We start from the raw sequence: 50,881 nt of genomic DNA on the forward strand, positions 1-50,881 counted from the left end.
AGGTGATGTACATGGAACCACTGCGGGCACCAGGCGTGGCCAAGATAGCTTTCGGACTGTGCGATCTCGTTCGTGTGGTGCGGGAATGCATTGTCTACGCCGCCGCAGTGCAGGTCAAGGTATTCGCCATTGTATTTCATGGAGATACCGGAGCACTCGATGTGCCATCCCGGATAACCGACGCCCCACGGGGAATCCCATTTCAAGGCCTGGTTCTCAAATTTGGATTTCGTAAACCAGAGAACGAAATCATTTTTGTTGCGTTTGTTTGTATCTTCCTCTACGCCCTCACGCACACCGACCGCGAGGTCATCCTCGTCGTGGTCGTTGAATACGTAGTAGTGATCGAGGCGGCTGGTGTCAAAGTAAACATTTCCGCCGGCAAAGTAAGCGTAGCCGGTGTCCATCAGCTTTTCGATGATTTTGATATATTCGTCAATGCATCCCGTTGCCGGCTGTACGACATCCGGGCGCTTGATATTCAGCTTTTTGCAATCCGCAAAGAATGCATCGGTGTAATACTGTGCGATTTCCATGACTGTTTTGTGCTCGCGCTTTGCACCTTTGACCATCTTGTCCTCGCCGGTGTCCGCATCGGAGCTTAAATGGCCGACATCGGTGATATTCATGACACGGTTGACGTCGTAGCCTTCATAGCGGAGTGCCTTTTCCAGGACATCCTCCATAATATAACTGCGCAGGTTTCCGATGTGCGCAAAATGATAAACGGTAGGTCCGCAGGTGTACATTTCTACACGGCCCGGTGTGTGTGTCAGGAATTCAGCTTTTTTATGGGTTGCAGAATTATAAAGATACATAAAAGAAGTCTCCTTTTTTCTTTTCGTGCGGATACGGATGCAGAAGTGATGATACACAAGAAAGCAAAAAAGCAAAAAAGCGTCTGCTGTATCCGACAAGGATATCAGAGACGCCGCGTGCGGTGCCTGTTTTCCGTGTACTGCACTGGTTCCTTATTAAAATTAATATTAGCAGGATTTTTTTTTGATGTCAATAGTCCGGAGACTGTCGAAGACAAAAAGTAAGAAAGTGTTACTGTTCACACGCTACTATCCCGCGAGGCGTTTTGGCATGAATATGCCAAAATCCCGAGACATACAGCGCGAATTTATGCGGTTAGCATAAATTCTGTGCATCGCGAAGCGTGTTACTGAGAACGGAGTGAACAGTAACAAGAAAGTGATTTCGGTGTGAGCGGTCTTCATGGAAGGCTTTGCTTTGTAAAAGAAGGAAACGAAAGTAAAAAACGAAAGTAAAAAACAGTATGACGCTTTTAGATAAGAAGAAATGTGATTTTCAGAAGTCTGTTTTTTCGTCCAGCAGGATTCTTTCCCGGAGCAAAATCTGAAACAAATACAAAAAGACAGTGCTGCAGAACGCAAATGGAAAGAAACAATTATTTGTGTAATCTTTTTTTCATTATAAAACCGAAGAATACAGGAAAATAGAAAAACGGCATCAGAACAATACCCAAAAAGAGAAAAATAGAGGATTTTGATGACTTTAAATGCAGTTTATACACTTTTCCCCTGCATCGGATATTGACAAATGGAGCGAGTTCTGGTTATAATGAACCCAGTTGTTTTTGGACAAACGGACAAATGTACGGGCATGAGGGATGAAGAAAACAAATCTTGTTGGACGCATCTCCTTTTTGTACTATTCGTTTTAATGTGGTAAAGTGCCAAAATGAAAAACGGTGGAATGGCGAAGCCGTTCCGGCAAATGTCCGGATGATGCAAAAACAACGCGAATCCATGAAAGGAGTTAGGAAGAATTATGAAAAGAAAAATTGTAAGCGCATTACTTGTTATGAGTATGACTGCAAGCCTGGTTGCCTGCGGAAATTCCGGCAGCGGAAGTTCTGATCCGGCAGATGAGAGTGTAAGCGTAAGCAGCAGCGCATCTTCCGAAAGTGATGCAAGCGCATCTGCAAGCAGTGAGAGCGAAGCCGAGGCAGAGGAATCCGAAATGCCGGAAGGATACGACGAGACCAGCACAGAGCTCTACAATGAGGCACTGGGAGATTTCAACGATGCACTTGCTACTGCAAAGGAAGCAGAAACGGTGGATGAGAGATATGCCCTGATGGCAGTTGCCGAGGGAAAACTGATGGAGTCTGCCATGATGTACCCGCTCATCTCAAGAGGTGGTATGTACGCGATGTACAGAATGGCTCCGCGCACCAAGGACTATACACTTTGGGGAAGCGATAAAGACCGTTATCATCAGTATGTTGTAACAACTGACTTTATCAAGGCAGAAGATTACAACGAAATGAGAGCAAAATGGGATGAGCTTAAAGGAACAGGAACCTATGAGAGCTGGGTAAAAGAATATCTGGCAGGAAAAGGTTACACCTTAAAAGACAGCTTCTCCATGCCGTATGCGAGCGATCCGGTAACATGGGACGGACTTGCAACTTCCCGTGCGGCAGATACCGATGCGATCATCAATACCTATGACGGACTGATGGAGTACGATGTAGAGGGAACTCTGCAGCCGGCACTGGCAGAATCCTATGAAGTATCCGATGACGGACTGACCTATACCTTCCACCTTCGTAAAGATGTAAAATGGACCGATTCCCAGGGACGTGAAGTGGATACTGTAAAAGCAGATGACTTCGTGGCCGGAATGCAGCACATGTGTGATGCACAGGGCGGTCTGGAATACCTGGTACAGGGCGTGATCAAAAACGTATCCCAGTACATCAGCGGTGAAGTTACCGATTTCGACGAGGTTGGTGTAAAAGCTGTTGATGACTATACCGTAGAGTACACACTGGAAGAGCCATGCAGCTACTTCATGACCATGCTGGGCTACACCATCTTCATGCCGATGAGCAGAAGCTACTATCAGTCCCAGGGTGGTAAATTCGGTGCTGAGTACGATTCTTCCGCAGCAGATTATCAGTACGGAAAAGATTCCAACTCCATCGCATACTGCGGACCGTACCTGGTAACCAACGCTACAGCGAAAAATACCATCGTATTTAAACTGAGCGATTCTTACTGGAACAAAGACAACGTAAACATTAAAACCCTGACCTGGCTGTTCAATGACCAGTCTGATGTTACCAAAATGTACACAGATGCAAAAGCAGGTACCGTTGACTATGTAAACCTGAACACCTCCACTATGGAGACAGCAAAATCCGAAGGTCTGTACGACCAGTACGCAGTAGTTTCAGATACCGACGCTACTTCCTTCATGGGATTCTACAATATCAACCGTACTGCGACTGCAAATGCCAACGACGGAACAACAGCAAAGAGTACAAAGTCTGACGAAGAAATCCAGAGAACAAACAAAGCACTGCAGAACGTTCACTTCAGAAGAGCGATCAGCTTTGCAGCAGATCGTGGCGCTTACAATGCACAGCAGGTTGGCGAGGATCTGAAGTATACTTCCCTTAGAAATACCTTTACCCCGGGATATTTCGTAAGCCTGTCAAAAGACACTACCATTCAGATCAACGGAACCGACACAACCTTCCCGGCAGGCACCTACTATGGTGAAATCGTACAGAAACAGATCGACGCCGACGGCGTGAAGATCAAAGTATGGGATGCCGAAAACAAGACCAGCGATGGTTTTGATGGATGGTACAATCCGGAAAACGCAGTAGAAGAACTGAATACCGCAATCGAGGAGCTCGCAGAAGACGGTATCACCATCGATGAGAGCAACCCGATCCAGATTGAGTATCCATATCCGTCTGCAGTAGAAGTTTACACCAACAAAGCAAACTCCTACAAGAAATCAGTAGAGGCTGCCCTTGGCGGAAAAGTTGTGATCAATCTGGTTGATGCCGTAGACCTGGATGGATGGTACTATGCAGGATACTATGTAAACTATGGTTATGAACAAAACTACGACGTATATGATGTCTCCGGATGGGGTCCGGACTTTGGTGATCCGTGCTCTTATCTGGATACCATGCTTCCGGACTACGAAGGATACATGACCAAATGTTTCGGTATCTTCTAATTTTGGAAAAGGTAAAATTGGAAAGACCAGAACAGTTGAAAGCCAATGAATAAACCGGCAGGGGGATGGGGACAAAAAAAGCCATTCCCCTGTCATATTGTGTTAAGGAATGAGAGAATATGACAAAATATCTTTTTAAGCGTTTGTTGCATGGCCTTGTTTCCGTAGTAATCGTCGTTGGATGCGTTATGACTATGATCTATTCTCTGATGGACCGAAATCTGATTTTCGCACAGGATACCACCTATTCCCATCAGAGCAATAACCAGAAAAAGGTGTACAAATATCAGAAGTGGGAGACATACGGATATCTTGATTATGTAACCTATGCAGATTATTTGAACGCTCTCAAAGCAAAAGGCGAAATTGACGAGGATACGAGATCCAAAGCAGTAGCATTCGGAAGAACGAAAGACCAGGATTCAGAACTGGTATCTGAATATGTAAAGGAATTTACAGCTTATTATAAAGCAAAAGGTTACACCGTAAGAAGATACGATGCGATCATGATGGGTAAGAAAAAATATGCCAACGGCGGACAGCAGCAGCTGTTTGCATACAGGGATATTCCGCTTGCAACACGTCTCGGAAAATATTTTTCCGGTTTGATTGACATCGACAGCATTCACGATGCTGCAAAGGTAGAAGGTAAGAGGGGGATTACATTTACCTTACACGATCCGGTATATGGGGGAAAGAAATTTTCACCGGCCATCATGGGAAATGGCACAACACACAAGTACCTGATGTACTTTGACTCAAAATTCCCATATTTCCATCAGAATATAATCACCATAAATTTAGGAAAGTCCTATTCCGTAAATGAGGGTGTGGATGTAGCACTGACCATGACCCGCGCGCAGGGATCCTACGTAAAATCGGAGATACCTACCCAAGCGGTCTGGTGGAATACAGTGCAGACGATCTGCACAGCGCAACGTATATGAGCGAATCTCAGGATGCAAGCGCTGTTCATTCCGATCGGTTCACAGATGACTATACCAACGTGGATACAGTTAAGAGTGGTAAATCAAAAATCGGCTATTCCTTTGTGATCGGTATCATTGCCGTGATTCTTTCCTATCTCATCGCAGTGCCGCTTGGCATTCTGATGGCGAGAAAGAAAGACAAACTGGTTGACCAGCTTGGAACCATCTATATTGTATTCATTATAGCAGTACCTTCACTGGCCTATATCTTCCTGTTTAAGGCAATCGGAGGAAAAATGGGTCTGCCAACCACCTTTGACATGGATTCGAAGAGCAAGCTGATGTATATTCTGCCGATCGTTTCTCTGGCACTGCCGCAGGTGGCAAACCTGATGAAATGGCTGCGTCGATACATGATCGACCAGATGAACTCCGATTACGTAAAATTCGCAAGATCCGGTGGACTGACAGAGGGAGAAATCTTTACGAAACACATTTTGAAGAACGCAGCGATTCCGATCGTACAGGGTGTTCCGGCGAGCGTACTGTTCGCACTGACCGGAGCCATCATCACCGAGCGTGTGTACGTAGTACCTGGTGCCGGTAATCTGCTGACCGAAGCAATCAGCAAATATGATAATGGTGTTATCGTAGGTGTTACACTGTTCTACGCAGTGCTCTCCGTGATTTCCATCATCCTGGGCGACGTTTTGATGTCCATGGTGGATCCGCGAATCTCATTCTCAACGAAAGACAGGTAGGGACTTATGAATTATGATTTAGATAAATTCGGTCTGTCTGAGGAAGAACTGTTTTCTCCTGTAGATAACAGCTCTCTGGAGTCTGAGAAAATTACGGCTCCGAGATATTCCTACTGGCATTCCGTGTTCCGCGTATTTTTTAAGAAAAAAATCAATATTGCCGTACTTTGCCTCCTGGGTGTGATTCTGCTGATGACGTATGTGTATCCGCTCTTTGTGGAGTACGACCGTTTCGCCAATCTGATGAACGGCGCGACAAAACATCTGTCTCCAAGCAAAGCATTGCAGCAGCTTGGATTCAATATTCACTGGATTTTAGGATCCGGTGCTTCCGGACAGTCGACCTTTGATGCTGTCTGGTTTGGTTCCAGAATTTCAGTTTCCCTGGCATTTATCTGTGCGCTCATCAACCTTTCGATTGGTGTGATTGTCGGATCTGTCTGGGGATTTTCGAAGAAGGTTGATGTCTTCATGATGGAGGTTTACAACATCATCGGAAATATTCCGTATGTACTTCTGATCTCCGTCCTGGTGCTTATCTTTTCTCCGAGCTTCTGGACCATGGTATTTGCACTGACCGTTACCGGATGGCTTGCCATCGCGTACTTTATCCGTACGCAGGTCGTTATCATCCGTGACAGAGAGTATAATCTGGCATCAAAATGTCTTGGAACTTCGATTTTCCGCATTGCGATGAAGAATATTCTCCCGTTTATGACATCTGTCATTGTTACTCTGGCGGCAACTGAGATTCCGTCCTACATCTCTTACGAGGTGTTCCTGGCTTACATCGGTATGGGACTTTCTGACATGTCTCTGGGAAGACTGATCTATGAGGCTGAGGGTGCCATGCTGACACCGATGGGGATTCGAGTTCTGGAGCCCGGTTGTTGTCGCTTCAATCATCACCGTAGTATTATATGTAGTTGGACAGAACCTTGGAGATGCGTCCGACCCGAGAACACATATGTAGGAAGGAAAGCCGCATGGAAGATAAAAAAGTATTATTATCGATTAAGGACTTACAGGTAAAATTCCGTGTCCGCGGCCGTATCCTGACGGCAATCCGGGGCGTAACGCTGGATATTTACGAGAATGAGTCCATTGCTATCGTAGGAGAGTCCGGCGCCGGTAAATCCGTATTTACAAAAGCGTTTGCGGGCATGCTGGACAGCAACGGCTTCATTGACCAGGGAGATATCATTTTCAACGATGCCGAGCTGAGCGATACCGTTGTGCCGCTGAACTCTTATGCGAAAAAGACCATCGCATCCACCTGGGAAAAACTGAATGAGTATTCCAAACTGGAATATGGTTCAGAAGTATTCCTGAAAATGAAGGCGCTGGAGCAGGAAAAAGAAGAAAAAATGACGCTGAGCGAGGAAGAGCGTGAGAAAGCAGATGCTGAAATCAAGGAACTTGTAATAAAGAGAACCGAACTTTTCAACTATAAGCAGACACTCGATACTTCCAAAGAAAAAGCGAAAATCAAAGAGACATCTGCCGAGATTTCCAGACTGGATGGAGAGATCAAGGCTCTGCAGAAAGCAAAAGAGGAAAAAATCAAGGCACACAAACAGGCTGCCATGAACGATACGGCCTACAATCAGGCGTATGATGCAAAGATGGCAGAGTACAAAAAAGAGTATGCCGGCCTGACAGCAAAAGAAATTACGGACGAGACAAGAAAGAGAAATGAGATTCTTGCCAAAGAGATCTATCTTTCCGTTGGACGTTACAAACTGCGCAAAAAAGTCCGCATGATCAAAAAGCTGCACGAGGCATTCAAAGCTGCAATGGAGCGCGGTGTGGATCTGAACGATGAGCAGAAGCGAAACGGCGTTTTTGACCAGGCTACCTTCCGCGTACGCTATCTGGATGAGACACCGGAGCAGCTCCACGGAACCTGCATCATCAACCTGGCAAAAATCCAGGACCCGAATGACTGGGGCCAGATCCGTGGTAAGAAAATTGCAACCGTATTCCAGGACCCGATGACTTCCCTGAACCCGATCATCACGATCGGAAAACAGATCACTTCTGTTATTATGAAACATCAGGATGTCAGCGAGGTGGAAGCGAGAGCACAGGCGCTTGAGCTGATGGAAAAGGTTGGTATTCCGAACGCAGAGCAGCGTTTCGATGATTATCCGTTCCAGTATTCCGGCGGTATGAGACAGCGTATCGTTATCGCGATTGCACTTTCCTGCCGTCCGAAGATCCTCATCTGCGATGAGCCGACAACTGCGCTGGACGTTACGATTCAGGCACAGATCCTGAAGCTGATCAAGGATCTTCAGAAAGAGTACAACTACACTATCGTGTTTATTACCCACGACCTTGGTGTCGTAGCGAATATCGCTGACCGTGTTGCCGTTCTGTACGCAGGACAGATCATCGAGTTTGCGAATGTAGAAGAGCTGTTCTACGACCCGCGCCATCCGTACACCTGGGCACTGCTTTCTTCCCTGCCGCAGCTTGCGGAGCGGAATACAAAGCTGTTCTCGATTACCGGTACCCCGCCGTCTTTGTACAACAAAATTATCGGAGACCCGTTCGCGCCGCGTAACCAGTACTGTCTGAAAATCGACACACTGGAAGAGCCGCCGATGTTCAAAGTAACGGATACCCATTACGCCAAAACCTGGCTGCTGGATCCGAGAGCACCGAAGACGGAGAAGCCGGAGGCAATTCAGAATATTCACGAAAAATTATTAAAAGCATACAACTTATAGGAGAGTTTGAAAGTGTCTACAAAGCAGGAAAGCAAGACCACTGTTTCGCATCTGCCGGAGCATGGTCCGATTGACGAAAATGGAAGAGAAATCTTACTGCAGGTAAAAAATGTAGATATCACTTTCGGCAAGGGCGATGACGCAGTCAAAGCGGTAAAAAATGCTTCTTTTGACATCTACAAGGGAGAAACCTTCTCCCTCGTAGGCGAGTCCGGTTCCGGAAAGACCACGATCGGCCGTGCGGTCATTCGTGTCAACCCGTGTTCCGCAGGAGAGATCCTGTACAAGGGTGTTAAAATTTCCGGCAAGATTCCGCATTCCCTGGACCGGGAGGTTATCCGAAACATTCAGATGGTATTCCAGGATCCTGCCGCATCGTTAAATGAGCGTGCGACGGTCGATTACATCGTATCCGAGGGTCTTTACAACTTCCATCTGTACGAGAACGAGGCAGACCGTGTGAAAAAGGTAGAGAACATGATCAACGAAGTTGGTCTTCTGCCGGAGCACCTGACCCGTTACCCACATGAGTTCTCCGGCGGACAGCGCCAGCGTATTGGTTTGGCCCGTGCCATGGTTATGGAGCCGGAGCTGGTTGTAGCCGATGAGCCGATCTCCGCACTGGACGTATCGATTCGTGCCCAGGTCCTCAATCTGCTGAAGAAATTCCAGAGAGAAAAACAGGTTACTTATCTGTTTATCGCCCATGACCTTTCCATCGTACGGTTCATTTCCGACCGTATCGGTGTTATCTACAAAGGAAATATCGTAGAGGTTGCGGACGCAGAGGAGCTGTTCAACTTCCCGCTGCATCCATACACCCATTCCCTGATCTCTGCGATCCCGATTCCGGATCCGCAGCTTGAGAAGAACAAAGTGCTGTACACCTACGATCCGTCCATTCACGATTATTCCGTGGACAAACCGGAGTTCGTGGATATCGGACACAACCACTTTGTATACGGAAACAAGAAAGAGATCAAAGAGTACAAGGCACTCCGTGAAAAGGGAGAGCCGCTGCAGCCGATCACCATCAGAAAGCCTGGCGAGAAAGTAAAAGAGGAGAACCACGAGGTTCATCTTTCCAAGGCAGAAGATGAGTTCCTGAAAACTCCGCTTCACGATACCGGAAGCATCTGGTACAAAGTGCTGTCGTTCTTCTTCCCGATCATCGGTATTATCGCAGCAATGGTATACAAAAAGAAACAGTACTATCACAACTATAAAGCATGTAAGCAGGGCGCGCTGTACGGATTCGCCGTACTGGCCGTGATTCTCCTGATCTTTATTATTGCATTGATTTTGGTTGTCCTATAGCAGACTGTGAAAAGCAAAGCAGTGTCAGAATCGAAAGTCTTTTGATTCCGGCGCTGCTTTTTTTTGTGCCGTTTTACTTGACGGGAGACATATTTTCTGGGACAATAAAACACAGTGCGAATGAAGGGGAGAACTTAAAGTAAGAGGAGTAAAAGAATGGGAAGAACAGTAAAAGATCCAAACAGACGGCAGCCGAAGCCGGTGCAGAAAGTTCAGCTCTCTGAAAAGAATGTCGGACGGCGCATCGTGCTTGTGGTACTGTTTCTGGCGATCGGATCCGGTTTTCTGGTGTATGGTTTTATGAATTTTCTGCGCGGCGATTCCGGCTGGCGCGAAATCAGCGTGAAGGCGGGCTCGGAGCTGAACTGCAGCGAGGATTTCACACTGAAATATAATGTCGGTGCAGGCGGCGTATCGGCGGGCGGGGAGGCAAAGGCACTCTCGCTGATTTATACCGATGCGGCGGTGAAGGGCTACCGGCTTTTCAATATCGACGAGAGTTTCGATGATGTGACAAACCTGTACGATATCAACCAGCATCCAAACGAAGTTATGACGGTAGATCCGGTTTTGTACGATGCCCTGAAAAAAGTATCCGATGCCAACTGCCGGGAAATCTATCTGGGACCGCTGTACGCGTCACTGGAAAATCTCTGCATGAGCAATGATGATGCGGCCGCAGCACAGTTCGATCCGGAGAAGGATGATGATGCGGCAGAGGAAGCGGCAGCCGTCGCAGCCTTTGCGCAGAACCCGGATGACATTTCCATGGAATTCCCGGGAGAAAACCAGGTCTGCCTGCATGTGTCGGATGCGTATCAGGCATATGCCGCAGAGATGGGCTACACGGCGTATCTCGACTTTTTCTGGATGAAAAATGCTTTTTTGATTGACTATCTGGCGGACACGATCCGCGGCGAGGGCTATCAGCTCGGCATTATTTCCAGCAAGGACGGATTTGTGCGCTGTCTCGATGAAACAGGGGAAAAAGAGTACCAGTACCCGCTGTACCATCTTTCCGGGAATGAAATTCAGTCACATGGAACGATGATGTACGAGGGACCGAAAAGCATCGTATTTTTCCACGCTTACCAGGCGGGCAGTCCCGATACGTACCGCTATTACCAGTATCAGGACGGAACGATGCGCACGCCGTATCTTAGCGCGTCAGACGGAAAAGACCACACGGCAGCATCAGAACTGATCGTCTATTCTGGTGAATATGGCTGTGCTGATACGCTGCTTGCAGCATTTTTCGATTATCAGGCCGAATCGCTTTCCGGGGAGCTCCTGAAAACACTGGCTTCACAGAAAATTTACAGCGTCTGGTTTGAGAACAATGAGATTCAGACCACAGACGGAAAGTTTTCCGTGACAGCGGTGAATAAATAAAAAACAGAATAAAAAAACAAACCAGATTTGCATTGTACAATCGCGGTTAGGATGGTAGAATAAAATCAGAGTTTGAAAAATCATTTCCACAATCTGCAAGCCCCACTTCGCGATCTGTTTTGACCTTATCCGGTTGCTGCAGACCGTTTGGGCTGAAAATGGGACTCGCAGCTCACGAAAAGCTTTTTTCAAACACGCTCTGGCATGAATGAGTGCTTTTTTATGCGATTTTGTATGGGGGAAGCAGCAGCGAGAGCACGTAAAATAAAAAAGGAGGGGTTATAATTTTGAAAATGGAAGAAAAATTATACGATTATATGGATTGGGCGGAAATAGAAGCCGTGGTCTATTCCGAGGAAAATCATCCAAGAGACATCTTGGGACCGCGCGTAACGGAGGATGGTATTTTGATTCAGGCGTTTTTCCCGGGCGCAACCCGTGCAGCCGTACATACGATCCGCGACGGAAAACAGACCGAGATGGTTTGCGAGGATGAGGCGGGATTTTTCGCTGTGCTGCTTCCAGGAAAGAAAATTCCGTCCTATACGCTGATCTACTGGGACGGCGACGGAAACCAGATGGAGCATTACGATCCGTACGCCTATCCGATGCAGTTCACCGAGCAGGAACAGAAACAGTTTGAAAACGGCATCTGTTATTCCATCTATGAGAAGCTGGGTGCACACCCGGTAAAGATCGATGGTATCAGCGGTGTTTACTTCGCTGTCTGGGCACCGAATGCGATCCGTGTCAGTGTTGTCGGAAATTTCAATAACTGGGACGGAAGAGCATATCAGATGAATCTTCTGGAGTCCGGAATCTACGAGCTCTTTATCCCCGGTGTTCGCGCGGGCGACATCTATAAATATGAAATTAAGGCAAAGGGCGGTCTGACGTATCTGAAATCGGATCCATACGCGAATGCAGCACAGCTGCGTCCGAACAATGCGAGTGTTGTGGTTGATCTTGGAAAATATGCCTGGCAGGATGAGAACTGGATGAAGAAGCGTGGTGTCACACAGGGCGACAAAGCGCCGATTTCTGTTTATGAAGTGCATCTTGGCTCCTGGAAAAAACCGGACGATGGCCGTGAATTTTATAACTACCGTGAGATCGCTCCGATGCTGGCTTCTTATGTGAAAGAGCTCGGCTACACCCATGTTGAGCTGATGCCGGTGATGGAGCATCCGCTCGATGAATCCTGGGGTTATCAGGTAACGGGCTATTACGCACCGACAGCACGATACGGAACGCCGGATGACTTCCGCTATTTTATGGATACGATGCACCAGAACGACATTGGTGTTATTCTCGACTGGGTACCGGCACACTTCCCGCGCGATACCTTCGGACTTTCTGCGTTTGATGGAACGTGTCTGTACGAGCATTTTGACCCGAGACAGGGATCCCATCCACACTGGGGCACGCTGATTTACAATTACGGCAGACCGGAAGTAAAGAACTTCCTGATCGCCAATGCGCTTTTCTGGGCAAAAGAGTACCATGCCGACGGAATCCGTATGGATGCGGTTGCATCGATGCTGTATCTTGATTATGGCAAGCAGGACGGGGAGTGGGTCGCAAATATCTACGGCGGAAATGAGAACCTTGAGGCAATCGAATTTTTAAAACATCTGAACTCCATCTTCAAAAAAGAGTTCCCGGATGCGCTTCTTATCGCAGAGGAATCGACCGCATGGCCGAAGGTGACGGGAGAACTCGACGATGAAGGACTTGGCTTCGACTACAAGTGGAACATGGGCTGGATGAATGATTTTACGGAATATATGAAAAACGATCCGGTATACCGCGGGGCACATCACGATCAGCTGACTTTTTCTATGGTATATGCATACTCGGAGAAATTCATGCTGAGTCTGTCGCACGATGAAGTGGTTCACCTGAAAGGGTCTATGTATACCAAAATGCCGGGTACACCGGAGCAGAAAATGGCAAATCTTCGTCTGGCGTACGCTTATCAGATGGTGCATCCCGGAAAGAAGCTTCTGTTTATGGGACAGGAATTTGGACAGGAAAAAGAGTGGAATGAGAAACAGTCCCTGTCCTGGGAGCTTCTTGAGGACAAGAAACATCTGCAGTTAAAGAACTATATGGCGGCACTTCATGCATTCTACAAAGCAAATCCGGCATTGTATCAGCTTGACGAAAAGCCGGAGGGCTTTGAGTGGATCAATGGCATGGAGTGGGAAAAGAATCTTCTGATCTTCCTTCGCAGAACAAGGAAGAAAGAAGATACGCTGCTTGTCATATGCAACTTCTCGAATGTCGAGTACGATGATTTCCGCATTGGTGTGCCGTATCCAGGAAAGTACAAAGAGATGTTCAACAGCGATGCGGAAAGCTATGGCGGAACAGGCGTCGGAAATCCACGCGTGAAAATGTCGAAAAAAACAGAGTGCGACGAGCGGAAAAACTCGATTACCGTAAAACTCGCACCGCTTTCTGTTCAGGTATTTTCTTATACGAAGCCGGAGACGGGCGCTGCAAGCAATAAGAGCGCAAAGGCAAAAACTGCAGCGAAAGCGGCAGCAGAGAAGAAAACCGGAAAGAAGGGAAAACCGGCTGGAAAAACGGAAGAAGCAGTAAAAGCAGTAAAAGCAAAGAAAACAACAAAGACTGCCCAAAAAGCAGAGAAAAAGGTATCGGAAAAAACGGTGAAAACCGCAGAGAAAAAGCAGGGAACTACGACTGCGACAGAGAAGGTGGAGAAAGCCGTAAAGCAGGCGATTGATAGCAAACCGGTGAAAACGGTAGAGCAGACGGTGGACAAGCTGGTGAAAGCCGGAAAATCCGCAGCGGCAGAGGCAGCAAAAGCCGTGGAAAAATACCGCGCAGCCGCCGATCCGGAAAAGAAGCCGGCTACAAAGCCGGAAACAAAGCCGGAAACCAAGTCGGAAGCAAAATCAGAGGCAAAACCAGAGACAAAAACGAAAAAAAGCACAGGCATGAGTGAACTCGGCGAGGAGCTGCAGAGAAAATTCGAGACAGAGGAGAGATAACACATGGTGAATCTGACAGCGGCGGAACGCGTCTATGAATACTGGATCGACAAGGCCTCTTCGGCTGCCGATCTGGTGCTGAAGATCGTGTTTGCGGTAATTCTGTTTCTGGTTGCACGCAAACTGATCCTGTGGCTCTGTGGTCTGATCCGGAAAAACATGCGGCGTTTTCACACGGAGGAGGCGGTGGTCAGTTTCACCGTTTCCATGGTGAAATACAGTCTGAACACGCTGCTGGTGCTGACCATTATCGTTCAGCTCGGTATCGTATCCGAAGCGTCGATCGCAGCAGCCATCGCCTCCGCCGGCGTTGCCGTATCCCTGGCACTGCAGGGCGGCCTCTCAAACTTTGCAGGCGGCGTGATGATTCTGCTGCTGAAACCATTTAAGGTCGGTGACTACATCATTTTTCCGGGCGAAGGTCAGGAGGGAACGGTTAAGAAGATTGAGATGTATTATACGACAATCAACAGCATCGACAACCGTACCATCATGATCCCGAACGCTAATCTGACGAACCACACCATCATCAACGTGACGGCGATGGACCGGAGAAAGCTGGAGATCAAAGTCGGCATTTCTTATGAGTCCGATATCAAAAAAGCGAAGGACATCCTGCGCCGCCTCGTTGAGGAGGAGCCGCATTTTCAGTCGGAGGAACAGCAGTTTTTCGTAGATGAGCTGGGCGAGAGCGCGATTACGGTCGGTCTCCGCGCCTGGGTCGCAACGGAAAATTACTGGCCGGTCAAATGGAAAATGAATGAGCGCATCAAAGAAGAGTTTGACGCGGCGGGAATTTCCATCCCGTATAACCAGCTCGATGTCCACATCTGCCCGGAACCGGCGAACAAAAAAGCCGGAAAAGGCGATAAATAAAGGATATTTTGAAAATTAACCCTTGCAATTGCACGGAAAAGGTGCTATAGTAAAGTTGTTAATAAGTGACTGTTAAGGAGTGGACGATTTCGTCCACTCTTTCTTGTGTACAGGGAAATGAAAGAATTTTTCGAAAGTTTCCCTGAATCAAAAAGGTGGTGAGGATTTGAGCAGAAGAGAAGAATACGAACAGAAGGCAGAAGAACTGATCACTCCGATTGTAGAAGCCAATGGTTTTGAACTGGTGGATGTGGAGTATGTCAAAGAGGGCGGTACCTGGTACCTGCGTGCTTACATCGACAAAGAAGGCGGAATTACCGTGGATGACTGCGAAATCGTCAGCCGTGCATTTTCTGACCGGCTGGACGCAGAGGACTTTATCGATGACGCCTATATCATGGAGGTCAGCTCCCCGGGCCTTGGACGTCCGCTGAAAAAAGAGAAAGACTATAAGAGAAGCATGGGAAAAGAGCTGGAAATCCGGACATACCGTGCGATCGAGAGAAACCGGGAATTTTACGGAATACTCACCGCATATGATGATAACAGTGTGACCATTTTGGAGGAGGACGGAACAGAGCGCGTCTTCCAGAAAAGCGATATTGCATTGATCCGTTTAGCATTTGATTTCTAAACAGACGCAGATACAGGAGGAAAAGAGAAAAATGAATACAGAATTAATGGAGGCCCTTGAAGTTCTTGAGAAAGAGAAGAATATCAGCAAAGATACCCTGCTTGAGGCAATTGAGCAGTCGCTGATCCAGGCCTGTAAAAACCATTTTGGCAAAGCAGATAATGTAAAGGTAAGCATTAACGCCCAGACTGGTGATTTCAAAGTCGTAGCAGAGAAAACCGTTGTTGATCTGGTACAGGATCCGATCATGGAGATCGCCCTTTCCGATGCAAAACGTGCAGACTCCCGCTATGAACTCGGCGATATCGTTCCGGTAGAAATCAAATCCAAAGAGTTCGGCCGTATTGCAACCCAGAATGCCAAAAACGTCATTCTTCAGAAGATCCGTGAGGAAGAGCGTAAAGTTCTGTTTGATCAGTACTTCGAGAAAGAGCACGATGTGGTTACCGGTGTGGTACAGCGCTATGTGGGACGCAACGTCAGCATCAACCTCGGTAAAGTAGACGCTCTGCTGACCGAGAACGAGCAGGTCAAAGGCGAGAAATTTGAGCCGACCCAGCGTGTGAAAGTATACGTTCTGGAAGTAAAGAATACAACCAAGGGACCGAAAGTCATGGTATCCCGTACCCATCCGGAACTCGTAAAACGTCTCTTTGAGTCTGAGGTTTCCGAGGTTGCAGAAGGCATCGTAGAGATCAAGAGCATTGCCCGTGAGGCAGGAAGCCGTACGAAAATGGCAGTATGGTCCAACGATCCGAACGTCGATGCAGTCGGCGCATGCGTCGGTATGAACGGAAGCCGTGTCAACGCGGTTGTCAATGAGCTGAACGGAGAGAAGATCGACATCATTACATGGGATGAGAACCCGGCACTCCTGATCGAGAACGCACTGAGCCCGGCAAAAGTTATCTCCGTTATGGCAGACCCGGAGGAGAAGACCGCAAAAGTAATCGTTCCGGATTACCAGCTTTCCCTTGCCATCGGTAAAGAGGGACAGAACGCAAGACTTGCCGCACGTCTGACCGGATTCAAGATCGACATTAAGAGCGAGACCCAGGCACGCGAGGCAGGAGACTTCGACTACGTAGAAGAGGAATACGAGGAAGAGGACAATTACGATGAGTCCGCAGCAGAGGAGGAAACCATCTCTGCAGAAGAAAACTTCGACGAGAATGATGTAGAAACAGCAGAGAAAGCCGGAGACGAAGAGTAATTAAAATAAAAACAAAGGCGGGATGAGCATTTGAGTACAGTTCGTAAAGTGCCGCTGCGTAAATGCATTGGCTGCAATGAAATGAAAAACAAAAAAGAAATGATCCGCGTGGTGAAAACCACCGAAGGAACGATTGTTCCGGACACAACCGGAAGAATGAACGGACGCGGTGCTTATGTCTGCTCTCTGGAATGTCTTGGGAAAGCAATGAAAAACAAAGGACTTTCCCGTTCTCTGAAGGCAGAAATTCCATCAGAGGTTTATGAGCAGTTAAAGGAGGCATTTGCGAAGATTGAACAGTCAAAGTAAAGGATTATCCATGCTGGGCCTTGCCATGAAGGCGGGTAAGGTATCGAGCGGCGAATTTGCGACCGAGCAGGCCGTAAAGAGCGGCAGCGCATACCTTGTCATTCTGGCGGAAACGGCGTCGGCCAATACACAGAAGAAATTTCGCAATATGTGTGCATACTATAAAGTGCCATGCATTCTTTTTGGGGACAAAGAGCAGCTTGGAAGAGCCATCGGAAGAGAATACCGTTCTTCCCTTGCCGTATGTGAAGCGCATTTTGCAGAAAAAATAGCAGCATTGTTGGCAGAAGCGTAAGGCGTAAGGCCGGAAAGGTCGGTGGATGGATGCAGGAAACACGAAAACCGCAGAAAGAGGAGAAAAGATCATTGGAAAAGAAAGATACAGAAAACATGGAAATGAAGAAACCGGAAGAGCAGGCAAAACCGAAGAAAAAGAAAATTATTTCCGTTGTGCGTCCGCAGAACGCAACAAGTAAAGAAGCAAAAGAGTTCACAAAGAACCAGGGACAGAAAAAAGACCGTCCGTCCCGCGGAAACGGCCGTCCGGAAGGAAACCGCAATGGAAACGGAAGAAGCGAGGACCGTCCGAACCGTGGAAACGGAAACGGCGGAAATGGAGATCGTCCGAACCGCAATGGAGACCGTCCGCAGGGAGAGCGCCGCTTCGGCGGAAACAATGGAGACCGCCCGAACCGCAGCGGAGACCGTCCGGGAGGAGACCGCAATAACGGCGGAAGAAGCGGAAACGGTGAGAGAAGCGGAAGACCATTCGGTGAGCGTTCCGCACGTCCAAACGGAGGCAGACCGGGAAATAATGGCGGAAGACCGTTCGCAGGAAAGGATGATGATTCCCAGAATCAGAACCGCCGTCCGGGAGGAGACCGCCGCAGAACCGAGCATAAGAGCTCTGCAGGCGATACAATGAGCCTTGGCATCAAGAAGCCAGGCCGTGATACAGGAAGAAAAGAAAAAGACAAAAACAAAGATTCTTTAAGAGAAAATAAATTCAGTGAAGACAGAGGAAGAGGCGGAAACCGTCCGAACCAGGGACATCATCAGCAGTCCAGACTCCCGAAAGCGCTCCAGAAACCGGTCAACAAACCGAAACAGGAAGCTCCGAAGGATGAGGTAAAGGAGATTACCCTGCCGGAGAAAATGACTATCCGCGAGCTGGCTGAGAAGATGAAAATGCAGCCGGCAGTCATCGTAAAGAAACTGTTCATGGAAGGAACGATGGTTACCGTAAACCATGAGATCGATTTCGAAAAAGCACAGGAAATCGCGCTTGATTATAACATCATCGCTGAGCCGGAAGAGAAAGTCGATGTGATCGAAGAGCTCTTAAAAGAGGACGAAGAGGATGAAAAAGACATGGTTCCGCGTCCGCCGGTAGTCTGCGTTATGGGACACGTTGACCACGGTAAAACATCTCTTCTGGACTGCATCCGGAACACCCATGTCACCGACCGCGAGGCTGGCGGTATTACCCAGCACATCGGTGCATACACCGTTTCGATCAACAAACAGAAGATTACGTTCCTCGATACCCCGGGACATGAGGCATTCACCGCTATGCGTATGCGTGGAGCCAATGCAACGGATATCGCCATTCTCGTTGTCGCAGCAGACGACGGTGTGATGCCGCAGACCGTTGAGGCAATCAACCATGCAAAAGCAGCCGGCGTTGAGATCATCGTTGCGATCAATAAGATCGATAAACCAGGCGCAAACATAGAGCGTGTAAAACAGGAGCTCTCCGAGTACGAACTGATTCCGGAGGACTGGGGCGGAAGCACCGTATTCGTTCCGGTATCTGCAAAGAACAACGAAGGTATCGACGATCTGCTGGAGATGATCCTTCTGACTTCCGAAGTGCTCGAGCTGAAAGCAAACCCGAACCGGAAAGCAAGAGGTCTTGTCATCGAGGCTGAGCTGGATAAAGGAAAAGGACCGGTTGCTACCATTCTGGTACAGAAAGGTACCCTGCATGTCGGCGATTACATCGCAGCAGGCGCATGCTCCGGTAAAGTCCGTGCGATGATGGATGATAAGGGACGCCGCGTCAAAGAGGCAGGCCCGTCTACTCCGGTTGAGATTCTCGGACTTTCCGATGTTCCGAACGCAGGAGAGATCCTCGTTCAGACCGATAACGATAAAGAAGCAAAGAACTTCGCAGCAACCTTCGTGGCAGAGAACAAGAAGAACCTGCTTGAGGAGACAAAAGCGAAGATGTCCCTGGATGATCTGTTCAACCAGATTCAGGAGGGTAACTTAAAAGAACTGGCACTCGTTGTCAAAGCCGATGTACAGGGATCTGTCGAGGCAGTAAAACAGAGTCTTGTCAAACTCTCCAACGAGGAAGTTGCCGTACGCGTCATCCACGGCGGTGTCGGTGCGATCAACGAGTCCGACGTTATGCTGGCAACCGCATCTTCCGCCATCATTATCGGATTTAACGTACGCCCGGATGCGAACGCAAAATCCATGGCAGAGCAGAACGGCGTAGACATCCGTCTGTACCGTGTCATCTACCAGGCAATTGAGGATGTTGAGGCAGCCATGAAGGGTATGCTTGAGCCGGTTTACGAAGAGAAAGTTATCGGCCATGCCGAGGTACGTCAGCTCTTCAAGGCATCCGGTGTCGGAACGATCGCCGGAAGCTATGTACTGGACGGAACGTTCCAGAGAGGCTGCAAAGTTCGAATCAGCCGCGAAGGAAACCAGATCTTCGAAGGAAATCTGGCATCCCTCAAACGTTTCAAAGACGATGTCAAAGAAGTGCGCTCCGGCTATGAGTGCGGTCTTGTATTTGAAGGATTCAACGATCTTCAGGAGTTCGATCAGGTCGAGGCCTATATCATGGTAGAAGTGCCGAGATAGAAATGAGGAATTAAGTTGAGAAAAAACAGTATTAAAAACACCAGGATCAACGGGGAAGTACAGAAAGAGCTTTCCAACATCATCCGGAACGAGATCAAGGATCCGCGCATCGGAATGATGACCTCTGTCACAGCGGCAGAGGTAGCGCCGGATCTGAAGACGTGTAAAGTATATATCAGTGTGTTTGGCGATGATGAGGCGAAGAAAGAAACCATCCGCGGCTTAAAGAGCGCGGAGGGCTTCATCCGCCGTATGCTGGCCAAGACCATTAACCTCCGCAATACACCGGAGCTGACCTTTGTCCTGGATGAGTCGATTGAATATGGCGTTACGATGTCGAAACTGATTGATGAAGTAACACACAAAGAAGACAAAAAGGATGAGGAAAATGAAGAAAATTGATGAAATTCTAAACGGAGTCTCCTGCATGGCCATCGCCGGACACGTTCGTCCGGACGGTGACTGCATCGGTTCCTGCCTGGGATTATACCAGTATCTTCGCGACAATCGGCCGGAGATTCAGGCAGATGTCTATCTTGAGGATCCACGGCCGGAATTTTCCTATCTTCCGGGCTTTTCTGAGGTAAAGACAAGCTGTGAAGAGAAAGCGTACGACCTTGTGGTCCTTCTGGATGTATCCAGCGAGGAACGCATCGGCGTTGCCGTACCGCTTCTTGCAAAAGCGGGAAAGACGATCTGCATCGATCACCATGTGACGAATACAGAATATTGCGAAATCAATCACGTAGAGCCGGATGCAAGCTCTGCCTGCGAGGTGCTGTTCGGACTTCTGGAGGAAGAAAAGATCTCCGAGCCGTGCGCCGAGGCGCTGTACACCGGTATTGTGACCGATTCCGGCGTATTCCAGTACAGCAGCACCTCTCCGCACACGATGCGGGTTGCGGCCGCTCTGATGGAAAAGGGAGTTCCGTTTACCAGAATCATCGAGGATGCATTCTTCAAGAAAACATACGTACAGAATCAGATTATGGGACGCACGCTGACAGAGAGCATCATGCTTCTCGACAAGCAGTGTATTGTCGGTATCGTGCGGAAGAAGGTCATGGACTTCTATGGCCTGACACCGGGAGATATGGACGGCATTGTCATCCAGTTAAAAAATACAGAAGGCGTTCACGTAGCGATCTTCCTGTATGAGCTGGAGCCGCAGGTCTTCAAAGTAAGCCTCCGCTCCGACGAGCTGGTTGATGTGAGCAAAATCGCAGCCGTATTCGGCGGCGGCGGCCATATCCGTGCGGCTGGCTGCACGATGTCAGGTTCTCCGTATGATGTAATCAACAATCTGACTCTGTATATCGAAAAACAGCTTCTTGCAGAAGAGGAAGAAGAGACGACAGAGGAAGAAGCATAAACAGGAAACAGCCGGGCGCAGAAAATATATCCACGCCCGGTTTTCTTGTGAAAAAGAGGGAGACAAAACAACATGATAAACGGAGTTCTGAACGTATGGAAAGAGGCGGGATTTACGTCGCATGACGTGGTTGCGAAGCTGCGCGGCATCCTGCACCAGAAAAAAATCGGCCACACCGGAACCCTAGACCCGGATGCGACAGGCGTGCTTCCGGTCTGCCTTGGAAAGGGAACGCGTCTCTGCGATATGCTGACCGATGAAACGAAGACGTATGAAGCGCTGCTTCACCTTGGAATCGCAACGGATACGCAGGACATGAGCGGAACCGTGACAGCAGAAGCGCCAGTGACCGTGACGGAAGAAGAGGTGCGGGACTGCATCGCCTCGTTTGTCGGGGAGCAGCAGCAGGTGCCGCCGATGTATTCCGCGCTGAAGGTTAATGGAAAGAAACTCTACGAGCTGGCGCGGGAAGGCATCGAGATCGAGCGGAAGGCCCGCACGGTGCACTTTTACGAGATCAGCATTCTGGAAGTGAAGCTTCCGCTGGTGCGCATGGAGGTAACGTGTTCGAAGGGAACGTATATCCGCACCCTGTGCCACGATATCGGCGAAAAACTGGGCTGCCACGGATGTATGGAGCAGCTGATCCGCACGAGAGTCGGCCAGTTTGACCGAAACGGAGCGCACACGCTTGACGAGATCGCAGCGATTGTCGGTGAGGGCCGCCTTTCGGAGATCCTCGTGCCGGTCGATGAAATGTTTGCCGCGCTGCGCAGCTTTGCGACAGCGGACGATCATGCGAAAAAGCTTGCGGAAAACGGAAATCCGCTGAAACCGGCGCAGATCCGCGAAATCGGGGAAACTGCTTCCGGCGGGGACTTCGCAGAAGACGAGGAGTTCCGCCTTTATCTCGATGACGGAACGTTTGTCGGTATTTATCAATACAGACCATCACAAAACTTAACCAGACCGGTCAAGTTATTTCTGGAGAGAACATGAGATATCTAACAAAAACACTGGATTTTGACAGCAGAGGGGACAGCGTTGTAACCCTGGGAAAATTTGACGGCCTCCACCGGGGGCATATGCTTCTGATCCGCCGTGTCCTTGCAATCGGCAGAACGGAAGGACTGGAAACGGTTGTGTTTACGTTTGACGTGCCGCCGCAGTCGAAAGTGCAGCATGTCAAGCCGCATCAGCTGCTGACGAATGAGGAGAGAAGAGCCCGCCTCGAACAGCTTGGCATGGACTGCCTTGTGGAATGCCCGTTTGTGGATGAAGTGATGCACATGACGCCGGAAGCCTTTATCAAAGAGATTCTGGTGGATAAGCTGCACGCGAAAAAAGTTGTTGTGGGAAAGGATTTCGGTTTTGGCTACAAGAGAAGCGGCACAGCCGAAATGCTGAAAGAAATGGGCCCGTCCCTTGGTTTTGAAACCGAGATCATCGAAAAAGCAGAGGAAAACGGCCGCGAGATCAGCAGCACCTGGGCACGGGAAGAGCTGGAACAGGGCAATATGGAAGCCGTGAGCGGTCTGCTCGGCTACGATTACGCGGTTCACGGCGAGATTGTCCACGGTCATGCACTCGGCAGAACGATCGGCGTGCCGACCATCAATCAGATCCCGCCGGCAGAAAAGCTGCTTCCGCCGTTCGGCGTCTACGTTTCCGAGGTGAAAATCGAAGGAAAAATTTATTACGGTATCACAAACATCGGTGTTAAGCCGACGGTACAGGAAAAATTTACCGGCGTGGAGACGAATCTTTTTGACTGCAGCGAGGATCTCTATGGAAAACATGCGGAGGTTTCTCTGTTAAAATTCCTGCGCCCGGAGCAGAAATTTGCTTCGATCGACGCGCTGAAAAACCAGCTCGACCATGATGTTGCGGCAGGAAAAAAATATGTAGAAAAAAAAGTTCGCTCAGCAGTGAAACACTCGCTGTTTCGCTGCGTAAGAAAGTGATTCAGGTGTGAGCAGCTCTCCTTTTGCGAAGCAAAACTTAAAATGAGAGCTGCGAAAGTTACAGTTCGGAGAACTGTAACTACGTGAAAATTCATCGCGAAAACATCTGATTTTAGTATTTACAATTCGAAAAGCGTATGCTATACTAATCGAGTATGCGGGACAAAAAAGATCCCCGGACCCTGATTCAGAGGCAGGACACTCCGACCACTTCTTAGTCAGCGGTGCAATCAAAATAACAGGAGGAATTTAAAATGATTTCGAAAGAAAAAAAACAGGCAATCATCAAAGAGTATGCAAGAACTGAGGGAGATACAGGATCACCGGAAGTACAGGTAGCTGTTCTTACCGCAAGAATCGAGGAGCTCACTGAGCATCTGAAAGTTCACCACAAAGATCATCACTCCAGAAGAGGTCTTCTGAAAATGGTTGGTCAGAGACGTGGTCTGCTTGACTACTTAAAGAAAACTGATATTGAAAGATACCGTGCTTTAATCGAGAAGTTAGGAATCAGAAAATAATCAGCTTGGAACAACGGGCGGGATACATTTTCCGCCCGTTTCTTTGCTTGTAAGATCAAAGACGCAAACGACATGGAGCCATTCTGAGCTGCATTGCATCCGTAAGAAGCTGCCAGTGGCAGGTTCTGGAGGTGCAGGAATTTTATCCGAGACCACTGAAAAACACATTGAAAAGCTGCATCCTGTCCGTATTCCGGTGTGCTTTTCAGTTGTTTCGGAAATTCTGCTCAGAAGAAAAAAAGGAGATTATTTATGTACAAGAGTTTTTCTATGGAACTGGCAGGCAGAACCCTGACCGTAGACGTAGGCCGTGTAGCAAAACAGGCAAACGGCGCAGCATTTATGCATTATGGCGATACTGTAGTTCTTTCTACAGCAACCGCATCTGAGAAACCGCGTGACGGCATTGACTTCTTCCCATTAAGCGTTGAGTACGAAGAGAAGATGTACGCCGTTGGAAAAATCCCGGGCGGATTCAACAAAAGAGAAGGAAAAGCAAGCGAGCACGCAATTCTGACCAGCCGTGTCATTGACCGTCCGATGCGTCCGCTGTTCCCAAAAGATTACCGCAACGATGTTACATTAAACAACATGGTAATGTCCGTAGATCCGGAGTGTGATCCGGAAGTAGTCGCAATGCTGGGTTCCGCAATCGCAACCTGCATTTCCGACATCCCGTTTGACGGTCCGTGTGCCATGACTCAGATCGGTATGATCGACGGCGAGTTCATCGTAAACCCGACTCTCGCACAGAAAGCCGTATCCGACCTGAAACTGACCGTAGCTTCCACCAGAGAGAAAGTCATCATGATCGAAGCCGGAGCAAAAGAGATCCGGAAGCAAAAATGATCGACGCCATCTACAAAGCACACGAAGTAAACCAGGAAATCATCAAATTCATCGACAGCATCGTAGCAGAGGTTGGAAAACCGAAACACGCTTATGAGAGCTGCGCTATTCCGGAAGAGCTGTTTGCAGCGATCAAAGAGATCGTTCCTCCGGCAGAGATGGAAGAGGCTGTTTTCAGCGATGACAAACAGACAAGAGAAGAAAACATCCGCGTCATCACCGAGAAACTCGAGGAGGCATTTGCCGACAACGAAGAGTGGCTGGCAGTATTAGGCGAGGCTGTTTACCAGTATCAGAAAAAGACCGTTCGTAAGATGATCTTAAAAGACCACAAACGTCCGGACGGCCGTGCGATCACAGAAATCCGTCCTCTGGCAGCAGAGGTTGACATTATCCCGCGTGTTCATGGTTCCGCTATGTTCACCCGTGGACAGACTCAGATCTGCAACGTAACAACACTGGCTCCGCTTTCCGAAGCACAGAAACTGGACGGACTGGATGAGTTCGAGACCTCCAAACGTTACATGCATCAGTACAACTTCCCGTCCTACTCTGTAGGTGAGACAAAACCGTCCCGCGGACCGGGACGCCGTGAGATCGGCCATGGTGCTCTGGCAGAACGTGCCCTGGTTCCGGTACTTCCGACCGAGGAAGAGTTCCCGTACGCAATCCGTACCGTATCCGAGACCTCGAATCTAACGGTTCTACTTCCCAGGCAAGTATCTGTGCATCCACCATGTCTCTGATGGCTGCCGGTGTACCGATCAAAAAACCGGTTGCAGGTATCTCCTGCGGTCTGGTAACAGGCGAGACCGATGATGATTACCTCGTACTGACCGATATCCAGGGTCTCGAAGACTTCTTCGGCGACATGGACTTTAAGGTAGCTGGTACCCACGACGGAATCACTGCAATCCAGATGGATATCAAGATCCATGGACTGACCCGTCAGATCGTAGAAGAGGCGATTGCCAGAACGAAACAGGCAAGAGAGTACATCCTGACCGAGGTTATGGAGAAAGCGATCGCAGAGCCGCGTAAGACGGTCGGCGAGTTCGCTCCGAAGATCATCCAGATGATGATCGACCCGCAGAAGATCGGTGAAGTTGTCGGCCAGAGAGGAAAGACCATCAACGCCATCATCGATGAGACCGGCGTAAAGATCGACATCACAGATGACGGTGCAGTTTCCATCTGCGGAACCGAGCAGGCTATGATGGATCAGGCAAAGAAATATATCGAGATCATCGCAAGCGACTTTACCGAGGGACAGATCCTGACCGGAAAAGTTGTCAGCATCAAAGACTTCGGTGCTTTCCTTGAATTCGCACCTGGAAAAGAAGGTCTGGTACACATCTCCAAGCTCGCCAAACAGCGTGTTGAGAAAGTAGAAGACGTTGTCAGCCTTGGCGATGTTGTAAAAGTAGTCTGCATGGGCAAAGATAAAATGGGCCGTGTAAGCTTCAGTATCAAGGATGTTCCGGCAGACGCGAAATAAATAGATCTGCCAGACGATAAAGAGCGGGGAACACAGAAAAAGGGATCTGTAAAACGGTTCGTTTTTCTGTGTTTTCTTATGTCCAATAGGAGTGAAAGCTATGAGATACCATAATATAACGAAAGACGATATGCTGAACGGAGACGGCCTGCGCGTCGTGCTCTGGGTCGCCGGATGTGGTCATCACTGCAAGGGATGTCAGAATCCGATTACCTGGGATCCAAATGGCGGCATCCCGTTTGATGACGCGGCAAAGGCAGAAATTTTTGAACAGCTGGACAAGGACTACATTTCCGGCATCACCTTCTCCGGCGGAGATCCGCTGTATGAGGCAAACCGGGCGGATGTGACGGCTCTGGCAAAAGAGATCAAGGAAAGATATCCGAAAAAAGATATCTGGGTTTACACCGGATATGAGTGGGAATCCGTCTGTGATCTGGAACTGATGGATTACACGGACGTGGTTGTGGACGGCCGCTTTATTCTTGCCCAGAGGGACGTTACCCTGGAATGGAAGGGTAGCCAGAATCAGAGAGTCATTGATGTGAAAAAGACGAGAGCACGCGGCGAAGTCGTACTGTTCGGCGAAAAGTAGTCACGCAAAAAGAAAAGGAGACGCTTTATGGAAACCATTAAAATTCAGTATTTAAACGATGAAATTGAGCGCCTGCGCTATATCGACGGAAAGTCCGACTGGATCGATCTGCGCGCAGCAGAGGAAGTGGAGTTAAAGGCCGGAGAATTCAAGCTGATCCACCTCGGCGTTGCCATGCAGCTGCCGGAAGGCTATGAGGCGCATATTGTGCCGAGAAGCAGCACCTTCAAGAACTTCGGTATTATCCAGACGAACCACTGCGGTATCATCGACGAGAGCTACTGCGGACCGAACGACTGGTTCTACATGCCGGCGTATGCCCTGCGCGACACCGTGATTCATGTGAATGACCGCATCTGCCAGTTCCGCATCGAGAAACACCAGCCGACCATCGGCTTTGAAGAAGTTGACCACTTAAACGGCGAGGACCGCGGCGGAATTGGAAGTACAGGAAAAAGATAACAACAGACGAAATAAAAAGAGCCTCCGGGTGTCAGAAAATCTGACATTTCCGGGGGCTTTTTGTTGCGGGCACACCAAACATGTACATGGTATATCAAACACGATCCGGATCCGGCGAATCTGGTTTATGTTTTGAATGCTATTGTTTCATCTGTACCGTATTGTTTGTGATTTTGAATTTTTTGAAACTGTTGATAAAACTTGAAATCCTGCTATACCCATACTGCTTCACATCGAAGCCCGGGAAACGGTTCCGCAGGGCATCGTGAATAATGCTGAGGTTGTCGATATGGCCTCTGTTGGAGCAGATCAGATCCGTGATACATTTTTCGATCTGCTGGCGCGATACGGTGTTCTGGCGTTCCTTTACGAGGTAATTATGACCGGTTTTCAGCACTTCGATATCGTTCATGCTTTCTAGAAACGTGGAAAGTTTGGAATAACCGTAATTTCGAACGTCAAACTCTGAGAATTTCTTCTGCAGGATACTGCCGATCTCACTAAGTGTCGTATTTTTTCCGTGATCATTGTTCTCTGTCAGTACACGGGAAACCGTCCGCTCGATTTCTGCCTTGCTTGTAATGGAAGGGGGTTCGTCCTGAGAAGTGCCGTAGCGCGCCGGATTTTCCGAGACAGCGGTAATCGCAGGGGAGATATCGTCCTCGTTCTGGGAAATGATTTCGAGAATTTTAAAGGCATCGCACGCAACGCGGAAGGAAGAAGGGGTTTTCTGCTCGCCCATGCCGAGCACAAACATGCCGGATTCACGCAGACGCTGCGCCAGCTTGGTAAAATCAGAGTCCGAAGAAACCAGGCAGAATCCTTCCACATTTCCGGAGTAGAGGATGTCCATGGCATCGATGATCATCGCGGAGTCAGTTGAATTTTTTCCGTTCGTATTGCTGTACTGCTGGATCGGATTGATCGAGTAGCGCAAAAGCTGCTCTTTCCAGCTCTTTTTCGAGATATCGGTCCAGTCCCCGTAGATCCGTTTGTACGTGGCAACACCCTGGTCGGAAACCTCGTCCAGGATATATTTGATGTATTTCGGGGAAACATTGTCCGCATCGATCAATACGGCAAACCGGCTGTCTTTCTGTTCCATAGATTCTGTCCTTTCTGCGGCTTGAATAGTTACGAAAATAGATATCTCTAGTTTAGTACATTTCAGCCCACAAATCAACCGGGAGTTTGAAATGACAAAAAAACTTGTCAAAAGTATTGACAAATAAAGTTGTCAATGGTAGAGTAGTGGATGACAAGAAAAGTTGTCAAAAAGAGAGCTCATCTAAAAAACGTGACAAGAAAGGAGATGCTGCGATGCCGCTGTACAATCAGTTAAAAGAGTACCGTTCGAAGCTCGGCATCAACCAGACCGACCTTGGAAAAATGGCGGGAGTATCGAGACAGACCATCAGCCTGATCGAGCGGGGAGATTATTCACCGTCGGTGACACTGGCGTTAAAACTTGCAAAAATCTGTGAAGTAAAAGTAGAAGATATTTTTCAATATGAGGAGGATGAACCATGAAAGAAAAACAGGGGAACAAACCAAATTCCTACGGAAAGTTGATGAAACGGATGCTGATTTATATGGGAATCGGCGGAGTCTGCGGTTTTTTTGTCGGAATTTTTATGATGTTCGGAGTGAAAAATGGCATGAGTGATCTGAGCGATCTGGTCCGCCCGCTGGCACTGCCGATCATTGCGGTAATTTTCGTTGTAAGCATTGTCCTGATGGAATTTTACAGCCGGAAATTAAAAGATACGATGAAGCATCTCGAAGAAGCAGAGGATGAACAGTACGAAGTCTTAAGCTATGAAGAAGAGAAATACGGCGCGATGCTGATGAGCTGCAATGTGATTTCGCAGGTCTGCGATATCATCGTGCTGACATTTACCTTTTCCCGTTCCTGGCTGGAAGAAGCATCGGGAAAAGAGCTCGCCGGATTCCTGGCAACCTGTGCTCTGTTTTGTATCAACTTCTTTCTCTATGGCTATTATCAGATGCGTTATGTAAAAATGGTTCAGGCAGCTCACCCGGAGAAGAGAGGCGATATGAACTCAAAAAACTTCCAGAAAGACTGGATGGCAAGTTGCGATGAGGCAGAAAAAGAGATGGTATATCAGAGTGCCTATAAGGCTATATGGCGCTGGGAAAGATGATTCAGATCCTGCTGTGTGCGACGATGATCCTGCATCTGGTGTTCCATACCGGTATTCTCGCAGTCATTGTCGTGGGCGTCATTTATCTGACGATGACACTCACATATCATCGTTCCTGTGTAAGTCTGCAGAAAGCAAAACTGAATCTGTAATCCTGTAAATACAAAAAACTGCGTGGAATGCATTTCAGAATCGTGCATTCCGCGCAGTTTTGCGTTTGGTATGAAAAATGTCAGCTGATCGGAGCCGTCGATGTCTTTGAATCATACTTTTTGTCGATATCCTTCATGACAAACAGATACGAAACACCGGTAAAGACAGCTGCCGTCACCCAGGCTGCCGGGTCACAGAAGCAGGCGAGCGGATAGCTGATGACTTTTATGGCAATCACAGCTACAATAAGGCGCGCAAAGAGTTCAGAAACACCGCCCATCATAGGCAGAAAGCCGTAGCCGCAACCCTGCATTGCATTTCGGAAAATAAAGATGGTGCAGAGCGGTACATAAAAAAGAGCACACATATAGGAATAAGTCTTTGCCCATGGCATCATGGCGGCCATATCGACATCACCCGAGAAGAAGAGGGAAAGACATGGCTTCAGAAGAAGGAAGACGAGAGCAGCGGCTGCGATCGAATACGTGATGGAAGTCAGAAGTGCAGCGCGAACTCCCTTTTTAATCCGTGGAATATCGCCCTTTCCGAAATTTTGCCCGCTGTAGGTTGCCATCGTCTGTCCCATTGCGGAAAAGCCCTGTGTGACCAGATTCTGCAGCTTACAGGCCGCCGTAAAAGCGGCAACCGCCTCCGAGCCGAACAGGTTAATGGCAGCCTGCATAATCATTGTACCGGATGCGGTGATGGCAAACTGGAGTGCCATCGGAATGCCCATCGAGAGCTGATGGCGGGAATCTGCCGCATGAAGCTTCCAGTGGTGTTTTTCCGGCCACATATCCGGCATGGAGCGATAAATATAAAAAAGACAGAGCACAGCAGAAATTCCCTGGGAGAAAACGGTTGCATATCCGGCTCCCGCAACGCCCATTTTAAAACGAATGATGAGAAGCAGATCCAGAAGAACATTTAATACAGCCGAAAAAATCAGGAACATCAGCGGAGTCTGGCTGTTTCCTACTGCACGCAGATAGGAGGAAAGCAGATTGTAAAAAATCGTAGCGATCAGGCCACCGCAGATAATCATAATATAGGAATAAGCGTCCTGAAAAATATTTTCCGGTGTGTTCATGAGATGCAGCAGCGGCCGCATGGAGATCATGCTGAAGAACGTCAGGACAACCGTGAAAAGGAGAGCCAGTAGAATGCCGTTTGCCACACTTCGCTTTACTCCGCGCGTATCCTTTGCACCGAACCGTTGCGATGTCAGAACCGTAAAGCCTGCTGTGATGCCCTGCGCAAATCCAAGCACCAGGAACATAATCGTTCCCGTAGAACCAACTGCAGCCAGTGCATCCGCTCCGACATATCGGCCAACGATAATCGTGTCTGCCATGTTGTAGAGCTGCTGGAAAATGTTTCCGATAATCAGCGGCAGCGTAAACTGCAGAATGACTGGAAGCGGACTTCCCTTTGTCATGTCTTTTTCCATGAGAAAACCTCCTCGAAATGATGGTAAAATAAGTTTTATCTTCGTTTCAAACGAAAGCTATTTTATCACATTCCAAAGAGGTTGTCACACCTTATTTTGACATTTTTCCGGTAATTTTTGATTGATTGAAATCAGAAATTTTCCAGTCTGTTTTTATAGAAGTTTTTCATACACAGTTTTGATTTTTTCCGCCGTCTGCTGCAGTTTCTGCGCACGGTGTCCGAAAATCCGAACAGCAAGATCGCCGCCGGAGAGCGTCGTTGCGCCGCCGTCGATTTCCGGATCGCCGTCAAGAATTTCCCGGATTTCATTGAGAAGCGTATCCGCGTATTCTGTCCGTGAGAGAAAAAGGTTCGCCATATGCGTGTATCCCTCGTACATACCAATCCCTTCCATCGGCATCTGATCGGGCAGATAGCAGGTGTTGTCGCGGTAGATCAGCTTTTGACCGCGGAAAATCTGTACCTTTGAGGCAAAGCGGCGGTACTGGAACCGCTCTTCGTGCGCATTCCGTCCGCAGGAGATGATTTCCAGCAGAAACAGGCGGGATGTCTCGTCTGCCAGATGAATCGTCATTGTACTCGTAAAAGAAGACTGTGCAAACGGAATGACGGGCTGCGGATAGTAGTAAAGTACCGCGTGCGGATCAACCTGAACAGAAATTGTGCGGGATGCCGATCCCTCGTCCATTTTGTGGATCTTCTCAAACGACTGCGACAGGACCTCGAGATCCGCCCCCTCTTTTACATGGTAAGAAAATTCCTGTGAATCCCCTTCCATAATACCCGCGGAGGCACAGAGAGGCATGATCTGGATTCCGCCGTTCTCTTTTTCAAACGGAGCCATAATCTTGTACGGCGCCGTAAAGGAGAGGTCCTCGAGAATCGTCTTTCCGTTTTTTAACGCCGCGCAGGCCGTGATGCGGGAAATTTTTCCGAATTTGTTTTCCATAAGCATCACATTCCCTCTAAGAGCACATTTTCTTTGATCCAGGAAACAACATCATCCACATGGACATCGCCGCGGATGTTGGTGAACAGAAACGGCCGCTCGCCGCGCATCTTTTTCGAATCGCGCTCCATGACTTCCAGGCTTGCACCGACATACGGAGCCAGATCAATCTTGTTGATGACGAGAAGATCGGACCGTGTAATGCCAGGGCCGCCTTTCCGCGGAATCTTATCGCCCTCAGCGACATCGATAACAAAGATCGTGGCGTCCACAAGCTCCGGACTGAACGTAGCGGAGAGGTTGTCACCGCCGCTCTCGATAAAGAGAAGCTCGATGTCCGGGAACCGCTCCATCATCTCGTCGACGGCCTCGAGGTTCATCGAAGCATCCTCGCGGATCGCGGTGTGCGGGCAGCCGCCGGTCTCCACGCCGATGATGCGTTCCACCGGAAGGACGCTGTTCTTCGCGAGAAACTGTGCGTCCTCCTTTGTATAAATATCGTTGGTAATAACGCCAATACTGTAATCGTTTGCCATTTTCCGGGACAGCGCCTCAATCAGTGCTGTTTTTCCGGAGCCGACCGGTCCTGCTACTCCAATTTTTACGTAAGACATAACACATACCTCTTTTCCTGAAAATAATGATTGCGCGAAACAAACACATTACGACATATAAAGACGGGAATACAGTGTTTCATGCTGGATTCCGCGGATATCAAAGCCCGGCGCAGAAAGACAGAGATCCTCCGCACTCCGGTGTTCCAGATCTTTTAAAATCTCGGCAAATTCCGCATAGCATCCGCCGAGAAGCTGCTGTCCGGCGCTCTGGCTTAACGGTATCGTTTTGACGCAGTTTGTCACGATCGCGGAAGTCTGCGCATAGAGATAATGCGACAGCGCATCGGCAAGCGGAATGTTCATGGCAGCGCAGAAAACACCGTAGATACAGCAGTGGTTTATCGCCTGCCCTTTCCTGGCAGTAAGATAACGACGGAAGATCCCGTTTTCCTCTTTTGTCACGGGCAGCTCCAGCTTTTCGATCGTCTTTGCAAAACGGGACCCCATTTTCCGTGCGGCCTCCCTTTGTTCCATCGGAATCCGCGACGCTTCCAGAATTTCTTCAATCGAAAGAAGCTGTTCCAGATCCCCGTATGCGGCAGCAAGATAGGAGAGTCTTGCGGCGAGAAGCTCCGTGAAGGCAAGATTCCATCGGATTTTGTGGTGGATATATTCCTTTGCCGTCGCCTCATCGTGCACAATTCCACGCTGAATATACGTTTCGAGTCCCTGCGAGTGCGAGTACGCGCCGATCGGAAACAGGGCGTCGTTGATCTGAAGAAGATAAAAATTAAGTTCGGACATAAAAAGTCTCCTGAAAAATCATAAGATATCGAATGAGCCTGCCCGCGAAAAGGGGCCGGCCCATTCTTTTCTGCGTGCGGACAGACCGCATCAGTGATGATGATTGTGGATCGATGCGGAAATCCGCTGGTCGAAGTCGAGCTTTTTCAGTTCTTTTTCGGCCGTAACGCCGTGGAGTTTCTGAAGCATCAGAAGCATCGGCTCATTGTAAATCGTGATAAAAGTATCGTTTTCGCCCCAGAACAGCGGTGCATGGCGGTTGCCGATCTCGTAGCAGACCTTTGCCGCCTGCTTTTCGTGACCCGGAGTAAGGGAAACGCGGATCACCTCGCACGGAGGCGTATTGACGGCGATGATTTTTTCATCGTCTGCATAGAGCACATCACCCTGATACAGACCCCTTGTGAGAATGGAATCGTCCATGCGGATGCCGAGCTCCGTTCCGTGGTCGGTCGTCTTTTTATGAATCTTTTTGAAGGCTTCATGCCATTCGATATCGACGTATTCGATCGTTTTTCCGGAAGTGTCAAATTTCGAAAGTTTTCCTAAAATCTGTTCGCAAACCATTGAAAAAAGTTCCTCCTTACCGAATTACCAGATCTGAAGCAGCATCATGACGCCCGGGATCCACGCGGTGACAACGCCCTCAAATACCTGAGGCACGGCACAAATTTTCCGAGCTTCTTTCCGCAGATATCCTCCACAAAAGAAGTACCCCAGAGAATGGCCCACAGATACCAGATGCCCGCCCAGCGGAGATCCGGCGTGATGCCAAGCGCCGCGCTTCCAATGAAGCCTTCGATCGTTCCGAAGATGACAGCGTTGACGGCAACAAAGGTCGAAAACCACGCAAAAGGGATCGGGCTGGCGTTTAAAAATTTATTGACGGCCACAAAGAGGTAAGTGAAGCAGAACAGCAGTCCCGTTCCGGCAGCGTAATAATTTCCCTGCACGAGATTCACGAAGTTGATGAAAAGGGAAAGTCCGCCGGTAAAGATATTCATTACAGCGGCCGAGCGTCCATCCACATGGTACAGGGTGCACATGCCGTTGTTGATCAGTACAATTCCTACAAATAAAAGACACACTCCAAGCATAATAAAATTCTCCTCGTATGGTTTTACAGAATGCAGAGCCGTTTAGAACAGGCTGTAAAGCTGGGTCAGCGGCAGTTTTTCTGCTGGCTTGGAAGTGATCTCCTCGCCGTCAACAGTGACCTTATATGTCTCCGGATCTACGGTAAGCACCGGCGTGCGGTCGTTCCATACCATATCCTTTTTGCTGATACTGCGGCAGCCGTGTACCGGGACAACCGTTTTTTCCAGTCCGTATGCGTCTTTGATACCGGCATCGAAAGCAGCCTGGGAAACGAAGGTCAGGCATGCCTCCTGTTTTGCTTTTCCGTGAGCGGCAAACATCGGCTGATAGCAGACCGGCTGTGTCGTCGGGATCGAAGCGTTGGCGTCTCCCATTTTCGAAGCGACGATCATACCGCCTTTGATGATCATATCCGGTTTGGAGCCGAAGAAAGCAGGATTCCAGAGCACGAGATCAGCAAATTTTCCCTTTTCGACCGAGCCGACATACTCGGAGATACCGTGGGTGATGGCCGGGTTGATCGTATATTTTGCGATATAACGTTTCACGCGGAAGTTATCGTTTTCATGACCGGCATCCTCCGGCAGAGCGCCGCGCTCATCCTTCATTTTGCTTGCGGTCTGCCACGTACGGGTGATGACCTCACCGACACGGCCCATCGCCTGGGAGTCGGAACTCATCATACTGAAAATACCCATATCGTGCAGAACATCCTCTGCGGCGATCGTCTCCGGGCGGATACGGGAATCCGCGAACGCAACGTCCTCCGGGATGTGCTTGTCGAGGTGGTGGCATACCATCAGCATGTCAAGATGCTCATCAAGTGTGTTGACAGTGTAAGGCATTGTCGGATTCGTGGAGGAAGGCAGAACGTTCGGTGCAGCAGCAGCGCGGATGATGTCCGGTGCGTGGCCGCCGCCGGCTCCCTCGGTGTGGTACGTATGGATGGTTCTTCCGCCGATGGCCGCAAGCGTATCTTCGACGCATCCGCCTTCGTTCAAAGTATCGGTGTGGATGGCAACCTGGACATCGAACTCATCGGCAACGTTGAGGCAGTGGTTAATGACCGCCGGCGTTGCGCCCCAGTCCTCGTGGATTTTCAGGCCCATCGCACCGGCTTTGACCTGCTCAATCAGCGGAGCCTCGTCGGAGCAGTTGCCCTTGCCGAGAAAACCAAGGTTCATCGGATATTCCTCTGCGGCTTTCAGCATCATGCGCAGATTCCACGGTCCCGGGGTACACGTCGTTGCGTTCGTGCCGTCCGCCGGGCCGGTGCCGCCGCCGATCATCGTGGTCACGCCGCTGTAGAGGGAGCAGTCAATCTGCTGCGGGCTGATAAAGTGGATGTGAGTATCGATGCCGCCTGCCGTAACGATCATACCCTCGCCGGCCAGAGCCTCGGTCGATGCGCCGACCGTCATGCCAGGAGTCACGCCGTCCATGACATCCGGGTTTCCGGCTTTTCCGATGCCGGCAATTTTTCCGTCTTTGATTCCGATGTCTGCTTTTACAATGCCTGTAGCATCCACGATCAGAGCGTTTGTGATGACAAGATCAAGGTCTCCGTCTCTGCTGCAGGTCTTGACGGACTGTCCCATACCGTCGCGGATGGATTTGCCGCCGCCGAATTTTACTTCATCGCCGTATGTGGTGTAGTCTTTTTCGACTTCAATCACAAGGCTGGTGTCGGCAAGGCGGACCTTATCGCCGACGGTCGGACCGTACATAGCGGCATATTTACTTCCGGAAATTTTTACACTCATTTTTGCTGTCCCTCCTTACAGAAATCCTTTTAACTTCGCGTTTTCCAGTGATGCGGCTTTCGTGTCAGCGGTAGCCTGTGCGCGGGTCAGGTCATTCAGACCGAAGACACGTTTTCTGCCGCCCATCTCGACGAGCTGCACCTCTTTTTCCTCGCCCGGCTCAAAACGGACCGAAGTTCCGGAAGGAATATCGAGGTGATAACCGTACGCCGTTTCCCGGTCAAAAGAGAGGCACCGGTTGACCTCAAAGAAATGAAAATGGGAGCCGACCTGAACGGGACGGTCGCCCTTATTTGCTACCATGACAGTGACTGTCTTTTTGCCTTCGTTTAATGTGATCTCGCGATCGGAAGCCATGATTTCACCGATTTTCATATGATGTCTCCTCCTTACTGAATAGGATTATGTACAGTGACCAGTTTGGTTCCATCCGGGAACGTCGCCTCGACCTGAACCTCGCCGATCATATCGGCAACGCCGTCCATGACATCGTCGCGGGTCAGAATCTTTGTGCCGAGCTGCATCAGCTCCACAACGGTCTTTCCGTCCCTTGCCAGTTCCAGAAGCTCGGAACTGATGTAGGCGAGTGCTTCCGGGTAATTCAGTTTCAGGCCGCGTGCTCTCCGCTCTTTGGCGAGATTACCGGCCATATGAAGCATCAGTTTTTCCTGTTCCTTGGGATTTAATCTCATGGTGTTCCTCCTTTTTTGCATAGAAAAAGAGCAGACCAGGGAGAAAACATTTCTGTTCAGACTCCTTTGTCTGCTCTTTCATATTTTATATCACGCATTATAACGGGTGTTTTTTTATTTGGTCAAGAACTTTTTGCTATTTTTTTGATTGCTTTTTTCATGTACAGCAGAGGAAAAACCATAGAAAGCAAAGAAAAGAGGGGAAAATGCAGAAGAAAACAAAGAAAATTCTCTGAAATAAACAGTATATAACAGTTGACAACAGTAGCAGACTGTTATATACTGTTTATTGTAAAGGAGAAGAGAAACGATATGCATATTATTTTGAATCATTCCTCCATGGTGCCGATCTACGAGCAGCTCATGGAGCAGATCAAATCAGAAATTATCAATACAGCATTAAAAGAAGGAGAGGCGCTCCCATCCGTCCGTTCTCTGGCCGGGGAACTGCGGATCAGTGCGCTGACCGTCAAAAAGGCGTATGACAAGCTGGAAGAGGAAGGATTTGTTACAACGATTCACGGAAAGGGAACGTATGTAACGGCTTCCGACAAACAGCTCGCGCTGGAGGCAAGGCAGAGAGAAGCAGAGGCGGATTTTGAAAAAGCCATCGACCGTGCCCTTGCGATGGGAATGAGCCGGGAGGATATTCTGGAGACAGTAACCCTTCTTCTGGAGGAAAAATAAGGAATGCCGGAGCAGCGGCAGAAAGGAAGAGACAGACATGATAAAAATGCAGAATGTCAGAAAGGTGTATCCGGGATTTGATTTTGAGCTTTCTATGGAGATTCCGGAGGGAAGAATCACCGGACTGATTGGAAAAAACGGAGCCGGAAAAAGCACGGCGATCCGGCTGATGCTCGGCCTTGCAAAAGCAGATGGCGGAATAATCGAACTCTTTGGAAAACCGATCACAGAAATTATGGCAGAGGACCGGCAGAATATCGGCGTTTCGCTGGCAGAATCTGGATTTAACGGACAGTTACCATCGTGGAAGTGGAGAAAATTCTGGCGAAAATGTATCCAAAGTTTGAGGAAAGCTGGTTCACCAGAGAGTGCCAGAAGCTGCATCTTCCGGAAGGAAAACAGTTCAAGGAATTTTCCAATGGAATGAAGGCGAAGCTGCGTGTACTTACCGCCCTGTCACACAAGGCACAGCTTCTGATCCTCGACGAGCCGACCGCAGGACTCGATGTGGAAGCGAGAAATGAGATTCTCGACCTGCTGCGCGAATACGCGGCCGAAGATGAGAGCCGGACGATCCTCATTACGTCCCACATCGCCTCCGATCTCGAGCATCTCTGCGATGACATTTATCTGATTCACGGGGGAAAACAGCTCCTGCACGAGGAGACGGATGTGATTCTCGAGCAATACGGTCTCATCAAGGCAGACGAGGCGCAGTATGCGGCGCTCGACAAAGAATATCTGCTCGATACCCAGAAAGAACCGTATGGCTATGCATGCCTTACCAACGACAGAAAATATTACGAAGAAAACGTTCCCGACCTTGTAGTAGAGCGGGCCGGAATTGATGATGTAATTTTGATGATGACAGGAGGAGAAAAAAGATGAGTGGATTATTAGAGAAAGATATCTGTCTGCTGTTAAAAGGCCATCGCAACACGATGATCCTTTTCCTTATGATCTGTGTATTCCTCGGACTTAGCCAGACGGACACCTTTATTCTGGGCTATTTTCCGTTTCTGATGATCGTTCTGCTGATCGGAACGCTTTCCTGCGATGAAGCGGATAACGGACTGCCGTTCCTGTTCACACTCCCGATTGACCGGAAACTGTATATCCGCGAAAAATACCTGTTCTGCGTGGCCGGAACCGTAGTATCGTTTGTCCTCGCCTGGGCGTTATACCTGGTATCCCTGCTGGTGCACGGCGTTTCGAATGTATCTGGTGTTCTCTCGGAAAATGCGGGAATGATACCGGTCTTTCTGGCGGTATTTTTCATCACCATTTCCATCATGATTCCGGTGCAGATCAAATGCGGAGCAGAAAGCGCACGGGTCATGATGGCAGGAATCTGTTTTCTGTTTGCCGGTGTGATTCTGTTTGTGCAGAAAGTCGCAGGAGAAGCGACACTGGATCAAATCACGGAGCTGATTGGCACCATTACGGGCACAATTCCGGGCCAGGCAGGAATTTTTACTGCAGGCATCGTGGTTTTGCTGATTTCGTACCGGATCAGTGTAGGATTTATGGAGAAACAGGAATTTTAGAAAAAACGAAAGACGTCAGATTTCATTTTAAAACGTGAAATCTGGCGTTTTTGCTGTGATAAAATTTGCAGAAACTTGAAAAAAATGGCATTGTATGGTATTCTTTACAGGATGTTGCTTAAAAATTATATAAGAAGAAACAGAGGAAAAAATGAAAAAATTATTTGCACAGATTGTGAAATTCGGTATCGTCGGCTTCATCAGCTTTGGTATTGATTACGTGACCGGACTGATCGTTCTGAATCTTGTTATGGCGCTGACCTCCAGTTCCTATTTTGAAATGGCATCGCTTGTCGGTTCTGTTGCCGGATTTACTGTGTCCGTCATCGCCAATTACATTTTAAGTTTCAAATTTGTCTTTGAGCGAAAAGAAGACCTGAACAAAAAAGTCGAATTCATTACCTTCGTCGTCCTTTCCCTGATCGGAATGCTGCTGAACAGCTTCCTGATCTGGATTGTAGTAGGACCGATCTACCGGGGGAGCACTGCACTGCAGCAGCACATCGGCTACAACCTGATTTACACCATTGCAAAAGTCTTTGCAACTGCGGTTGTCATGGTGTACAACTTTATTACCAGAAAAATCTTTCTGGAGAAGAAATGATTCTGAAAAAAATCTGAAAAGAAGGCAGCGGAGAAAAACGCTGCCTTCTTTTCAAAGAAAGATAAAAAGGAAAGGCTGGTGAAGAGAGAATGAACCTTCACATTCAACTACAGGCAGGATTGTACCTGTATCTGATCTGTATTAATATCATTACCATAGCAGTCTATGGAATCGACAAACGAAACGCCGTGTATGGAAAATGGAGAATCCGCGTTTCCACGCTTCTTACCTTGGCCGCCGCCGGCGGCTCACCCGGAGCCCTGCTGGCGATGCACCTGTTCCATCACAAGACAAGAAAAAAGAAGTTTACCATCGGCGTTCCGCTGATGCTGCTGGTGCAGATCGCGCTTTTTTTCTTTCTTGTGAAAGCAGATTTTTCGATCTCAATCTGAGAAAGAAAGGTGATGAAAGTGGAAATGAGCCGTCCAGTCCTTCGGCGGCTATGCAGACGCACAGCTTAGCCGCCTGCAAAATGCGTTGGCGCGCGGCACTTTCTTGCAGAGTGAGAAAGAACAGCATATTTATGAAATGCTTTTAGATATGTAAAAACATCTGTCCAATAGGGCAGATGTTTTTACGTGTGCCATTATTGTGACAGATGATATAATATTATGATAAAAAGCGGCGAAAAGGTAAGATACATATAAAATGATCAAAAGGAGAAAGAATGGGAACTGATCATAAAGAAAAACTGATTCGAGTGTTACAGATTTTAGAGAAAACAGATGAAAAAAGTCCGATGAATGCGACACAGATTTTGAAATATCTGGAAGAGGAATATCAAATAGAACAGGTCGATCGTCGTTCTGTTTATCGTGATATTAAAATGCTGCAATTTTGTGGTTATGAAATATATCAGTGTGCGGATAAAAAGATGGGCTGGTATATGAAAAAATATATATTTTCGGACTGGGAAATTAAAATTATGTTGGATGCAGTACAGCAGGCAAGATGCATTTCTGCAAAGGAAGCAAAGGAATTGAAAGAACGACTATTGGATCTTACAAGTAAGAGAAGTCGAAGCAGATTTTGTCATATGATGACACCCAAGGCAGGAAACATGGATTCTGATAGGGAAACAGGATACTACATTGAAACAATGCTGGAAGCTATGTATCTCCATAAAAAAATTGAATTTCAATATACAGAAGTAAATGAGAAGTTGCAAAAGGTGCTTCGAAGAGAAGGAAAAAAATATTCGCTTAATCTTTATGAAATATATTGGTCTGATAATACCTATTATTTAATCGGGGCACATGATCATTATGATAGACTTACAAGTTATAGGCTTGATCGAATTGAAAATCTGGAGATATCACAGAGTGACGCGATTGACGCTGTAGAAAAAATAGGTCCAAATCCCGAACTTATTATTCGGAAATATATTGAAGAAAGTGTAAACCATTTCCTGGGGGAAACCGTAAGAATAGAAGTGGAATATAAACCAGAACCGGCGGCAAATGCAATTCTCTATGATTTTGTTGGGAAAAATGTATCGGTCCAAAAACTGGAAAATGGAAATTGCAGAGCCGTTTTTTATAAAATGAACAGTGTAACTTTACTTGGATGGTTCATGAAATATATGGATAAGTTTATGGTTATAGAACCACAAATGCTGCGGGAAAATATAAAGACAAAATTGGAGAATACATTGGAAATAATGAATAATATAAATGGATCACAATAATACAGGACAAAAAAAATATGATAAAACAAACTTTATGAAAACCAGGAGGAACTATATTGGAAAAAGATTTAAAAAATGGAAGTATTTGCGTCAGTAGATACTGTAAAACCGGTAGAATTTCATGTTTATGAACTTCATGCACAAAAAATAGGAAATACATATTCTATTATCAGAGGGGCAGCCTGGAAATTACGAAACTGGAATCAGGCAGGCGTATTTGAAGATGGAAACAAAATCTATGCGACGGAAAAACTGCAAGAGAAAATCCCAAATGCTGATTTTACAGTCGAATATGAGGGATCACGAGAACTGCCTGTTTTAGAAAACAGAAGAATCTATCAGGAACTTATCAAATACTGGATCACACAAAAACTATCCCAAATTTTGATTTTTGGAAAATACAGAAAATATTCCTGTAAAAGTAATGTGACAAGTAAGTGGATTATGACAAATCAGGGATTTGAGACGTTTTCGTCAGGAAACAGAGAAATTAGTCTGGAACGGAAATATAATTTCTGGGTTACTATTATGGATGATGAAAAAGCATATCTGAGAATTGATACCAGCAGTCTTTTTTCATCGAATCAAACTGTAGCTGATTATCTGGAAAAAGGACTAAATCTAATTGGTCAGGAAGTAAAAAATGACTGGGCAAAGAATAATCAGACAGGCATTCTGACAGAAATCTGTGATTTGACCGTAACGGATAAACTGGATTTTGCAGATAGTCTAAAGGCGTATTATATCCAACGAAATGAAGCATACAGGGTAGAGAATATTTCTGATGATACCAGGATAGTTAAGGTGGCACTTCAGACGGGAATAGAATTACCTTATTATCCGCAGGCATTAAAACCAGTATTGACAAGAGAAACGGTAAGCCGTATGGATGCAGCTTTTTCTATGCGGACAGAGTCCTTGGTAAAACGGAATATGAAGACCAGAGTACTTTTAGACCAGGATTTTATACAGGATATTGGAACGATTGAGCCACTTGACGGAATGAAATTTGAAACAGATCCATGTACAGTAGAGAAAATTGGCTATAAGAAAGGTAAAGTTAAAGAACCGCTGTTAGTTTGTGGAAAAGATAAGGCTCTTAAATGCGGCGAAGAATTTAAAGTATTCAACTACGGTTTTTATCGAAAGACGGAAAAAGAAATAAAAATAGGATATTTGTATCCGAGAAATTCCTATGATTTGATGAAGGCAGTTGTAAATGGGATTTATACCTTTGCGAAACTTGGAAAGTATCACGGGGAAAAGGATTTATATACCATGGCGGGACTGCTGGATCTGGATGTAAAGGCAATGGTACGGGAAGAATATGAGTTGGGAGATATTACAGATTATAAAAGAGCTGCCAATAAATTGCAGAAGATAGAAGGAATCGATCTGGTCATTGCACTTGTACCAGATGGGATGGAGGAAGATGGACCGTACAATCCGTTTAAAACTATTTGGGCAAAGGCTAATATCCCGTCACAGATGATCAGTATGAAAACAGCAAAATTGTTCGCTGAGGAAGCAAAAGAAGGGAATAAGGCAAAAAATAATTCAAGATATTACCTTCACAATATAATTCTTGGAATTCTTGGAAAAACAGGCGGGATTCCATGGGTTGTAAAAGATATGCCTGGCAATGTGGATTGTTTTGTAGGTCTTGATGTTGCGACGATAGCAAAAGGAATTCATTATCCTGCCTGCTCGGTTGTGTTTGACAAATATGGCCGTCTGCTTGGATTTTATAAACCGGCAGCACCACAGCAGGGAGAAAAAATTACTACCAGGATTCTTCAGGATATTTTTGATCAGGTGATTTTTGCATATGAAGACCGTTTTGGTGAAATGCCGAAGAACATTGTGATTCATCGAGATGGATTCAGCAATGAAGATGATGAATGGTATAAAAATTACTTTGCGGCCAAGGGAATTATGTATAATATTATTGAAGTAAGAAAAAATATCAGCAGTAAACTGATATTCTGGCAGAATGGGCAGATAGAGAATCCACCGATGGGATACTGTGTTTATAACGCAGACAAAGGATATCTTGTGACGACAAATATGAAAAATAAAAAAGGATCACCGAATCCCATTTTGATTGAGAAAAAATGTGGAAATCTTTCTATGGCTGATATTTTGACACAGGTGCTTTATCTTTCGCAGTTACACGTGGGGTCAACACAAAAAATGCGGCTTCCTATTACGACTGGATATGCGGACAAAATTTGTAAGAATAGAGAATTTGTTCCGGAAGGAAAGATGGACGATCGGCTATTCTTTTTGTGAAAAATAAAACATAGATAAAAATGAGACGACAGGGATTCTGGAGTTTTTTTAGAAAAAATGCTATAATAGTCTGCAAAGAGACATCCCATAAGAAACCAAGGAGGATTTTGAAATGAACAGTATTTTTCACAGAATCAGTGTTAGAAAATATGAAGACAAGCCGGTTGAAAAAGAAAAAATTATGCAGATCTTAAAAGCAGGCATGCAGGCTCCAAGCGCGTGCAACCAGCAGCCGTGGGAATTTTATGTGGTAACGGATAAGAAAAAAATTGAGGCGCTTTCTAAAATGACACCGTACACCGGCTGCGCAGCAAAAGCTCCGGTTGTGCTGGTATCGGCATATCGCCTGGAAGGTCTTGTCGCTCCAGCATTTGCGCAGATCGATATGTCGATTGCCCAGGAAAATATCTGGCTGGAAACGGATGCGCTTGGTCTTGGCGGCGTATGGTTCGGCATTGCACCAAATGAAGAAAATATGGAAAAAGTAAGAGTTCTGCTGGGACTGCCGGAAGAAGTTCATGTCTTTGCGCTGTTTGCTCTTGGCTATCCTGCCGAGCACAGAGAGCAGCAGGACCGCTTTAAACCAGAACGGATTCATTTTATCGATGAATAAAACAAAGAAGCCGGCAGACCGCCTGATTTTCCATGTAGATGTCAACAGCGCCTTTTTATCCTGGGAGTCCGCGCGGCGGATGAAAGAGGGGCTGCCGGATCTGCGGGACATTCCCGCCTGCATCGGCGGTGACCCGGCAAAAAGGACGGGTATCGTTGTAGCAAAGTCGATTCCGGCGAAAAAATGCGGTGTCCAGACCGGCGAGCCTGTGGCAATGGCACTGCGAAAATGCCCGAATATGGTTATTGTTCCCAGTGATTTCGATCTTTATGTCAAGTGCTCCCGGGCCTTCAAGAAAATCTGCGCATCCTACACTCCGGTCATGGAGTCTTTCTCGATTGACGAAGTGTTCCTTGATATGACGGGAACCTCTCTTTTGTACCCGGATCCGATCGCGGCAGCACATGAAATTAAAGACCGGATTTCCGACGAGCTGGGATTTACGGTAAATGTCGGCATTTCCACCAATAAACTCCTGGCCAAAATGGCGTCCGATTTCGAAAAACCGAACAAAGTGCATACCCTGTTTCCAGAAGAAATCCCTGCGAAGATGTGGCCTCTTCCGGTACGCGAGCTTTTGTTTCTCGGCAAAGCGTCCGAAAAGAAGCTGACCGAGGCCGGAATCCGCACGATCGGAGATCTGGCACATGCATGGGAAACTGATATTCAGACCCTGATTGGCAATAAAAACGGCCATCAGCTGTACCAGTACGCCCGCGGCATCGACGATTCCCCCGTAAAAGCACAGCCCGATGAGGCGAAAGGCTTCAGCGCAGAGACGACCTTTAACGAGGACATCGTCTCTATCGAACAGGTCGACCCGATTCTTCTCGCCCAGTGTGACATCGTGGCCGCCCGCATGCGTCGGAAAAAGAAAAAATGCACCTCCGTTTCCATAACCTTCCGCACCCTCGATTTCCGAAACCGCTCACACCAGACAAAACTTCCAAATGCGACCGATATCACAGATGAAATCTACCGCTGCGCCAAACAGCTCTTCCGCGAATCCTGGAAAGGAGAGCCCCTCCGCCTGATCGGTGTCTCCGTAACCGGCCTTACCGAAGACGATTTCGAACAGCTCTCCCTCTTCGAAGATCCCGAAAAGAAGGAGAAAAGCCGTAAACTCGATGCCGCCCTCGACGCAATCCGCCAGAAATACGGCAACGACAAAGTCACCCGCGCAAGCATCCTGAACGGAGCACAGGGAATTGCAAGAAAAGCGAAGGCACAGATGAAAAATGATGCGGAAAACTGAAAAATAATCTTCAAAGAAGGCAGCGGAGAAAAACGCTGCCTTCTTTGAAAATAAAGCAAAACAACGATAATATTCGGAAAAATGAAAATACAACAATTGATATATTTCTGAAAATAAGATATAATAATCGGAAAGAAGCACACTGGAAAGGAGGGAACGAATGAAAACATGCAAGGAAATGGCAAAGCTATGGGACGTTACGGAACGCACTGTAACAACTTTCTGCAAAACAGGTAAAATTCCAGGAGCCGTAAAAGAAGGAAAAAGCTGGCGCATTCCGGATGAGGCAGAAAAACCAGTGGATGGCAGAATACTGTCAGGAAAGTATGTAAAAAAAGAGGAAAAAGAAGTAAGAAAGCCACTCCCGATCGGAATATCGGATTACGTACGGGCACAGTCGGAATATTATTATGTGGACAAGACAGGAATGATCAAAGAATTTCTGGATCGAAAACCACTGGTATCACTGTTTACGCGGCCGAGACGATTTGGAAAGACGTTGAATATGGATATGCTTCGCGTTTTCTTTGAAATTTCCGATACAGATACCAGCCAGTATTTCCGGGACAAAGAAATCTGGAAATGTGGAGAAGAATACCGAGAGCATCAGGGAAAATATCCGGTTATTTTTCTGACGTTTAAAGATATAAAATTTGCGTCCTGGGAACTGACTTTTGCAAAAATTGCAGAGCTGGTACAGGAAGAGTTCGGCAGACATAAGGAACTTGGAACGAGTGAGAAACTGGAACCATATGAGAAGGATTATTTTCGGAAAATACTGGCAGGTCAGGCAAATGAAGTAGAGCTCTCCTCGTCTCTGCAGAAACTTTCCAAAATGCTTCATGAACATTATGGAAAAGCACCGATCATTATGATCGATGAATATGATGCACCGATTCAGGAAGGCTATTCGAAAAAGTTTTATGAAGAAATTGTTGGATTTATGCGGAATTTCTTTTCCGGCGCATTCAAAGACAACCGGCATCTGTCGTACGGTTTTTTAACTGGAATTCTGCGGATTGCACAGGAAAGTATATTCAGTGGTCTGAATAATCTGACGGTAAATTCCATTCTGGATGAGACATATGATAAATACTTTGGATTTACCCGTGCAGAAGTCCATAAAATGCTGCGGGATTACGGTGCTCTCGAAAAAGAAGCAGAGCTTAAAACCTGGTATGACGGATATCTTTTTGGCGCAGAAGAAATTTACAATCCCTGGTCCGTGGTCAACTATATTGCACAGGGGTGTATTCCAAAGGCATATTGGGTAAACACCGGAAAGAATGAAATTCTGGAAGAAGTTCTGAAGGCAGCGACAGAGGATGTCATAGAGAAATTGTATGCATTGCTGCAGGGAGAGCGAGTGGTTGCGAGAATCGATCAAAATGTAGTTTACCGGTCTCTGCTGGAAGAACCCTCCAGTATTTACAGTCTGCTTCTGGTTGCTGGATATCTGAAAACACCAAAAAAGGAGTTGCAGACAGACGGATCGTATCTGTGTGAGGTATCCATTCCCAACTGGGAGATTGCGGCAGTTTACAAAGCAGAGATTTTATCCCATCTGCTGCAGATTGGAGCAGTAACCAGAACGACAGCAGACCGGATTGCGGAAAGCCTGTATACGAATGATGTGAAAAAACTGCAGAGTGCGATTGCAGAGTATATGGACAAGTCGATCAGTTTTTACGATGCGGGCGCAGAAGGTTTTTACCATGGACTGGTACTGGGACTGATTGCATTGCTGGATCAACAGTATAAAATCACATCCAACCGGGAATTCGGAGAGGGACGGTACGATATCAGCCTGTTCCCGCGAGAACTCCGGTATCCTGGCATTCTGATGGAACTAAAATGGAAAAAGGGGATTACAGAAGACACACTGAAAAAATTAGCGAAAGAAGCATTAAACCAGATTGAAACACAGCGATACGATACAGAAATGCGGCAGGAAGGGGTTACGGAAGTCATCAAACTTGGAATCGCCTTTTCTGGAAAAAATGTAAAAATTTGGACGGTATAAAAACAGGAGAAGACAAAACAGGGGGAAGCAAAATGAAAAAATTAACAACGGCAAAGATATGGCAGTTCGCAGCAGGCCAGTTTGGATGGGCGCTGCTGTCTGGTATCATATCGAACTGGCTGGTGTACTTTTATCAGCCGGATGAAACCGCAATCAGCCAGGGACAGACGGTATTCATACCGCAGGGACTGGTGATTTTCGGGGTTTTTACCATCATTGGAGGGATCACAGCCTTCGGAAGAATTTTTGATGCATTCACTGATCCGATGATTGCGTCCTGGTCAGATCGGTGCACTTCAAAAAACGGACGGCGGATCCCGTTCTTAAAAGGCGCGTCCCTGCCGCTGGCACTTTCCACCGTGCTGGTGTTCTGGTCACCGGTGAATGAAAACAGCTGGATCAATGCGGCATTCTTGTTTGGTATGATTCTAGCATATTACCTTTCGATCACGGCATACTGTACTCCGTACAATGCCTGATTCCGGAACTGGGCCATACACAGCAGGAACGCCTGAATATATCCACCATCATTTCTTTCACCTTTATTGCAGGAACCGCTGTGGCCTATCTGGCACCGGCGATCTGGGGTACGCTGATTCCTTTCTTCGGAAGAGTAAATGCAATCAGGATCACTTTCACAGCCATGGCAGCGGCAGCATTCATATGCATGCTTGTGCCGGTATTCTGCATCCGGGAAAAAGATTACGTAGATACCGTTCCCTCGAAGGATTCGGCCTTTCGTTCCCTTACAGCAACCTTTCGGAATGGAGAATTCCGGAAATTTGTAGGATCTGATATCTTTTACTGGATCGCGCTCACCATGTTCCAGACGGGCCTTCCGTTTTTCGTCACCAGTCTGCTGAAACTCCCGGAGACAATGACAACACTGTATTTTGTGGGAATGACCGCACTGTCGCTTGTCTTTTACGTTCCGGTCAACAAGCTGACACCGAAACTGGGCAAGAAAAAGATGATTCTGTTTGCCTTTGCTGTTTTCAGCCTTGCATATTTTTACACAGGCTTTATGGGAAACATCCCGTTCATCCCGGAAGCCGTACAGGGCCTGATTCTGACAGTCGCGGCAGCACTTCCCATGGCGATTTTCGGTATTCTGCCGCAGGCGGTTGTCGCAGATATTGCACAGAGCGATGCGGTTACCTCGGGAAGCAGCCGCGAGGGAATGTTCTACGCAGCCAGAACTTTCGCCTTCAAGCTGGGGCAGAGCCTTTCCATGCTGATCTTTACGGCGGTCTCCACTATTGGAAACGGCAGTGGAACCGGATACCGGATTGCAGCATTCGGTGCAGCTGTATTCTGCGGCGCAGGCGGACTGATACTGATGTTTTACGATGAGAAAAAGATTAACTGCGTGATCAACGGAAAAGCATAGGTCAGTACTCAGCACGGCGGCCTTTTTTATCTCGAAATCAGCTCCTCCGCATGCTTTAATGCATCCGAAATATTCGAACAGAAATTTTCTTCCCCGACAAGCTCCACAAAGCCGGATTTTTCATCACCTTCATCGGCTGCTCATTCACATGAGAGAAGACGAGGGTGATCCCTTTCGATTCGCAGAGCTTCGTCAGATTCTGGAGTGCATTCATGGCTGTACTGTCGATCGCCGGTACGCTCCGCATCCGGAGAACGAGACATTTTGTGAAATCCTTTACCACGATGTGCTCAATCGCATCCGCCGCGCCAAAGAAGAGCGGTCCTGTGATCTCGTATACACGGATTTCCAGCGGCAGCTTCTGCAGATGTTCATCCACCGCCGGGGAATCATCGTCTACATAGACCCAGCTGTCGGCGTGCGTTTCCTCGCTCATCCGCTTGATGAAAAGCAGGCAGGCCAGAACCATGCCGATCTCGATTGCGACAACGAGGTCAAACACAACGGTCAGCACAAACGTAGTAAAAAGAACGATAATATCACTCTTCGGAGCCGTGCGTACAAGATGCATGAAGGTTCTCCACTGGCACATATTGTAGGCAACAAGGAACAGAATCGCGGCAATCGTCGGCATCGGAATCATACCCGCAAACGGCATCAGCACAACAAGAACGATGACGAGCGTAATGGAATGCACCATACCCGCAACCGGCGTGCGTCCGCCGTTTTTGATATTTGCCGCCGTTCTGGCAATCGCTCCCGTAGCCGGAATACCGCCGAAAAGCGCAGAAGCAATATTTCCGGCACCCTGTGCAATCAGCTCTGTATCCGAACGATGCTTGCTGTTGATCATGCCGTCCGCAACAACACAGGAGAGAAGCGACTCAATCGCCGCAAGCACCGCGATCGTAAACGCATTTGGAATCGCCGACTGAATCAGTTTCATGTCAAAAACCGGCAGATGAAGCGTCGGAAGCGCATTGCTGATTGTGTACAGATTTCCAATCGTAGAAACGTGCAGCGGCAGAAACTGAACCATCAGAATACCGGCAATAACAGCAATCAGCGATCCTGGGATTTTCTTGAAAATCAGCGGAGACACGATCAGAATGGCAAGGCTGACCCCTCCGACAATCAGCGCATCCGGTGAAATTGTGGAAAAATTCTCCGCAAATGCCTTCAGTTTTTCCATCGTTTCAATCGGCTTTACCCCGTCAGGATACGTAACGCCGCAGAATCCTTCAGCTGTCCGATCACGATCGTCACCGCAATACCGGAAGTAAAACCCGTTGTAATCGTATAAGGAATAAACTTGATCAGACTTCCAAAATGACAGAAGCCCATGATAATAAGGAAGACACCGGCAAGAATGGTCGCCGTCATCAGCCCCTCGAGGCCGTTCCGCGCGACAATACCGGCAACAATCGTAGCAAACGCGGCCGTCGGACCGGCAATCTGGACACAGCTTCCGCCGAGCGCGGAAATCACAAAGCCCGCCACAATCGCGGTGAAAATACCAGCCTCCGGTCCCACGCCGGAAGCAAGAGCCAGTGCAATAGAAAGAGGAAGTGCAATGATCGCAACGATGATACCGGCAGTCACATCTTTGGCAAACTGCGCGCGGTCATAGGACTTCAGAGAAGTGAGTAGCATTGGTTTGAACGAATTCATTTGAAAACTGCGCGTCGCATTCTCGTTACTTTAGCCTGCAAATAAAAAGTCAATACTAAAATTGAAGAAAGTTAAAAAACTTTACAGGTTAAAAATTAGGCATTAAAATAAGGCCACCACAACCAGTGCTGGTCTGAAAGT

Annotated in this window: 42 protein-coding genes and 7 pseudogenes (1 of these 49 running past the window's edge); 36 read left to right on the forward strand and 13 right to left on the reverse strand. The window is 47.7% G+C overall.

Annotated elements, in window-relative coordinates; genetic code table 11:
* Positions 1 to 818 (reverse strand): annotated as a pseudogene (gene cysS / locus DXA93_RS10860) (cysteine--tRNA ligase) (it extends 628 nt beyond the left edge of the window).
* Positions 819 to 1,797: 979 nt separating this feature from the next.
* Here cysS and DXA93_RS10865 point away from each other — a divergent pair.
* From DXA93_RS10865 to DXA93_RS10890, 7 genes are all read left to right on the forward strand, one after another.
* Positions 1,798 to 4,011 carry an ABC transporter substrate-binding protein gene (locus DXA93_RS10865; protein ID WP_117814391.1) on the forward strand — a complete coding sequence of 738 codons (2,214 nt, stop codon included), beginning with the start codon at positions 1,798 to 1,800 and terminating at the stop codon, positions 4,009 to 4,011.
* A 119-nt stretch (positions 4,012 to 4,130) separates the two neighbouring features.
* Positions 4,131 to 4,958: a hypothetical protein gene (locus DXA93_RS18545; protein WP_242998537.1), complete on the forward strand. Its 828-nt coding sequence runs from the start codon at positions 4,131 to 4,133 to the stop codon at positions 4,956 to 4,958.
* On the forward strand, positions 4,916 to 5,701 hold the full coding sequence (locus DXA93_RS18550; protein WP_242998540.1) for an ABC transporter permease: 786 nt from the start codon (positions 4,916 to 4,918) through the stop codon (positions 5,699 to 5,701). The genes DXA93_RS18545 and DXA93_RS18550 overlap by 43 nt, the downstream gene beginning before the upstream one ends.
* 6 nt (positions 5,702 to 5,707) lie before the next feature.
* Positions 5,708 to 6,733 (forward strand): ABC transporter permease, encoded by a 1,026-nt coding sequence (locus DXA93_RS10875; protein ID WP_243109211.1) that lies wholly within the window; start codon positions 5,708 to 5,710, stop codon positions 6,731 to 6,733.
* The gene (gene oppD, locus DXA93_RS10880) at positions 6,688 to 8,436 is read left to right on the forward strand and encodes an oligopeptide ABC transporter ATP-binding protein OppD (RefSeq protein ID WP_055265439.1); all 1,749 of its coding nucleotides are present in this window, start codon (positions 6,688 to 6,690) and stop codon (positions 8,434 to 8,436) included. Before DXA93_RS10875 ends, oppD begins: the two co-directional genes overlap by 46 nt.
* Positions 8,437 to 8,448: 12 nt before the next feature.
* Complete coding sequence (locus tag DXA93_RS10885; RefSeq protein ID WP_305764420.1) at positions 8,449 to 9,753, forward strand: ATP-binding cassette domain-containing protein; 1,305 nt, start codon at positions 8,449 to 8,451, stop codon at positions 9,751 to 9,753.
* 156 nt (positions 9,754 to 9,909) lie between these two features.
* On the forward strand, positions 9,910 to 11,145 hold the full coding sequence (locus DXA93_RS10890) for a hypothetical protein (RefSeq protein WP_055221528.1): 1,236 nt from the start codon (positions 9,910 to 9,912) through the stop codon (positions 11,143 to 11,145).
* On the opposite strand, the gene DXA93_RS20930 is transcribed toward DXA93_RS10890, so the two are convergent.
* Entirely contained in the window at positions 11,059 to 11,337 is a 279-nt protein-coding gene (locus DXA93_RS20930; protein ID WP_369123058.1) for a DUF6783 domain-containing protein, read from the reverse strand. The genes DXA93_RS10890 and DXA93_RS20930 overlap by 87 nt on opposite strands.
* A gap of 101 nt (positions 11,338 to 11,438) precedes the next feature.
* On the opposite strand from DXA93_RS20930, the gene glgB reads away from it, so the two are divergent.
* The 15 genes and pseudogenes from glgB to DXA93_RS10965 all read left to right on the forward strand — a co-directional run bounded on the left by glgB (position 11,439) and on the right by DXA93_RS10965 (position 27,338).
* Positions 11,439 to 14,165: a 1,4-alpha-glucan branching protein GlgB gene (gene glgB, locus DXA93_RS10895; RefSeq protein WP_119208326.1), complete on the forward strand. Its 2,727-nt coding sequence runs from the start codon at positions 11,439 to 11,441 to the stop codon at positions 14,163 to 14,165.
* A 3-nt stretch (positions 14,166 to 14,168) separates the two neighbouring features.
* Positions 14,169 to 15,041 (forward strand): mechanosensitive ion channel family protein, encoded by an 873-nt coding sequence (locus DXA93_RS10900; RefSeq protein WP_055265441.1) that lies wholly within the window; start codon positions 14,169 to 14,171, stop codon positions 15,039 to 15,041.
* A 166-nt stretch (positions 15,042 to 15,207) separates the two neighbouring features.
* Positions 15,208 to 15,675 (forward strand): ribosome maturation factor RimP, encoded by a 468-nt coding sequence (gene rimP / locus DXA93_RS10905; protein ID WP_022462927.1) that lies wholly within the window; start codon positions 15,208 to 15,210, stop codon positions 15,673 to 15,675.
* A 31-nt stretch (positions 15,676 to 15,706) separates the two neighbouring features.
* Positions 15,707 to 16,888: a transcription termination factor NusA gene (gene nusA, locus DXA93_RS10910; protein WP_117509187.1), complete on the forward strand. Its 1,182-nt coding sequence runs from the start codon at positions 15,707 to 15,709 to the stop codon at positions 16,886 to 16,888.
* 30 nt (positions 16,889 to 16,918) lie between these two features.
* Positions 16,919 to 17,197, forward strand: coding sequence for an RNase P modulator RnpM (gene rnpM, locus DXA93_RS10915; protein ID WP_022462929.1), 279 nt, complete (start codon positions 16,919 to 16,921; stop codon positions 17,195 to 17,197).
* Positions 17,181 to 17,492, forward strand: coding sequence for a L7Ae/L30e/S12e/Gadd45 family ribosomal protein (locus DXA93_RS10920; protein WP_055221524.1), 312 nt, complete (start codon positions 17,181 to 17,183; stop codon positions 17,490 to 17,492). Before rnpM ends, DXA93_RS10920 begins: the two co-directional genes overlap by 17 nt.
* A gap of 29 nt (positions 17,493 to 17,521) precedes the next feature.
* Positions 17,522 to 20,077, forward strand: coding sequence for a translation initiation factor IF-2 (gene infB, locus DXA93_RS10925; RefSeq protein WP_119208311.1), 2,556 nt, complete (start codon positions 17,522 to 17,524; stop codon positions 20,075 to 20,077).
* Between the two features lie 15 nt (positions 20,078 to 20,092).
* Positions 20,093 to 20,479 (forward strand): 30S ribosome-binding factor RbfA, encoded by a 387-nt coding sequence (gene rbfA, locus DXA93_RS10930; protein WP_022462931.1) that lies wholly within the window; start codon positions 20,093 to 20,095, stop codon positions 20,477 to 20,479.
* Positions 20,466 to 21,449, forward strand: coding sequence for a DHH family phosphoesterase (locus tag DXA93_RS10935; RefSeq protein WP_118600454.1), 984 nt, complete (start codon positions 20,466 to 20,468; stop codon positions 21,447 to 21,449). Before rbfA ends, DXA93_RS10935 begins: the two co-directional genes overlap by 14 nt.
* 72 nt (positions 21,450 to 21,521) lie before the next feature.
* Complete coding sequence (truB, locus tag DXA93_RS10940) at positions 21,522 to 22,448, forward strand: tRNA pseudouridine(55) synthase TruB (RefSeq protein WP_055265448.1); 927 nt, start codon at positions 21,522 to 21,524, stop codon at positions 22,446 to 22,448.
* A complete protein-coding gene (locus tag DXA93_RS10945; RefSeq protein WP_119208313.1) occupies positions 22,445 to 23,413 on the forward strand; it encodes a bifunctional riboflavin kinase/FAD synthetase in 969 nt (322 codons plus the stop codon). Before truB ends, DXA93_RS10945 begins: the two co-directional genes overlap by 4 nt.
* Before the next feature lie 254 nt (positions 23,414 to 23,667).
* Complete coding sequence (rpsO, locus tag DXA93_RS10950) at positions 23,668 to 23,934, forward strand: 30S ribosomal protein S15 (RefSeq protein WP_022462935.1); 267 nt, start codon at positions 23,668 to 23,670, stop codon at positions 23,932 to 23,934.
* Positions 23,935 to 24,186: 252 nt separating this feature from the next.
* A pseudogene (locus DXA93_RS20625) lies at positions 24,187 to 26,281 on the forward strand (polyribonucleotide nucleotidyltransferase).
* Between the two features lie 100 nt (positions 26,282 to 26,381).
* Positions 26,382 to 26,876 carry an anaerobic ribonucleoside-triphosphate reductase activating protein gene (nrdG, locus tag DXA93_RS10960; protein ID WP_118600450.1) on the forward strand — a complete coding sequence of 165 codons (495 nt, stop codon included), beginning with the start codon at positions 26,382 to 26,384 and terminating at the stop codon, positions 26,874 to 26,876.
* 27 nt (positions 26,877 to 26,903) lie between these two features.
* Positions 26,904 to 27,338 (forward strand): dUTP diphosphatase, encoded by a 435-nt coding sequence (locus tag DXA93_RS10965; protein WP_022462938.1) that lies wholly within the window; start codon positions 26,904 to 26,906, stop codon positions 27,336 to 27,338.
* 139 nt (positions 27,339 to 27,477) lie between these two features.
* Here DXA93_RS10965 and DXA93_RS10970 read toward each other — a convergent pair whose 3' ends face one another.
* The gene (locus DXA93_RS10970) at positions 27,478 to 28,443 is read right to left on the reverse strand and encodes an NYN domain-containing protein (RefSeq protein ID WP_119208315.1); all 966 of its coding nucleotides are present in this window, start codon (positions 28,441 to 28,443) and stop codon (positions 27,478 to 27,480) included.
* Positions 28,444 to 28,658: 215 nt separating this feature from the next.
* On the opposite strand from DXA93_RS10970, the gene DXA93_RS10975 reads away from it, so the two are divergent.
* The gene (locus DXA93_RS10975) at positions 28,659 to 28,868 is read left to right on the forward strand and encodes a helix-turn-helix transcriptional regulator (RefSeq protein ID WP_055228608.1); all 210 of its coding nucleotides are present in this window, start codon (positions 28,659 to 28,661) and stop codon (positions 28,866 to 28,868) included.
* Between the two features lie 62 nt (positions 28,869 to 28,930).
* Positions 28,931 to 29,655, forward strand: a pseudogene (locus tag DXA93_RS10980) (DUF3169 family protein).
* A gap of 80 nt (positions 29,656 to 29,735) precedes the next feature.
* On the opposite strand, the gene DXA93_RS10990 reads toward DXA93_RS10980, so the two are convergent.
* From DXA93_RS10990 to ureA, 9 genes are all read right to left on the reverse strand, one after another.
* Positions 29,736 to 31,106: an MATE family efflux transporter gene (locus tag DXA93_RS10990; protein ID WP_055265454.1), complete on the reverse strand. Its 1,371-nt coding sequence runs from the start codon at positions 31,104 to 31,106 to the stop codon at positions 29,736 to 29,738.
* Between the two features lie 153 nt (positions 31,107 to 31,259).
* Complete coding sequence (locus tag DXA93_RS10995; protein WP_172680761.1) at positions 31,260 to 32,063, reverse strand: urease accessory protein UreD; 804 nt, start codon at positions 32,061 to 32,063, stop codon at positions 31,260 to 31,262.
* Entirely contained in the window at positions 32,063 to 32,671 is a 609-nt protein-coding gene (ureG, locus tag DXA93_RS11000; RefSeq protein ID WP_055221510.1) for an urease accessory protein UreG, read from the reverse strand. The genes DXA93_RS10995 and ureG overlap by 1 nt, the downstream gene beginning before the upstream one ends.
* A gap of 48 nt (positions 32,672 to 32,719) precedes the next feature.
* A complete protein-coding gene (locus tag DXA93_RS11005) occupies positions 32,720 to 33,418 on the reverse strand; it encodes an urease accessory protein UreF (protein WP_055265456.1) in 699 nt (232 codons plus the stop codon).
* A 90-nt stretch (positions 33,419 to 33,508) separates the two neighbouring features.
* The gene (locus DXA93_RS11010) at positions 33,509 to 33,985 is read right to left on the reverse strand and encodes an urease accessory protein UreE (RefSeq protein ID WP_055265458.1); all 477 of its coding nucleotides are present in this window, start codon (positions 33,983 to 33,985) and stop codon (positions 33,509 to 33,511) included.
* A 44-nt stretch (positions 33,986 to 34,029) separates the two neighbouring features.
* Positions 34,030 to 34,515, reverse strand: coding sequence for an AmiS/UreI family transporter (locus DXA93_RS11015; RefSeq protein WP_242998544.1), 486 nt, complete (start codon positions 34,513 to 34,515; stop codon positions 34,030 to 34,032).
* A gap of 42 nt (positions 34,516 to 34,557) precedes the next feature.
* Positions 34,558 to 36,279, reverse strand: coding sequence for an urease subunit beta (ureB, locus tag DXA93_RS11020; protein ID WP_117814401.1), 1,722 nt, complete (start codon positions 36,277 to 36,279; stop codon positions 34,558 to 34,560).
* 15 nt (positions 36,280 to 36,294) lie between these two features.
* Positions 36,295 to 36,654, reverse strand: a complete 360-nt coding sequence (gene ureB, locus DXA93_RS11025) for an urease subunit beta (RefSeq protein ID WP_055221500.1) — start codon at positions 36,652 to 36,654, stop codon at positions 36,295 to 36,297.
* A 14-nt stretch (positions 36,655 to 36,668) separates the two neighbouring features.
* Positions 36,669 to 36,971: an urease subunit gamma gene (gene ureA, locus DXA93_RS11030; protein ID WP_055221498.1), complete on the reverse strand. Its 303-nt coding sequence runs from the start codon at positions 36,969 to 36,971 to the stop codon at positions 36,669 to 36,671.
* Positions 36,972 to 37,283: 312 nt separating this feature from the next.
* Here ureA and DXA93_RS11035 point away from each other — a divergent pair, with 312 nt between their 5' ends.
* The 12 genes and pseudogenes from DXA93_RS11035 to DXA93_RS20635 all read left to right on the forward strand — a co-directional run bounded on the left by DXA93_RS11035 (position 37,284) and on the right by DXA93_RS20635 (position 49,069).
* Entirely contained in the window at positions 37,284 to 37,658 is a 375-nt protein-coding gene (locus DXA93_RS11035) for a GntR family transcriptional regulator (protein ID WP_055221496.1), read from the forward strand.
* Positions 37,659 to 37,695: 37 nt separating this feature from the next.
* A pseudogene (locus DXA93_RS11040) lies at positions 37,696 to 38,546 on the forward strand (ABC transporter ATP-binding protein).
* Complete coding sequence (locus DXA93_RS11045; protein ID WP_055221492.1) at positions 38,543 to 39,205, forward strand: ABC-2 transporter permease; 663 nt, start codon at positions 38,543 to 38,545, stop codon at positions 39,203 to 39,205. Before DXA93_RS11040 ends, DXA93_RS11045 begins: the two are co-directional and overlap by 4 nt.
* A gap of 151 nt (positions 39,206 to 39,356) precedes the next feature.
* Positions 39,357 to 39,809: a GtrA family protein gene (locus DXA93_RS11050; protein WP_055221490.1), complete on the forward strand. Its 453-nt coding sequence runs from the start codon at positions 39,357 to 39,359 to the stop codon at positions 39,807 to 39,809.
* A gap of 89 nt (positions 39,810 to 39,898) precedes the next feature.
* Positions 39,899 to 40,201 carry a DUF1294 domain-containing protein gene (locus tag DXA93_RS11055; protein WP_118719167.1) on the forward strand — a complete coding sequence of 101 codons (303 nt, stop codon included), beginning with the start codon at positions 39,899 to 39,901 and terminating at the stop codon, positions 40,199 to 40,201.
* A gap of 28 nt (positions 40,202 to 40,229) precedes the next feature.
* Positions 40,230 to 40,334: pseudogene (locus DXA93_RS20630) on the forward strand (nucleotidyltransferase); the annotation flags it as partial.
* A gap of 142 nt (positions 40,335 to 40,476) precedes the next feature.
* Positions 40,477 to 41,496, forward strand: a complete 1,020-nt coding sequence (locus DXA93_RS11065) for a helix-turn-helix transcriptional regulator (protein ID WP_118719169.1) — start codon at positions 40,477 to 40,479, stop codon at positions 41,494 to 41,496.
* A gap of 528 nt (positions 41,497 to 42,024) precedes the next feature.
* Positions 42,025 to 43,788, forward strand: a complete 1,764-nt coding sequence (locus DXA93_RS11070) for a Piwi domain-containing protein (protein WP_158583294.1) — start codon at positions 42,025 to 42,027, stop codon at positions 43,786 to 43,788.
* A gap of 112 nt (positions 43,789 to 43,900) precedes the next feature.
* A complete protein-coding gene (locus tag DXA93_RS11075) occupies positions 43,901 to 44,401 on the forward strand; it encodes a nitroreductase family protein (protein WP_055221482.1) in 501 nt (166 codons plus the stop codon).
* Positions 44,394 to 45,656: a DNA polymerase Y family protein gene (locus DXA93_RS11080; RefSeq protein ID WP_118594934.1), complete on the forward strand. Its 1,263-nt coding sequence runs from the start codon at positions 44,394 to 44,396 to the stop codon at positions 45,654 to 45,656. Before DXA93_RS11075 ends, DXA93_RS11080 begins: the two co-directional genes overlap by 8 nt.
* Before the next feature lie 160 nt (positions 45,657 to 45,816).
* Positions 45,817 to 47,679 (forward strand): AAA family ATPase, encoded by a 1,863-nt coding sequence (locus DXA93_RS11085; protein ID WP_118719171.1) that lies wholly within the window; start codon positions 45,817 to 45,819, stop codon positions 47,677 to 47,679.
* A 32-nt stretch (positions 47,680 to 47,711) separates the two neighbouring features.
* Positions 47,712 to 49,069: pseudogene (locus DXA93_RS20635) on the forward strand (MFS transporter).
* A gap of 26 nt (positions 49,070 to 49,095) precedes the next feature.
* Here the strand turns inward: DXA93_RS20635 and DXA93_RS11095 are convergent.
* Positions 49,096 to 50,740 (reverse strand): annotated as a pseudogene (locus DXA93_RS11095) (SulP family inorganic anion transporter).
* Positions 50,741 to 50,881 lie beyond the last annotated feature (141 nt).

It is taken from the genome of Blautia sp. OF09-25XD, from assembly GCF_003482095.1.
Classification (GTDB): domain Bacteria; phylum Bacillota; class Clostridia; order Lachnospirales; family Lachnospiraceae; genus Fusicatenibacter; species Fusicatenibacter saccharivorans.

Bases quoted from the DNA above. Each gene is read 5' to 3' on its own strand.
- oppD (WP_055265439.1), top strand. From the start codon at position 6,688: ATGGAAGATAAAAAAGTATTATTATCGATTAAGGACTTACAGGTAAAA.
- DXA93_RS11045 (WP_055221492.1), top strand. From the start codon at position 38,543: ATGAGTGGATTATTAGAGAAAGATATCTGTCTGCTGTTAAAAGGCCAT.
- DXA93_RS11085 (WP_118719171.1), top strand. From the start codon at position 45,817: ATGAAAACATGCAAGGAAATGGCAAAGCTATGGGACGTTACGGAACGC.
- nrdG (WP_118600450.1), top strand. From the start codon at position 26,382: ATGAGATACCATAATATAACGAAAGACGATATGCTGAACGGAGACGGC.
- DXA93_RS11035 (WP_055221496.1), top strand. From the start codon at position 37,284: ATGCATATTATTTTGAATCATTCCTCCATGGTGCCGATCTACGAGCAG.
- nusA (WP_117509187.1), top strand. From the start codon at position 15,707: ATGAATACAGAATTAATGGAGGCCCTTGAAGTTCTTGAGAAAGAGAAG.
- DXA93_RS11050 (WP_055221490.1), top strand. From the start codon at position 39,357: ATGAAAAAATTATTTGCACAGATTGTGAAATTCGGTATCGTCGGCTTC.
- DXA93_RS11005 (WP_055265456.1), bottom strand. From the start codon at position 33,418: ATGTCCGAACTTAATTTTTATCTTCTTCAGATCAACGACGCCCTGTTT.
- DXA93_RS10995 (WP_172680761.1), bottom strand. From the start codon at position 32,063: ATGCTTATGGAAAACAAATTCGGAAAAATTTCCCGCATCACGGCCTGC.
- DXA93_RS10945 (WP_119208313.1), top strand. From the start codon at position 22,445: ATGAGATATCTAACAAAAACACTGGATTTTGACAGCAGAGGGGACAGC.
- DXA93_RS11015 (WP_242998544.1), bottom strand. From the start codon at position 34,515: ATGCTTGGAGTGTGTCTTTTATTTGTAGGAATTGTACTGATCAACAAC.
- DXA93_RS10970 (WP_119208315.1), bottom strand. From the start codon at position 28,443: ATGGAACAGAAAGACAGCCGGTTTGCCGTATTGATCGATGCGGACAAT.
- truB (WP_055265448.1), top strand. From the start codon at position 21,522: ATGATAAACGGAGTTCTGAACGTATGGAAAGAGGCGGGATTTACGTCG.
- rpsO (WP_022462935.1), top strand. From the start codon at position 23,668: ATGATTTCGAAAGAAAAAAAACAGGCAATCATCAAAGAGTATGCAAGA.
- ureG (WP_055221510.1), bottom strand. From the start codon at position 32,671: ATGTCTTACGTAAAAATTGGAGTAGCAGGACCGGTCGGCTCCGGAAAA.
- DXA93_RS11010 (WP_055265458.1), bottom strand. From the start codon at position 33,985: ATGGTTTGCGAACAGATTTTAGGAAAACTTTCGAAATTTGACACTTCC.
- DXA93_RS10990 (WP_055265454.1), bottom strand. From the start codon at position 31,106: ATGGAAAAAGACATGACAAAGGGAAGTCCGCTTCCAGTCATTCTGCAG.
- DXA93_RS10900 (WP_055265441.1), top strand. From the start codon at position 14,169: ATGGTGAATCTGACAGCGGCGGAACGCGTCTATGAATACTGGATCGAC.
- DXA93_RS10875 (WP_243109211.1), top strand. From the start codon at position 5,708: ATGAATTATGATTTAGATAAATTCGGTCTGTCTGAGGAAGAACTGTTT.
- ureA (WP_055221498.1), bottom strand. From the start codon at position 36,971: ATGAGATTAAATCCCAAGGAACAGGAAAAACTGATGCTTCATATGGCC.
- DXA93_RS11065 (WP_118719169.1), top strand. From the start codon at position 40,477: ATGGGAACTGATCATAAAGAAAAACTGATTCGAGTGTTACAGATTTTA.
- DXA93_RS10935 (WP_118600454.1), top strand. From the start codon at position 20,466: ATGAAGAAAATTGATGAAATTCTAAACGGAGTCTCCTGCATGGCCATC.
- DXA93_RS10890 (WP_055221528.1), top strand. From the start codon at position 9,910: ATGGGAAGAACAGTAAAAGATCCAAACAGACGGCAGCCGAAGCCGGTG.
- DXA93_RS11080 (WP_118594934.1), top strand. From the start codon at position 44,394: ATGAATAAAACAAAGAAGCCGGCAGACCGCCTGATTTTCCATGTAGAT.
- glgB (WP_119208326.1), top strand. From the start codon at position 11,439: ATGGAAGAAAAATTATACGATTATATGGATTGGGCGGAAATAGAAGCC.
- ureB (WP_055221500.1), bottom strand. From the start codon at position 36,654: ATGAAAATCGGTGAAATCATGGCTTCCGATCGCGAGATCACATTAAAC.
- DXA93_RS11055 (WP_118719167.1), top strand. From the start codon at position 39,899: ATGAACCTTCACATTCAACTACAGGCAGGATTGTACCTGTATCTGATC.
- DXA93_RS11075 (WP_055221482.1), top strand. From the start codon at position 43,901: ATGAACAGTATTTTTCACAGAATCAGTGTTAGAAAATATGAAGACAAG.
- DXA93_RS10975 (WP_055228608.1), top strand. From the start codon at position 28,659: ATGCCGCTGTACAATCAGTTAAAAGAGTACCGTTCGAAGCTCGGCATC.
- ureB (WP_117814401.1), bottom strand. From the start codon at position 36,279: ATGAGTGTAAAAATTTCCGGAAGTAAATATGCCGCTATGTACGGTCCG.
- DXA93_RS10965 (WP_022462938.1), top strand. From the start codon at position 26,904: ATGGAAACCATTAAAATTCAGTATTTAAACGATGAAATTGAGCGCCTG.
- DXA93_RS10865 (WP_117814391.1), top strand. From the start codon at position 1,798: ATGAAAAGAAAAATTGTAAGCGCATTACTTGTTATGAGTATGACTGCA.
- DXA93_RS11070 (WP_158583294.1), top strand. From the start codon at position 42,025: ATGGATGATGAAAAAGCATATCTGAGAATTGATACCAGCAGTCTTTTT.
- DXA93_RS18545 (WP_242998537.1), top strand. From the start codon at position 4,131: ATGACAAAATATCTTTTTAAGCGTTTGTTGCATGGCCTTGTTTCCGTA.
- infB (WP_119208311.1), top strand. From the start codon at position 17,522: ATGCAGGAAACACGAAAACCGCAGAAAGAGGAGAAAAGATCATTGGAA.